Raw genomic sequence first — 56,416 nt, forward strand, 5'->3', positions numbered from 1 at the left:
CCGATGCAGTGAGCACTGGTGGCGCAGGCAGACGCGATGGAGTAGTTCAGGCCCTTGATCTTGAACGGGGTGGCCAAACAGGCGGAGACGGTGCTGCTCATGGTCCGCGTGACGCGGTATGGGCCAACGCGCTTGACGCCTTTTTCGCGAAGGATGTCCAGCGCTTCCATCTGGTTAAGTGTCGACGCGCCGCCGCTGCCGGCAATCAGGCCTGTGCGCGGGTTGGACACCTGGTCTTCGGACAGCCCGGAGTCGACGATAGCGTCCTTCATGGCCAGGTAAGCGTAAGCCGCTGCATGGCCGACGAAGCGATAGATCTTGCGATCGATTAGCTCTTCGAGGTTGAGGTCAATGGAGCCGGAAACCTGGCTACGCAGACCCATTTCGGCATATTCCGGATTGAAACGGATGCCAGGGCGGCTTGCACGCAGATTAGCGGAAACGGTGTCTTTGTCATTGCCCAAGCAGGAAACAATGCCCAGACCAGTGATAACGACGCGGCGCATGCGGATACCCTTAGAAATTTTCAGTGGAAGTGAACAGGCCGACCCGAAGGCCTTCGGCACTGTAGATTTCGCGACCATCAACGCTCACGGTGCCGTCGGCAATTGCCAGGACCAGTTTGCCTTTCATGGTGCGTTTGATATGGATGTTGTAGGTGATTTTTTTTGCGGTCGGAAGAACCTGACCGTAAAACTTCACTTCGCCCGACCCCAAAGCTCGGCCGCGGCCAGGATTACCCTGCCAACCGAGATAGAAGCCGACGAGTTGCCACATGGCATCAAGGCCCAGGCAGCCTGGCATCACCGGGTCACCTTCGAAGTGACAGGCGAAGAACCACAGGTCCGGATTGATATCCAGCTCGGCGACCAATTCACCTTTACCGTACTTGCCACCCTCTGCGCTGATATGGGTAATGCGATCTACCATCAGCATGTTCGGGGCGGGCAGTTGCGCGTTACCTGGGCCGAACAGCTCACCGCGACTGCAGCGCAGCAGGTCTTCCCGGGTATAGGCGTTTTGTTGGGTCATGCGAGCTCCTCAATAATCCTGTGCGGCAGGGTAAGGCAAATTTTCCTGTCCGGCTGACGCGCCAGGTCTCTGCCGTCAGCCTACTCATAGACTATTGCGTTGTAGTGAAAGTCACAGCACAAGGGAAATGAAAGTACACTTGTGCACTGGAATTATTATCCAAGCAGCGTTTGCGAGCTGATCTGGTCACTAAGACTGCCGTAATTTAGCATTTATCGCCAGTCGCAGATGCTTGAAAGGGCAGCCAACGCTGAAGAACTTGCTGTAAATCAGTACGTTTGAAGGGTTTTGCGAGGTAATCGCTCATTCCCGCCTGTAAGCAGGCCTCCCGATCACCGTGCAATGCGTTGGCGGTCAGGGCGATGATGGGCACCTGAATGCAGTTTGTCAGTTGACGAATCTGCCGCGTCGCTTCGTAGCCGTCGATCACTGGCAGGCGACAATCCATGAGTATCGCCGCAAAATTTCCAGTCTGAGCCACGCTCACAGCCTGCGCCCCATCGCTGACCACGCTGACCTGGAAGCCCAGACTGCGCAGCATCGCCTCGACCACTGTCTGATTGACCGGGTTGTCCTCAACCAGCAGCACATGCTGATTTTTGCCGTTGCTGTTACCCGCGAGGAAGGTCGGTACCTGTTCAGGGGCTTTTTTCCTGTGCAGCGCCAGCGGAATCTCAAGGGTGAAGATTGATCCCATGCTTTCTTCGCTCCGTGCCCGCAGCGTTCCGCCCATCCGCTCGGCCAGGCTTCTGGCGATAGGCAAACCTAGCCCAGTACCGCCATACCGCCGGGAGATCGAGCTGTCCGCCTGTTCAAAGGCATTGAACATCAGTTCCAGGCGCTCGGCGGAGATGCCGATGCCGCTGTCGCATACCGTGCAGGTGAACCAGACCGACTCCTGATCCAGAGGCTGCCACCGGGTCTCGATCTGTACGCTACCCAGGTCAGTGAATTTCAATGCGTTGCCGATCAGATTGACCAGAATTTGCCGAATACGGGTCGGATCACCTTCGACCTCCAGGGTCTCCAGTCCCGGAGGGATATTCAGCTCCAGCGAGATGCCGCGTTGCTGGGCGTTATGGTGGAAAGCCTGGGCCGAGGTGCTGATTAGTTCAGCCAGATTGAACGGTATATGCTCCAGCGCCAGCGCTTCGCGCTCAATACGCGAGAAGTCGAGGATGTCGTTGATCACCCGCAGTAAATGCTCGGTTGATTCAGTCGCCAACGCAGCGTATTCAGTCTGCTCATCGGTCATTTGGGTGGTTTCCATCAACTGCAGCATCCCCAGTACACCGTTCATGGGCGTGCGCAGTTCGTGACTCATCATGGCCAAAAAGTTGGATTTGGCGCTGTTGGCGCGTTCGGCTTCTTCCCGGGTCTGAATCAGTTGGTCAATGGTCTGTTGCTGTTCGCGGCTGGCGCGTTCAAGTCCGTAGGCTAGGTTATTGATGTGTCGCGCCAAGTCACCCAGTTCGCTGTCGTCGGTCACCGGTAATGGCCTGTTGTAGTCACCTTGCTGGATTGCCTTGACCGCTTCACCCATGTCGCTGATCGGTTGCGACAGGCTCAGCGCCAGGCGACGGGCGAGGATATAGGTAAAAAGCAGAGTAAACAGTGCCAGAATCCCGGCCTTGAGCAGGATTTCTTGTTGGCGCTGACTGAATGCATCGTTGGACATGCCGACGATCACCCGGCCCAGGTAATCCTCATTCGACGAGCTGGCCGAGGGTGGCGGGGCTTGCAGGACGTCATTCCCCAACGGGAGGCTCTGTAACCGGATAGGTGCCTGGAAGATCTCCACTTGAGTGGGTCGTGTGCCGTTTTCCTTCGGTTGCTCGACGTACATCAGCACGTGGTTGGCGTTGTCCTGCACTTCCAGAAAGCGCACGTGGGGCGTGGCCAGTGTAGCGCGCATCAGGCCTTCGAGAACGTCATCGTTGCCCACGATCACGCCATATTCCGACGCTGGAGCCAGCTGGTTGGCGATCAATTGACCGGTATGAGTCAATTCTTGACGCAAGTCCTGAATCCGCACGAAGGTGAAGAAGCTGATCAGCAGTAAGGTCAGTAGCAGCGCCGGTCCCAGACTGATGATTTGGGTGCGGGTGTTGATGCCCCAGTTCAGGCGGAAAGTCATCGGACGCTTTCTCCTGCCGCCCGCGGTGGATCGCTCCCCGGCAGGCACGTGAGCTGCGCACACAGTTTTATGATCCATTGGTCATAAACGCTGCTTATCCTTGACTGACAGGTCATCGCGAAACGCCATCAAAAGGGGGAGTCGGGCATGGTAACCGACGCTGCGGTAATTTCCATTGAACTTGTAGGGTGTTGATCGGCCTGAATTGAATCTCTTCAAGGCTGGTCGCGCAGGCTCTGCCCCGTATAATGCTGCCATCGCCAGATGTGATGGCTCTAAATGGATTGGTTATGACTCAACAGCAACCTATTGCGGTTCTTGGAGGCGGCAGCTTCGGTACTGCTGTGGCGAATCTGCTGGCAGAGAACGGTTATCCGGTCAGGCAGTGGATGCGCGACCCGGCTCAGGCCGAGGCGATCCGTGTCAACCGCGAGAACCCACGGTACCTCAAAGGCATCAAGGTTCACCCTGCGGTTGAGCCGGTCACGGACTTGTTGACCACACTGAACGGCAGCGAGTTGATTTTCGTCGCCTTGCCCTCCAGCGCCTTGCGTTCGGTGCTGGCGCCTCATGCTGACCTTTTGACCGGCAAGATGTTGGTGAGCCTGACCAAAGGCATTGAGGCGCACACCTTCAAGCTGATGAGCGAAATCCTCGAAGAAATCGCCCCGAATGCGCGCATCGGTGTGTTGTCCGGACCCAATCTGGCCCGAGAAATCGCCGAGCACGCGTTGACCGCCACGGTGGTGGCCAGTGCAGATGAAGACCTCTGCCAGCAGGTGCAGGCCGCGCTGCACGGTCGGACGTTTCGCGTGTATGCCAGCGCCGATCGGTTTGGTGTCGAGCTGGGCGGCGCGCTGAAGAATGTGTACGCAATTATCGCGGGCATGGCGGTTGCGTTGGGCATGGGCGAAAACACCAAGAGCATGCTGATCACCCGTGCCTTGGCGGAGATGACCCGGTTTGCCGTGAGTCAGGGCGCTAACCCGATGACGTTTCTCGGCTTGGCCGGGGTCGGCGATTTGATCGTGACCTGCTCATCGCCCAAGAGCCGTAACTATCAGGTGGGTTTCGCCCTTGGTCAGGGTTTGAGTCTTGAAGAGGCCGTCACCCGTTTGGGCGAAGTGGCGGAAGGGGTGAATACCCTGAAGGTGCTCAAGGCCAAATCGGATGAGTTGCAGGTGTATATGCCACTGGTCGCGGGCTTGCATGCGATTCTTTTCGAAGGCCGTACGCTCAATCAAGTCATCGAAGTGTTGATGCGTGCGGAGCCGAAAACCGATGTCGACTTTATTTCCACCAGTGGTTTTTAACCGCGCCACCCTTTAACTGAAGCCCTTAGAAATAGGTGAAGGTCTTGAACGAATCGAAACTCGAACAGAATGAGTCGGTCCTGCTGCGCATCCTGTGGATGCTGCTGTTCGTATTGATCTGGCAATTGGCACAAGTCGTGCTCGGCTGCGTGGTGTTGGTGCAGGTGGGCTACCGCCTGATCTACGGCGCTCCGAGTGGCAGCTTGATGAACTTTGGCGACAGCGTGAGTCAGTACCTGGCGCAGATCGGCCGTTTCGGCGCGTTCCACAGCGACCAGAAACCCTGGCCTTTCGCCGATTGGCCTGCGCCGCGAGCGCCCGAAGGCGAGGCGCCGCATTGCGTTGCCCCTGCGCCGCATCCCGTCCGAGACGAGGAACCTAAACTGTGAAATTGTGGATTTTGCGCCACGGCGAAGCTCACTCCCATGCGCGCAGCGATGCCGAGCGCGAACTGACCGCTCACGGTCGCGAAGACGTGCTAAAAAGTGCAGCGCACCTGCTGGGCAAGCCGCTGAACCGGATCATCGCCAGCCCCTATGTGCGTGCACAGCAGACGGCTGAACTGGTCCATCAAGTCCTCGGGTTCAACGAGCCGATCGTGACCGTTCCCTGGTTGACTCCGGACAGCGACCCGCAAAAGGTTCTGAGCGAACTGGATCTGTATTCGACGGACGATGTGCTCCTGGTCGGCCATCAACCGCTGGTGGGAGCGCTGGTGGGATTGCTTGTCGACGGTCATTACCGGGAGGCCCAACCCATGAGCACCGCCAGCCTGGCTGAGCTCGAAGGGGATTTTCCGCTGGCGGGTCTGATGGAACTGTGCAGCATTCGGCATCCTTGATCCGGCCGCACAGACACCGATTGTTTGACCGAGCTGATCTCGGCACTCGACCGCACTGCACTTGATTTTGAAATTACTACCAAGCAAGTGCTTGGTCAGCTACGCTTCCCGGAAATAAAAAACCAGGAGCAAGTCGCATGTCTGGCGCTATTCGTTTGCCTCTCGACGTATTCTACGAACGCGAAGCCCGTCATCCGAACAAACGCTATATGGTCCAGCCATTGGCAGGCGGCCACGTGCAGACGTTGAGCTGGTCTGATGTCGGAGATCAGGCCCGGCGCGCGGCACACTGGCTGCGCCGACGTGAATTGCCCCAAGGCAGCCATATTGCGATCATTTCCAAGAACTGCGCCCACTGGATCATTGCCGACCTGGCGATCTGGATGGCTGGCCATGTATCGGTGCCGTTGTATCCCAATCTGACATCTGAATCCGTTGCTCAAGTGCTGGAGCATTCCGAAGCGGCACTGGTGTTTGTCGGCAAGCTCGATGATTGGGCGAGCATGGCTGGCGGCGTCAGGCCCGGCTTGCATACTGTTGCCTTGCCTATTTGCCCGACGGCCGACTTCGACTTCAACTGGTCCGAGCTGCAGGCCTGTGCGCCGATTCAGGACAACCCGTCGCCCTCGTCAGAGCAATTGGCGACCATCATCTACACGTCCGGCACCACCGGGCTGCCCAAGGGCGTAATGCATACCTTCGGTGGTTTGGCGTTCGCCGCCAGCCACGGGGTCGGCCTATTCCAGTTAGGGGAGCAGGATCGGCTGCTGTCCTACTTGCCGTTATGCCACGTGGCAGAGCGGATGTTCGTCGAGATGGCGTCAATCTATACGGGGCAAACGGTGTTTTTCGCTGAGAGTCTGGACACCTTTCTGGTCGATCTCAAGCGCGCCCGGCCCACTGCAATGTTCGGTGTGCCCCGTATCTGGACCAAGTTCCAGATGGGGGTCTACGACAAGATGTCCGCCGCTCGCCTCGACGCGCTCCTGCGCTTGCCGATCATCGGCAAAATCGTGGGCCGCAGAGTGCTGGCCGGGTTGGGGCTGGATGCGCTGCGCATCGCATTGTCCGGCGCCGCACCTATCCCCGAGGCGTTGATGAACTGGTACTGGCGCTTGGGCCTGGAGGTGCTGGAGGTCTACGGCATGACTGAAAATTGCGGTTATTCGCACATCAGCCTGCCGGGTAAGCAGAAAATTGGCTGGATCGGCCAGCCCTGTCCTCAAGTCGAGGTCCGGATTGATCCGAGCGGCGAAGTACAGGTGCGCAGCGGAGCGACCATGCAGGGTTATTTCAAGGAACCGTTCAAGACTGCCGAAACCATCACCGAGGATGGTTTTTTGCGCACGGGGGACAAAGGCGAGCAGGACGCCGACGGTTATTTACGCCTGACAGGCCGCCTGAAAGAGATTTTCAAAACCAGTAAAGGCAAGTACGTCGCGCCGGCACCCATCGAAAACCGTCTGGCCGTGCACACTCGCATCGAACAAGTGTGTGTGGTCGGCGACGGTTTGAGTGCGCCGCTGGTGTTGTGCGTGTTATCCGCAACAGGTCTGCAAGATGCAGCCAGCGGCGCCCGTAGCGCATTGCATGAGAGTCTGGAAGTGCTGCTTGAAGAGGTCAATGCTGCTCTCGACAAACATGAGCGCTTGCGCAGGCTGATCGTCGTGAAAGATAGTTGGGCGGTCGAGAATGGCTTTCTTACGCCGACCTTGAAAATAAAACGTGCGGTCATCGAGTCGACCTATGGCGCCCGCTTCCAGGAATGGAGCGATCGGTCCGAGGTTGTGCTGTGGCAAGAGTGACCCATTTATGTCTGGCGTTCGTCATGCGAGCGCCACTTAAAAGGATTGAACATGAGCGTATGGCTTAAAACTCCCGATATAGACCAACTCAACGCGCTGCAGAAAAATACCATTGGTGAAGTGCTGGACATTCGTTTCGAGGCATTCGACGAGAGCTCTCTGACCGCGAGCATGGTCATCGACCACCGTACTCATCAACCCTACGGCCTGTTACACGGCGGGGCGTCGGTGGTACTGGCTGAAACCGTGGGCTCCATGGCCAGTTACTTGTGTATTGATCCCGGAAAATTCTTTTGCGTGGGGCTGGAGGTCAACGCAAACCACCTGCGTGGTTTGCGCAATGGTCGTGTCACCGCAGTCGCGCGGCCAGTGCATATCGGCCGCACCACTCACGTCTGGGACATCCGTCTGACCAGCGATGAAGGCAAGGTCAGCTGTGTTTCCCGTCTGACCATGGCTGTTGTGCCAGTAGGTGAGCAGCCGCCAGCGCGCTGATAGCAAGCGGATCATCATTCTGGCTCAAGTGTCACCCTTCCTGGCAGTTACAGTCATTGCTGTGTCGGCGATGGATGCGCACAATCGCCGTTGGCTTTTGTTTTTGGACGTATTGGCATGTCGCAACAGGTGTTTTTCGCTCACGCCAACGGATTTCCGTCGGCTACGTATGGCAAATTGTTCGACGCACTGGCGCCGGATTACGCCGTCGCACATCTGGAGCAGCACGCTCACGATCCACGCTTCCCGGTGAATGACAACTGGCTGAATCTGGTCGACGAGCTGATTCATCACCTGCGCCAGCAACCTGAACCTGTGTGGGGTGTAGGACACTCGTTGGGAGGTGTGCTGCACTTTCACGCAGCGTTGCGCTGTCCTGAGCTGTATCGCGGGGTGGTGATGCTCGATTCTCCGGTGCTGACGTGGGTTGATCAGTGGATGATTCGCGCCGCCAAACGCTTTGGTTTCATTGATCGTATCACCCCGGCCGGTCGCACTCTTGGACGCCGGGAGGCTTTCGCTGATCTGAACGCTGCCCGCACGTATTTCGCCGGCAAGACCTTGTTTCGCGGTTTCGATCCTGAATGTTTAGAGGCCTACCTGCAGCATGGTTTGCAACAGGACGGCGATCAGTTGCGCCTGCGTTTCGATCCAGCGACTGAAATCAGCATTTACCGCAGCGTGCCTCACACGAGTCCCGGTCGGGCGCAGCAGTTGAAAGTGCCACTGGCGGTGGTGCGGGGGCTACGCAGTCGGGTGGTCATGCGTCACCACGCCCAGTCGGTGAAACGTATGCCGCAAGGCGAGTACCTGTCCATGCCCGGTGGACATATGTTCCCGCTCGAGCGTCCACAAGACACTGCCGCTCTGCTCAAGACCTTGTTCGCTCGCTGGGATGCGCGTTGCGCCGAGCAGGCATGCGCATGAGCATGCCCGTCGAAGAAGTCCGCCTGAGCCTGCCGCATATTGAATTGGCCGCGCACCTGTTCGGGCCTGAAGACGGTCAGCCGGTGATCGCTTTGCATGGTTGGCTGGACAACGCCAACAGCTTTGCCCGCCTGGCACCGCAGCTCAAAGGCTTGCGTATCGTGGCCCTGGATCTGGCCGGGCATGGTCACTCCGATCATCGTCCGGTGGGTTCCGGTTATACCCTGTGGGACTATGTGCATGACGTGCTGCATGTCGCCGAGCAACTGGGCTGGAAGCGCTTTTCCCTGCTTGGGCATTCATTGGGTGCGATTATTTCGGTGGTGTTGGCGGGTGCGCTGCCTGAGCGTGTGACCCGTCTGGCACTGATCGATGGCGTTATCCCACCAACCGGCGAAGCCAGTAATGCGGCCGAGCGGTTGGGCATGGCCCTGCAAGCACAACTGAACCTGTCGAATAAGCGCAAACCTGTCTATAGCGATCTGGAACGAGCCGTCGAGGCGCGGATGAAAGGGCTGGTTGCCGTCAGCCGTGAAGCGGCAGAACTGCTGGCTCAACGAGGGTTGATGCCAGTGCCGGGAGGGTACACCTGGCGCAGTGATAGCCGGCTGACGCTGGCCTCTCCTATGTGTTTGACTCGTGAGCAGGCGATGGCGTTTGTCAAACGTGTCAGTTGCCCAACCCATCTGGTGGTGGCTGGGCAGGGCATGTTGGCCCAGCACAGCGAACTGCTGTCACAGCTGACTTTCGAGACCACGACCTTGCCTGGCGGCCATCATTTGCATTTGAATGACGAGGAGGGCGCGCGCGCTGTTGCAGACTGTTTCAATCGCTTTTATGCCGTTCCTTGACTTGCAGCAGGCAACTGCCGAGGCTGGGCGGATTGAAATGGGAGATAACGTTGATGGACCTATCTATCGCTGGCACATGCAAGACGATTAACACCGCCCCAACTTTGGCGATCCGATGAGAACACGTATGCGCTTATCCCGTGTTCTTGGCGTTTCGATCTGCGGCTCGCTGCTTAGCGCGATAGCCTGCGCCGCCGACGTGCCTGGCAGCCACGATCTGGAGGGGGTGCCGCGTTTGGCAGATGCTGAAATCGTCGACTATCGGCCCGTCACGGAGCTGGAACGAATCTACCCGTTGGGTTCGATCCGCAAGATCAGCGGCCAGTTACGCTTCGACGGCCAGATCGGCGCGCGGGGCAATGTCACCTCGGTGACCTACCAACTGCCTGCTGAACACACCTCTGACGAAGCCTTCACAGCCGCCCGTGAAGCCCTGCAGAAGCAGGGCGCCGAGTTGTTGTTCTGGTGCCAGGCCCGTGATTGTGGTGAAAGCAGCCTATGGGCCAATGAAGTGTTTGGTAACTCAAAATTGTATGGCGCCGATGAGCAGCAGGCTTATTTACTGTTGCGTCTGGCTGCGCCGAAAAACGATACGTTGGTGGCCTTGTACAGCATCACTCGCGGCAACCGTCGAGCTTACCTGCATGTAGAGCAGTTTAGCGCAGCAGCACCTTTGGGCGACGTGTTGCCAACCTCGGCAACCCTGTTACGTCAACTCAAGAGTACCGGTGTGCTGAGTCTTCCCAAGCTTACCGGTGAGCCGCAGGATGTTTGGGCGACCCTGCTCTCGCGTGGGCTCAACCTGGATGGCAACCTGCGCGTCACCGTGTCCGGGGCAGATGCCGAGGCCTGGCGTCAGGCATTGATTGCCAAGGGCGTACGTGCCGCGCGGATTGAGGCTGGCAGCGGCGATAAGCCGGGGCTGTTCGTCGAACTTATTCGCTAGAATCACGCGCTCACCGGCCGAGTACTGGCGCTGCAGGTGTTCGCCGTTATGCTCTCATCATTCGTTTTTTCGAGATAACCCTCATGCCCAATAATGATCGCCTGTTGGTGCAGCTCCTGCTCCTGGCGCTGTTCGGTGCCAGTCTCTGGGTGATGGCGCCATTCTGGTCGGCGCTGTTCTGGGGTGCGGTGCTGGCCTTCGCCAGTTGGCCGTTGATGCGCCTGGTAACGCGCTGGCTCAATGGTCGTGAAGCGTTGGCGGCGGGGCTGCTGACCTTGATCTGGATGCTGTTGGTGGCATTGCCATTGGTGTGGCTAGGGTTCAACCTGGCGGACCACATCCGTGACGTGACGCTCTTCATCAAGGACGTGCAGGTCGACGGCCTGCCTGCGCCGCCGGCATGGCTGTCAGGCGTACCGCTCGTGGGCGAGCGGCTGGTGAGGTTCTGGAACACGATCGATGAGCAGGGCGCTGCGGCGATGGCCGCGATCAAGCCCTACCTGGGTCAAGTCGGCAACTGGCTGCTGGCTCGTAGCGCGCAGATAGGTGGCGGGATTCTCGACCTGACCTTGAGTCTGGTGTTCGTGTTCTTCTTCTATCGCGATGGTCCGAGACTGGCGGCATTCGTCTTGAGCCTGCTTGAACGCTTGATCGGCGAGCGTGCCAGTTACTATCTGGACCTGGTGGCGGGTACCGTGCAACGGGTGGTCAATGGCGTGATCGGCACCGCAGCGGCGCAGGCGGTTTTGGCGCTAATCGGCTTTCTGATAGCCGGCATTCCGGGTGCGCTGGTATTAAGCGTTGTCACGTTTCTGCTCAGTCTGGTGCCCATGGGCCCGCCGTTGGTATGGATTCCCGCCACTGCCTGGCTGGCCTGGAAGGGCGAATACGGCATGGCGATTTTTCTCGGCATCTGGGGCACGTTCATCATCAGTGGTGTTGATAACGTACTCAAACCCTACCTGATCAGTCGGGGTGGCAACCTGCCGTTGGTGATCGTTCTGCTTGGGGTGTTTGGCGGTCTGCTGGCATTTGGTTTCATCGGCCTGTTCATCGGCCCGACTTTGCTAGCGGTAGCGTACAGCCTGTTGATCGACTGGACTGCCTCGAAAGACAAAAGGCCTGATACGCCAAGTACCCCATAACCCGTGTTGCACAAGTCGTAACCAAACCCGCCGCGAAACACAGCCTTCGCGACGGGTTTGGTTATCAGGCTGCGACGTTCAGGTGTTTGCCAATGGGCTTGCTGCCGTCTGTTTCATAACGCTGGCTCAGCGCAGCGACCATCTTGCTCAACGCTTCGGCAGCGGCCGTTTTGGCGTTGGCGCTTTGCCCTGTGGTGTCAGTGCCCAGCGCAGAGGACAGTTCGTTGAGGCTGACACTGCCACTGCTGTCGGTATCGAGGTTACTGAACAGCGTGCTGGCATCAGACGTACTGGTACTGGCGGAAGAACCCGTTGTGCTGTTTGTGCTGCTATTGGTGCTGGCGGTGTCCAGCGCGCTGGTCAGTTCATCCTTACTGATACTGCCATCACCGTTAGTGTCCAGTTTGGCCAGCAATTCCTCCTGAAACTTCTTGCTGCTCGCGCTGGCCGTTGTGCTCGAGCTTGAGCTTGTATAGCTCGAATAACTGTTACTGACGCCACTGATCATCGGCTTGACTCCACAGGTTGTTTGGGCTGGTGGCAGTGCACCGGCTTATGAAGCCTCGGGGCGTCAAGTGTCAGGGGTATGTGGGCTTGGTGTCGAGGCTGACACGCACAGTCGCAGCGTCGGATTTTACAGGCGAGGCAGGTCAAGGACGACGGTCAGGCCGCCTCCCGGAGTTTCTTCCAGGTGCAGGTCGCCGCCCATGCGCCGGGCGGCTTCTCGGGCAATGGTCATGCCCATACCGATGCCGCCGGAGTTACGATTACGTGAGCCTTCGACGCGATAGAACGGTTCGAATACCGCCTCACGCAGGACTGCAGCGATCCCGGGCCCTTGATCGCTGATCCGCAGTTGCACCCGTTGTGGGTGATCCTGAATGTCGACATGCGCGTGCCCCGCATAGCGCAGGGCATTATCGATCAGGTTACCCAGGCATGAACGCAACGCCATTGGCTGCGCCATGAACGGTTTGCACTGACCGCTGCTGTGCACGTCATCGCCCTGATCCTGGGCGTTTTCGGTCAGGGATTCGACCAGTGCCTGCACATCGAAAAGCTGCAACGCCTCGCTATTACGCTGTTCGTGCAAGTAGGTCAGGGTGGCATCGAGCATGCCGATCATGTCGTCCAGGTCCTGGCTCATTTGCCCATGCAGCTTCGGTTCGTCGATCTGTTCGAGGCGCAGTTTCAGGCGCGACAGTGGCGTGCGCAGGTCATGAGACATGGCAGCGAGCATACGTCCGCGTTGCTGGACCTGTTCGCGGATGCGCTGCTGCATCAAGTTGAACGTCTGCGCCGCCTGACGCGCCTCACGTGGGCCGCTGACTTCCAACGGTTGGCTGTCGAGGTTCTCGCTCAAGCGCTCGGCCGCCTCACTCATGCGCTGGATCGGTCGGCTGAGGGCTTTTGCTCCGTACCAGGCGGCGGCGACCAAGGTGATTAATTGAAATATCAGCGGCACGACGGGGCCCCCGAACAAGGGCGGCCTTCCTGGTGGGCGCTGCATGGGGGGGTGTGAAGCGTCGAAGCCGGGAGGCGGCTGACCGAATGCGTCCGGCATAAGGGGAGGCGGCGGGGGTGGTCCGTAATGCATGAACCACATGAATGCCAGCACATGCGCCAACAGGATCGCGACCAACGCCCCGCCGAATAGACGGGCGAACAGTGTGTCGGCCGAGCGGATCAACCGATGTCCCTGGCGTCGAACAGATAACCTTCGCCGCGTACAGTTTTGATCAGTTGCGGTGCTCTCGGGTCATCTCCGAGCTTCTGTCGCAGGCGCGATACCAGTAAATCGATGCTGCGGTCGAAGGCTTCTATGGTCCGGCCGCGTGCTGCATCCAGCAATTGCTCACGATTGAGCACGCGCCGTGGGCGTTCAAGAAACACGCGCAGCAGGCGGAACTCGGCGTTGGACAGTGGCACCACCAAGCCATCGGGCGCGGTCAATTGGCGCATTACGCTGTTCAGGCGCCAGGCGTCGAAACGGATGGTGTTGCGCGGCTCGCTTCGGTCGTCGCGCACCCGGCGCAACACAGTCTGGATGCGTGCCACCAGCTCGCGGGGTTCGAAAGGCTTGGCCATGTAGTCGTCGGCACCCAGTTCCAGACCAATGATGCGGTCGGTGGGCTCGCAACGGGCGGTCAGCATCAAAATAGGAATGTCCGATGTACCGCGTAGCCAGCGGCACAGCGATAGGCCGTCTTCACCGGGCAGCATCAGATCCAGTACAACCACGTCGAAGGTCTCTTCGCCGAGCGCCTGGCGCATGGCGCTGCCATCGGTCACGCCGCGGCAGTGGATGTTGAAACGGGCCAGGTAATCGCAAAGAAGTTCGCGTATGGGCACATCGTCGTCAACGATCAGGGCGCGGGTATTCCAGCGGCGTTCATCGGTCGGAGCGTTGTCGATACTGATAGGGCTGACTGCTTGCATGGTACGACTGTCGCCTGAGGTGGCTGCCATCACTGGCCGCGATTGAAGAACAACGCTGCCCGCCATGCTACTTCGCTGGCGCGCGGGGCGGAAGGCTGTTGTGTCCGAGTGTCCGGCGGTTGTCTGGAATGTATCGGGTTGGATACAAAGCCTGACTGTTGTAGCGGTGATGGCATCTTCGCTAAGGATATCCCCCCGGTCCTCCTGAGGCCCCCCCTGTAAATCCCATTGTTTACGCTTTCTTTATGCCCATCCGGGTTCGTCGATCTCGTTCCTTTACACCCTCCCTGCGGACAATGGCTGACACGCGGCAGTTGCCGTACGACGGAGAATTTCCATGAGCGTTCTGGACGGGGTGTCACTGCTGTTGGCGGCAGGGCTGTTCATTTACTTACTGGTGGCGCTGTTACGCGCTAACCGGAATTAGGAGCAGCCATGCACAGTTATGACTATCTACTGATCCTGGCTTTTTTTGCGCTGGTGCTGCTGCCGGCGCCATGGCTAGGACGTTATTACTACCGGGTCATGGAAGGGGAACGAACTTTCTTGACCCCGGTATTGGGTCCGGTCGAGCGCGTCTGTTATCGCCTGTCCGGGGTTGATCCGCAGACCGAACAGAGTTGGAAAAACTACGCCTTGGCCTTGCTCGCCTTCAACCTGGCGGGTTTCGTCCTGTTGTTCGCGATTCTGCTGTTCCAGGGCGCTCTGCCGCTCAACCCGCAGCAACTACCGGGAATGGAGTGGTCGCTGGCGTTCAACACAGCAATGAGTTTTGTCACCAACACCAACTGGCAGAACTACAGCGGTGAAGCCTCGCTCAGCTACTTGAGTCAGATGGCTGGCCTGACTGTGCAGAACTTCGTCAGTGCCGCCACCGGCATCGCGGTGCTGATTGCATTTTGCCGTGGCATCAGCCGTCGTTCGACGCAAAATCTGGGTAACTTCTGGGCCGATATGACCCGCGCCACCCTCTACGGGCTGCTGCCGTTGTGTCTGGTGCTGGCCTTGTTTCTGGTCTGGCAGGGCGTTCCGCAAACCTTCGCTCATTACGTGGACGCGGTGACCCTGCAAGGCGCCAATCAGAGCATCCCGTTGGGGCCGGCGGCCAGCCAGATCGCGATCAAGCAACTGGGCACCAACGGTGGTGGTTTCTTCGGGGTCAACTCGGCGCATCCGTTCGAGAACCCGACAGCCTGGAGCAACCTGTTCGAGCTGGTATCAATCATTCTGATTCCGGTGGCGCTGGTGTTCACCTTCGGTAACTACGTCAAAGACATGCGTCAAAGCAAGGCCATCATGGCGTGCATGCTGACCCTGTTTCTGGTCGGTGGCGCGACGGCGATGTGGGCCGAGTATCAACCGAACCCGACCCTGAATATCGCGTCGGTCGAGCAAACCGCACCGATGGAAGGCAAGGAAAGCCGTTTCGGTACCACCGGCAGCGTGCTCTGGACCGCGACCACCACCGCTGCGTCCAATGGTTCGGTCAACGCGATGCACGATAGCCTCAACCCGCTGACCGGCATGGTGGCGCTGGTCAACATGATGGTCGGCGAAGTGATCTTCGGCGGGGTTGGCGCGGGTCTCTACGGCATGCTCCTCAATGTATTGATCGCGGTATTCCTTGCCGGTCTGATGATCGGACGCACCCCTGAGTACCTGGGCAAAAAGCTACAAGCCAGGGAAGTTCAGCTACTGGTCGCGACCTTGCTGGTGATGCCCGTTGGTGTGCTGGTATTCGGCGCTTTGGCCGCGAGCTTGCCGGGACCGATGGCGGCGGTCAGTAATCCGGGTCCACATGGTTTCAGTCAGTTGTTGTATGCCTACACCTCAGCCACCGCCAACAACGGTTCGGCGTTCGCCGGGTACAGCGCGAACACCTTGTTCCATAACTTGATGCTCAGCCTGTCGATGTTCCTCGGTCGCTTTGGTTACATTCTGCCGGTGCTGGCGCTGGCTGGCAGCCTGGCGGCGAAAAAGACCGCACCCTTGGGCCTGAATAGCTTCCCGACCCATGGCACGTTATTCGTCACCCTGTTGACGATGACCATTTTGTTGATTGGTGGCTTGAACTTCTTGCCGACATTGGCGCTGGGGCCGATTGCCGAACACCTGAGCATGGGCTTCTGAGGAACAGATCATGAATATGCCAACGCAAGTAACCAAAATCGCTGAAAAACAACCCGTGGCTGAACACACAGCGCATGCCAGCAAAAGTGTCACGCTATCGGCGTTATGGCGCCCGGCACTGGTGCAAGCGTTCGTCAAGCTTGATCCACGCCAGTTGCAGCGTGCGCCCGTCATGCTGGTGGTCGAACTGACTGCCATCTTGACGACCTTTCTGTGCCTGGTGCCTGATCCTCAGGTGCCGACCTCGGTAGCGGTGCAAATCGCTATCTGGTTGTGGTTCACCGTACTGTTCGCCAACTTTGCGGAAGCGCTGGCCGAAGGTCGTGGCAAGGCCCGCGCCGATAGCCTTAAGGCCGGTAGCGAAGGCCTCAAGGCACGGCTCAAGGATGATGGCGGAACCTTCCGCATGGTCGAAGCCAGCCGCCTGCGTAAAGGCGATGTGGTCCGCGTCGAAGTGGGCGAGATGATCCCCGGTGACGGGGAGGTCATCGAAGGTATAGCCGCCGTCAACGAGGCAGCGATTACGGGCGAATCCGCACCGGTGATTCGCGAGTCGGGCGGCGATCGTTCAGCGGTCACCGGCAATACCCGGCTGGTGTCCGACTGGTTGTTGGTGCGTATCACCGCCAACCCAGGCGAGTCCACTCTGGATCGAATGATTGCGCTGGTGGAAGGTGCCAAACGGCAGAAAACCCCCAACGAAATTGCGCTGGATATTCTGCTGATCGGCTTGACCCTGATCTTCTTGCTGGTGGTGGTGACGTTGCAGCCATTCGCCCACTTCGCAGGCGGTAGTTTACCGCTGGTGTTTTTGGTGGCGCTGCTGGTGACCTTGATTCCGACCACCATCGGTGGCTTGTTGTCGGCCATTGGTATTGCCGGGATGGACCGTCTGGTCAGGCTCAATGTCATCGCCAAATCCGGTCGTGCAGTGGAAGCCGCCGGTGACGTGCACGTGTTGCTGCTGGACAAGACCGGCACCATCACTTTCGGCAACCGCCGCTGCACCGCGATACACCCCGCGCCGGGTGTCAGCGCCAAGGAGCTGGGTGAGGGCGCGTTGTTGGCCTCGCTGGCGGATGATACGGCTGAAGGCAAGTCGATTGTCGAATACCTGCGTGAGCTGCACCCGATGGTCGAACCCAATGTCGCGACGCTGACACCGGTAGCGTTCAGCGCTGAAACCCGCTTGTCCGGGGTCGACTATCAAGGCCGGGTTTATCGTAAAGGCGCGGTGGATTCTCTGTTGGCGTTCATTGATGTCAAACGCACGGACCTGATGCCAGCGCTGGTCCGGGAAGTCGAAAAGATCGCCAAAACCGGGGGCACGCCGCTCCTGGTGTGCGTGGACGGCAAGTTGCTGGGCGTGATCCACCTCAAGGACGTTGTCAAACCAGGCATCCGTGAGCGGTTCGCCGAATTGCGCAAGCTGGGGATTCGCACGGTCATGGTGACAGGCGACAACCCATTGACCGCAGCCGCGATTGCCGCTGAAGCCGGGGTCGATGACGTTCTGGCCGAAGCGACCCCAGAGAAAAAGCTGGAGCGCATTCGTCTGGAGCAGAACGACGGTCGTTTGGTCGCAATGTGTGGCGACGGTGCCAACGATGCCCCTGCCTTGGCACAGGCTGACGTTGGCATGGCGATGAACGATGGCACTCAGGCGGCGCGTGAGGCGGCGAACATGGTCGACCTCGACAGCGACCCGACCAAACTGCTGGATGTGGTGCAGATCGGCAAGGAATTGCTGGTGACACGCGGCGCCTTGACCACCTTCTCTATTGCCAACGACGTGGCCAAGTACTTCGCGATCCTGCCTGCGTTGTTCGCTTCGATCTACCCGCAGTTGGGGGTGCTCAATGTCATGCACCTGGCCAGTCCGCAGAGCGCCATTCTCTCGGCCATTGTATTCAACGCGTTGATCATCGTGGTGCTGATCCCGCTGGCGCTACGTGGCGTGCGTGTGCAGGCAGCCAGTGCGGCTCATCTGTTGCGCCGCAACTTGTTGATCTATGGCCTGGGCGGGATTGTTGTGCCGTTCGTGGGGATCAAGCTGATCGACATGTTGCTCACCGGGTTGCATCTGGTTTAAGCGAGTTACCTTCGCCGTGCTCGACAGGGGGCGGCGTTCACACTGATTGAGGATTCGATGATGTCGACTGTATTGCGTCCGGCCCTGAGCCTGATCGTTTTAATGACCTTGATCACCGGCGTGGCGTACCCGCTGGTGGTCACCGGAATTGCCCAAGTGGCGTTCCCTGTTCAAGCCAATGGCAGCCTGTTACGCGACACCCATGGTACCGTGCGTGGTTCTGAACTGATCTCGCAGAATTTTACCGGTGATGGCTGGTTCCACTCACGTCCCTCTGCCGGGGCCTTTGCCACGGTATCGAGCAGTGCCAGCAACCTGTCGCCGAGCAACCCGGCGCTCGCCGCGCGGGTCGCGGCGGACGTCGCCAATGAGGTGGTTCCCGGGCAAGGCGCGGTACCTTTGGCCCTGCTGACGACCTCGGGCAGCGGCCTGGACCCACACTTGCCGCCCGAAGCCGTGGCCTATCAGGTAGCGCGCGTTGCCGCTGCGCGTAATCTGTCGACGACAACGGTGCAACGACTGGTGAATGAAAACACCTATCGGCCACTGATTGGCCCACCCGTGGTAAACGTGTTGACCTTGAATCAAACCTTGAATGAGTTACCTTCTGCGCAATTGTGATGCGAGAGCAACTATGAGCAACGCTGGTCGAGCCGATGCACTATTAGCCGATCTGCCCCGAGAAGGTCGCGGGCGGCTCAAGGTATTTCTCGGCGCCGCGCCGGGGGTGGGCAAAACTTACGCCATGCTCCAGGCGGCCCATGCGCAGTTGCACCAGGGCGTGCAGGTCGTGGCGGGCGTGGTGGAAACCCATGGCCGGGCCGAAACCGAAGCGTTGCTCAGCGGTTTGCCACAACAACCAATGGTGCGCTCGGAATACCGTGGCGTCACACTGGAAGAAATGGACCTGGATGGCCTGCTCAAGGCCGCACCGACACTGGTGCTGGTCGACGAACTGGCCCATAGCAATGCACCCGGCAGCCGCCACACCAAGCGTTGGCAAGACATTCAGGAATTGCTCGCGGCGGGGATCAATGTCTACACCACCGTTAACGTCCAGCATCTGGAAAGCCTCAATGATCAGGTGCGCGGTATCACCGGGGTGCAGGTCCGCGAAACCTTGCCCGACTGGGTGTTGCAGGAAGCCTATGAGCTGGTGCTGATCGACCTGCCTCCGCGTGAGCTGCTGGAGCGGTTGCGTGACGGCAAGGTTTATGTGCCGGAGCAGGCCAGGGCAGCCATTGATGCGTATTTCACCCAGACCAACCTGACGGCGTTGCGCGAGTTGGCGATGCAGACCGCAGCGGCTCAGGTCGATGATGATCTAGCCTTGGGTTACCGTCAGTTGGGTCAGGCCGCGCCCGCAGTACGCGGTCGATTGCTGGTGGGTATCGACGGTGATGCCCAGGCCGAGCGTCTGGTGCGACATGCCAGTCGGGTGGCGCAACGTCGGCATCTGCCCTGGAGTCTGGTGCATGTCGATAACGGCAAGGTCATCAATGAACAGGCCCGGATGCGCCTGCAAAACGCCCAACAGCTTGCAGAGCGCCTTGGCGGCGAAGTGGTGTTGCTGCGCGCGGGTGAAGTGGCAAAAACCCTGATCCAACATGCAGCCGAGCGGCGCGCAAGCCTGGTGCTGGTGGGTCAATCGCGTCTATGTTTGCGCAGACGGCTGTTTGGCGGTGGTCTGGCGGCACGCTTGCTGCGCGATGCCCATGGCCTTGAAATCAATGTGCTCGACAGTGAAGCTCAGCCAGATCAGCCGCGCTCGCATTCGACCCGCGCAGTCGTCTGGTTCGATTATGGTCTGGCATTGATTGCCACGGTTCTGGCCACTGCCTTGGCTTGGGGAGTGGCAAGTGTGCTGGCGCTGCCGAACATCTCCCTGGTATTCCTCGCGGCGGTGTTGTTGGTGGCGGTGCGTAGCAGTCTCGGTCCGGCGCTGGCCTGTGCGGCGCTGTCGTTTCTGGCCTACGACTTCCTCTTCATCCCTCCTATATTCTCGTTCAGCATCCAGCGTGAAGAAGATGTGCTGACGCTGTTGTTTTTTCTGTTGATGGCAGCCTTGACCGGCAACCTGGCTGCTCGGCAGCGTCGGCAGTTGGAGGCCTTGCGCGACACTCAGGAGGAAACCAGCGAATTGCTCGACTTGTCGCGCAAACTCACGGCCGCCACTGATCGTCAGGCGGTATTGAGTGCTGCCGAGCAACATCTGAATGGCTGGAAAGAGCTACAGGTGTGCCTGCTCAATCGAGACGGGCATAACGGCTGGAAGGTCGAAGTCGGCAGCCCCTTACAGCTTTCTGAAACCGAACGTGCTGCAGCGGACTGGGCGTGGCAACACGATCAGCCCGCGGGGTTGGGTACGGGCACTTTACCGCTGGGTCGTTGGTGGTGGTGGCCGCTGTCGATGGAAGAGGGGCCCTTGGCATTGCTCGGTGTTTGCCCGCGTGAGGGGCAACCATTTACCGACCAGCGTCGGCGCCTGCTGACCGCGCTCAGCCAACCACTGGCGCAGGCGCTGGCTCGGGCGCAACTGGCTGAAGAGCTGGAGGCCGCACGTCTGCACGGTGAAACCGAACAGCTGCGCAGTGCTTTGCTGGCCTCGGTGTCCCACGACCTGCGCACCCCCTTGACCGCCATGCGCGGCGGTATCGACAGTTTGCTGGCATTGGGCGAGGCGATTCCCCTGGAAGACCGCCGCGAGTTGCTTGAAGGCACCCGCGACGAGGCCGAGCGTCTGGATCGTTATATCCAGAACTTGCTGGACATGACGCGCCTGGGCCATGGCGCGTTGAAGCTGGCGCGGGACTGGGTGTCTCCCGGCGACATCGTCGGCAGCGCCCTCAATCGCTTGCGCACGGTGCTGGCGCCCTTGCAGGTCAGCACTCACGTGCCGGCGGATTTGCCGCTGCTTTTCGTGCACGCCGCGCTGATCGAGCAGGCGCTGGTCAACGTGCTGGAAAACGCCGCACGTTTTTCGCCGTCGCAGGGGCGTTTGCGGGTGGAGGCTGGCGCCAGTGACAACGAATTATTTTTCTCCGTGAGCGACGAAGGACCGGGGATTCCCGAAGCCGAACGGGTGAAGATTTTCGACATGTTCTACACCGCAGCGCGGGGTGACCGGGGCGGGCAGGGTACAGGTCTGGGCTTGGCGATCTGCCAAGGTATGGTGGGTGCCCATGGCGGAAGGATTACCGTCGCGGATGGCATCGACGGGCGAGGTACCTGTATCACCTTGCACCTACCCCTGCAGACTCAGCCTGAAGCAGAAATGGAGCACACGCGGTGATGGCGTCTTGGGTTACGCTTGTTGTTTATTGTGAAACGGCAAGGCAACCATGAGCCAGACCTCGACCATCCTGGTGATTGATGATGAGCCGCAGATCCGCAAGTTTCTGCGCATCAGCCTGGCCTCGCAAGGCTACAAAGTGCTTGAAGCCAGTACCGGTACCGAAGGCTTGAGCCAGGCTGCATTGAACAAGCCGGACCTGCTGGTGCTTGACCTCGGTCTGCCGGACATGGACGGCCAGGACGTGCTGCGGGCGTTTCGTGAATGGTCGACAGTGCCGGTACTGGTGCTGTCGGTACGCGCCAGTGAGGGACAGAAAGTCCAGGCGCTGGACAACGGCGCCAACGATTACGTGACTAAACCGTTCGGTATTCAAGAGTTTCTGGCGCGGGTCCGTGCGTTATTGCGTCAGGCGCCCAGCGGTGAGGCACAGGAAGCAGCGCTGATATTCGGGCCACTGACAGTGGATCTGGCCTATCGGCGGGTGTTGCTCGACGGTGTTGAAGTGGGGCTGACACGCAAGGAATACGCGGTGCTGGCGCAACTGGCCCGGTATCCAGGGCGAGTCATCACCCAGCAGCAGTTACTCAAGGATATCTGGGGTCCAACCCATACCGAAGACAGTCACTACCTGCGCATTGTCGTCGGCCATCTGCGCCAGAAACTGGTCGACGACCCGACCGATCCGCGCTTCATCGTGACTGAAGCCGGGGTGGGGTATCGGTTGCGGGAGCGTTAAATCTGCGGTGTCTGCAAGGACGCTTTCGCCAACACGGTCCATTTGATTCAACGATTGCGTTCTTGCTCATACCGATCCAGGGTGTCCCGAGCGATCTCGCGCCCTAACGCGATCAACTCCGGTGCTTTGTAGAACTCGAAGAACCGACACACGCGTTTGGGGACGTTGATCAGGATATCGGGCGGGTAACCGGCGATCTTGTACTGGGCCAGTGAGGTTTGCATGACCTCGAAACTCTGGTTGATCAGATCCAGCAAAGAAGCAGGGCCAACGTTGTCGATGATGAATGAGCCACTGGCGGACTTCGGTGCCGGTCCAGCAGCGGGCTCGGCCTCCGGGGCTGCGGCGGGTTGCTGAGCTTGAGGGTCGGCGGCTTCCAGCCAGGGGTTTGGAAGCGTCGCAGAACTGGATTTGAGGCTGTCCTGTTCGAGTCGCAATACATCAAGGTCCGTCGCCGGTTCGAGCTTGCGCCGGAACGGCAGGTGCGACCCCAACGAGTTGATCAGGTTGTCGAAGCGCTTCTTTACTGCCGGTGCCCGTTCGATCACGGGTAGCTGATAGTGCTTCTGGTTGGTCGAGTTGAGGTTGACCGCAACGATCAGGTCGCAGTGGCTCGAGACCACGGGCACGATGGGCAGCGGATTGAGCAGGCCGCCGTCGACCAGCATCCGATTGCCCTGCATGACTGGTGTGAACAGGCTAGGAATCGCTGCGGAAGCACGCATGGCCTGGTGCAGGCAGCCTTCCTGAAACCAGATTTCCTGCTGATTGGTCAGGTCGGTGGCGACGGCGGTATAAGGAATTCGCAGGTCTTCGATATTGATTTCACCAACGATGTCACGAATCTGGCCGAACACTTTTTCCCCGCGAATCGCCCCCAGGCGGAAGCTGACATCCACCAGGCGCAGTACGTCGAGGTAATCCAGGCTTTCGATCCATTCACGGTATTCCTTGAGTTTGCCGGCGGCGTAGATACCGCCGACCACCGCACCCATGGAGCAACCCGCTATGCAGGCGATGTCGTAACCGCGCCGTTCCAGCTCTTCAATCACCCCGATGTGCGCATAACCGCGTGCGCCACCAGACCCAAGCACCAGTGCTATTCGTTTGTTCATGTGTTTTTTCCTGCTAGCGGTAAGTCCACCATACGCCCGAAGCGATCAGTCTGGAACTGGGTTACCCTTGTCAGCGCTTGGCCTGCGGCACTTTTTACTGTCTGCACCGTCAAAGCCCGCACAATCGATTTTAATTTTTGAGGTAACACCGATGAAAGCCTGGATTTGCATACCATTGATTGCTTTGGTTCTCGCAGGTTGTGCCGGTAATAAAACCGCGTATCGCGACAGCTGCGCGACCCAGATCGACGCCGCCTGGCACGAGCTGGACTTGGCCAAGGCTGAAGGCTTTGCCGGTACCGTCAGCTACTCCAAGGCGCTTTCGCTGTTGACCGGGGCTAAAACTCAGCAGCAATTTGAAGCGTTCGAAGGCTGTGCCACTAAGGCCGAGAAAGCCCGTTTCTACATTCGTGAGTCTCGCGCCGGTCGCTAAACGACCTGCTAACCTGTCTACCAAAGCCATCGAGCGCTATCCGCACTCGGTGGCTTTTGTGTTTAGGGTCTGGTTAAACAGGCTGGGCTGACCGTAAAGTGGCCACACATCTGGCATTGATTGCAGCGTTACCGCCACGACAGTCGTCTGGAGAAGCTTTTCGATGGTCAGAAAACTCGATGCGTGCCTCAACGCCGTGAATGAAGTGGTGTTGGGCAAGGAAGCTCAGGTGCGTTTGGCCCTGACCTGTCTGTTGGGCGGTGGGCATTTGCTCATTGAGGATTTGCCGGGCATGGGCAAGACCACCCTTAGCCAAACCCTGGCCAAGGTTCTGGGGCTGAGCTTCCAGCGGATTCAGTTCACGTCCGACCTGTTGCCCGGTGACATCCTTGGAACGTCGGTCTTTGATCGGGAAACAGGGCAGTTTACCTTCCATCCAGGGCCGATTTTCGCCGAACTGGTGTTGGCAGATGAAATCAATCGGGCCACGCCCAAAAGCCAGAGTGCATTGCTCGAAGCCATGGAGGAGGGGCAGGTGACTATCGAGGGTGCGACGCGGCCGCTGCCCGACCCGTTTATCGTCATTGCCACCCAAAATCCTTTCAGCCAAGGGGGCACTTTCGCCTTGCCTGAGTCGCAACTGGATCGTTTTCTCATGCGTCTGTCTTTGGGGTATCCGGCCAAGGCCGCGGAGAAAGCCTTGTTGCAGGGCGAGCCCCGGCGTGATCTGTTGCCGCGCCTGCAAGCAATTCTCAACCATACTGAGTTGGCGGCCTTGCAAGCCGAAGCCCGGCAAGTGCGCGCCAGTGACGCGCTGGTCGACTATGTGCTGCGTCTGGTAGACGCCACCCGCAGCCAGCCACAGTTCGCTTGGGGCCTGTCGCCCCGGGCGAGTCTGGCGATTCTGGCGGCTGCGCGGGCCTGGGCCTTGTTGACAGGTCGTGACTATGTGATCCCTGAAGATGTTCAGGCGGTGCTGTCTTCAGTGATCAGTCACCGTTTACGCGAACGTTCCGACCCCACCGGGCATGGCGGCGGGGCGTTGGTTCAATGGTTATTGCGCGAGGTGCCGGTGCTTTGATCGAACAGCTCAAACCGTTTTGGCAGCGCTGGCTGGTGCGGCGGATTCCCCCAGCCTCGCGTATTGAACTGAACCACCGCCGAATCTTCATCATGCCCACCCGCGCCGGAGCGATTTTTGCGCTGGTGCTGATCCTGATGCTGTTGGTCGCGATCAACTACCAAAACAGCCTGGCCTACGGTTTGACCTTCCTCCTGCTGTCGGTGGCGGTGCTGGCCATTCTGCACACGTATCGTAACCTCAGCGGCCTGGTCCTCAGTTCAGGTGCCGCCCGCTCAGTGTTTGTTGGCGAGCCTCTCCTGCTGCGACTGCGCCTGGAAAGTGTCGGCCCCCCGCATCAGTCGATTGCCGTGGGTTGGGATGTCAGTCAGTTGCAGGCATTCGATGTACCTGGCGCCGGGCGGGTCGATGTTGAGGTCGGCCTGCCTGCCGTCGCGCGCGGTTGGCTGCGCGCGCCCCGGCTGCGGGTGGAAAGCGGCTTCCCGTTGGGCATTTTTTGCGCCTGGAGCTGGCTGGATCTGCAACAGTCGGTATTGATCTATCCACGGCCCTTGCCCGGCGCCATGCCGTTGCTGGTAGGAGCGCAACCCCATGCCGACGATCTGGGCCAGATAACGCAAGGCCCCGGCGTCGATGATTATCAAGGCTTGAAAACGTATCAACCGGGCGATTCACGGCGGCGCCTGCACTGGAAAGCCTATTCCCGAGGACAAGGCCTGCTGATCAAGGATTTTACTGACGTCAGCGGTCATGACTTGTGTCTGGACTTCATGGCCTTGGGCGGCGATATCGAAGAGCGCTTGTCGCGCCTTTGCTATTGGGTGCTGGAGTTATCCCAGCGCCGTCAACCTTTTGCATTGCGCCTGCCCGGCTTCCTGCTTGCGCCAGGCAGTGGCGATGAGCACCGCGAGGCCTGTCTGCAAGCATTGGCTTTATTTGGTAGCCGTCCATGAGCCGGAACCTGCCGATTCCGCGCTCCAGCCTGATCTGGCTGTTGGTGGCGCAGGCATTGGTAATGGTTCCGTATTTTCCGCACCTGCCGATCTGGATGATTGGTTTGTGGGCTGGTTGCAGCCTTTGGCGGGTGCAGATCTTGCGCATGCGTGCCGAGTACCCAGGCACGCTGGTTAAATGCACGCTGTTGCTGGCGACCGCTGCCGGAGTGTTTTTCTCACGAGGCAGCCTGATCGGCCTGGATGCGGGTGCTGCGTTGCTGATGGCGGCCTTCATTCTAAAACTGCTCGAAATGCGCACTCGTCGCGATGCGCTGGTCCTGATTTTTCTTGGATTTTTTTGCGTGGTGGTGGGCTATCTGTTCGAGGACAGCCTGCTCTGGGCCGTCTTCACATTGCTCACGGTCAGCACGCTACTGGCGGCACTGATTGGTCTGCAACAGGCCGAGTTGGCGAGTAAACCGGTCCGCACCCTGAAACTGGCGCTTAAGCTGTTGCTACAGGCCGTGCCGTTGATGGTGTTGCTGTTCCTGTTCTTCCCCCGCCTGGAACCGCTGTGGTCACTGCCGCAGCCCAGCAACAAAGGCATCACAGGCCTGTCCGACAGCATGGCGCCGGGTGATATCGCACAGCTGAGCAGGTCGGCGGCGTTGGTGTTTCGTGCCAGCTTCGAGGGGCCGATACCGGCGCATAATCAGCTGTACTGGCGCGGCCTGAGTCTGGAGCAGTTCGATGGTCGACGCTGGTCGCAGTCAGGAAGGGCGATGGTCAGTCAGGCGCCAGATTGGCAAAAGCGGGGGGACGAGATCACTTACAGCATCGTCATGGAGCCCAGCGGGCGCCCCTGGTTACTGGCGTTGGACATTGGCGAAACCCGCCTGGCGGACGTACGCCAGATGAACGATTTTCGCTTGCAGCGCCGGCACCCCATTGAGCAGACCTTGCTGTATGGCGTCAGCTCCTGGCCTAACGCGGTTCGCGAAACACAGCTGAGCGAAGGCGCCCGACGCCAAAATCTGCAACTGCCGCCTCGCGGCAATCCGCAGGCCCGGCAATGGGCTGCAGATTTGAGCCGCCGTCATCCGCATGCCGACACGTTGGTCGACGCGATGATGGCGCATTTCAGCGATGAGCCCTATCACTACACCCTGAAGCCGCCGGTGCTGGGTGCCGACAGCATCGATGACTTTCTCTTCAGCAGCCGCAGTGGTTTCTGCGGCCATTACGCGGGTGCAATGACCTTTGTCCTGCGCGCGGCAGGGATTCCGGCACGGGTAGTGGCCGGTTATCAAGGCGGTGAACTTAATCCGGACGGCCAATACCTGAGCGTGCGCCAGTTCGATGCCCACGCCTGGGTTGAATACTGGCAACCGGGAATAGGTTGGCGTAGCGTGGACCCCACTGCCGCCGTCGCCCCGCAACGGATCGAGCAGGGGCTGGAGCAGGCCTTGGCAGCGGATGAGCCGTTTCTCGAAAATTCGCCTTTTTCAACCCTACGTTACCGAAACTTGCCATGGCTCAATTCGCTGCGATTAAGTTGGGATAGTCTCAACTATGGCTGGCAGCGTTGGGTCCTGGGTTATCAGGGTCAGCAGCAAGTACTGGTGCTCAGTCGCTGGTTTTCAGGCTTCGACGGTGCGGCGTTTTTCGGCGGTGTTGCAGCGATCATAGGGCTACTGGCCTTGTGGTTGTTCAAACCCTGGCAGCGCGAAAGCGACCCGCAACTCCGATTGTTCAAGGCATTTGAGCGATTATTGGCGCGACACGGTGTGCATCGTCGGCAAGCAGAGGGTGCACATGATTTTTCCCGGAGGGCGGCCCTGCAGCTTCCGGCGCAAGCTGCGGCTATCCTGGCCTTCGTCATCGAATTCGAAGCCCAGCGTTATGCTGGCAAGACGCCGTCGTTGACACCATTGCGGCGACAATTGAAGCAATTGCGGCGAAGTCTGCCGTGGCGATTTTCAACAATAAAAGTCGAAGAGGAGCAATAGCATGTCTGAACGGGTGGATCGTCTTGTCGCTCAGGTGTTGGCCCTTGAGGTAAAACTCATGGCCTGTCATGCGCGGTTGACCGCCGAGACGGACAGTGAGGCGCTGCATGACCTGCGTATCACCGTACGGCGCTTACGCAGTCTGCTGCGACCATTGCGTGACCTGCCCGGCGTCGAGCAGCTTGAAGCTGCGGCCAAAGAGGTGGGGCAGCTGACCACGCCGCTGCGTGACAAGGAGGTGCTGGCTGCCTGGCTGCATCAACAGGGCATGATTCAGGCGGCGAAACAGCGTAGCGATTCATTGAGCGAAGCCTATGCCGCCGTCGCAACCTCTCCGGCACTGGCTCGACTGTTTAGCGTGCTGGAAGCATTCCCGCGTTTTGTTCGCGCGTCACAGCATCAGAAGTTATTGCGTGGCTTGCACACGCTTATCGAAAAGCGACTGAACAAGCAATGGAAGACGCTCAAGGCTGCGATGAATGATCCTGAACATGATCGCCATCGTCTGCGCCTGCTGATCAAGCGCGTACGCTACGGCGCCGAGGCATACCCGGACTTCAGCCATTCCAGCAAAAAAATCCAGGCCAGCCTGAAGGCTGCGCAAGGTGAATTGGGCACTTGGCACGACCATCTGCAATGGCTGACACGGGCCGAGCAAGAACACGATCTGGCACCGTGTGTGGTGGGGTGGCATTTGGGGATCGTGCGCGCCGAACGCAAAGCCGATGCGGCGCTGGAGCGTTTGGGTAAGGTATGTTTTGGTCGTTAGGTCGAATTCAGGCCGCAGTTTGGCGTAAATGTACCCTGCGCATTGGCACCGCGCTGGTTAAGATCCATGCAGCGTTTTTCTTCCGTTTACAGGCATGAGGTCTGCATGAGTTTTTCTGGCTTGGTTGACGCCGTACGTGATAATCCCTTGTCCGTGGTCATTCCCTCTGAATGGTCGCAAGGTCGCGCCTGTTTTGGCGGGTTGATGGCCGCGTTGCAGTTTGAGGCAATGCGCGCAAAGGTCCCGGCGGATCGGCCGATTCGCTCGTTGGCGATTACATTTGTCGGTCCTGCCGAGCCGGGTGTGCCAATCAGCTTCGACGTGGAAGTGTTGCGTGAAGGCAAGGCGGTCAGCCAAGTGCTGGGGCGTGCCTCTCAAAATGGTCAGGTCATGACCCTGGTTCAAGGCAGCTTCGGCGCGCCCCGTGAATCGACGATTGCAGTCCAGTCTTTGCCCGCACCCACCCTGAAACCGATGGAAGACTGTCAGGAGTTGCCCTTTATTAAGGGGGTAACGCCTGAGTACCTGCGCTTCATGGTCATGCGCTGGGGCCTGGGTGGTTTGCCTTTCAGCAATACACCGTCGATGGAAATCGGCGGGTATGTGCGTATGCGCGGTGAGGTCAAAGAGGAGCGCCTGACTGAAGCGCATCTATTGGCGTTGGTCGACACATGGCCGCCTGCGTTACTGCCGCATTTAAGCAAGCCTGCGCCCGGAAGCTCACTGACCTGGACCATCGAGTTCGTCCAGCCGCTGCCAGTGGTTAGCACGCTGGAGTGGTGTGTGTACCGGGCAGTGATCGAGCATGCCCGCGATGGCTACGGGCATACCGCTTCTGCATTGTGGTCGCCTCAGGGTGAGTTGATCGCGATCAGCCGGCAGACGGTCACTGTGTTTGGCTAGGTTTGTTTTAACCGCTGACATCAATGACGGTGGCGATGACGTTCTTTCCAGGCTCGCCACCAGCCGCCGCTGAGTACGAAGCGTGGAAAAGTCACGAACTGCTCGACTAGCAAACGCTGGAGCGCATCGTTGCGATCAGTGAACGGCTCTGGCGATTGCGCTTCAAGTGAATGGCCGTGGCGCTGAAAACCCAGCGCCGCGATCAGACCGATCACTCCGATGGCAATCGATGAGAAGCTTAGGCCGAGCAGCCCGTCAACGATCAGTAGCGCCGCAACAATGAACAGCGGCACGGCGATCAAATGCAACGCCAGATTGGTCGGGTGCCGATGGTTATCGGCATAACCGCGCCATTGCCACGTGCGGAGATTGGGAAGTCGCTTGCCCATGCTGCAGTCCTCTTCGAAACACTGTTCAGATGGTCGAAGAATAGGCTGCGCCCCGGTTGTCAGCGAATCAAACCTGACTATGAGGCTCATAGCGTGGGCGTGGGCTCTAAAGCTTGAGCTGGCCGATGGCGCGGTTCAGCTCGCCTGCCAGGGTGGCCAACTCGCCGCTAGTTGTGGCTGAGTCGACGGTCTGTTGCACGGTTTGTTCGGTCACATCGCGAATGCTTACCACCGCCCGGTTCATTTCTTCTGCCACTTGGCTTTGCTGCTGGGCTGCCACGGCGATCTGGGTATTGCTTTCGCGCATTTGTGCAACCGCGCCGGTGATAGCTTCTAGCGCTTCCCCGGCTTCCTTCGCCTGTTGCACGCAGTCATCAGCCTTGAACGAGCTTTCTTGCATAAAGTCCACCGCGTCACGGGTGCCAGCCTGTAAGGCGGAGACCATGCTGGTGATTTCATCCGTCGAGGTCTGCACCCGTTTGGCGAGGTTACGGACTTCGTCGGCGACTACCGCAAATCCACGGCCCATCTCGCCGGCACGCGCGGCTTCGATGGCTGCGTTGAGGGCCAGCAGGTTGGTTTGTTCGGCGATGCTGTGGATGACGTTAACCACACCGTTGATTTTCTGACTGTCCTGAGCCAGTTGCTGGATCATCTCTGCGGTCTGCTGCACCCCGTTGGAGAGCCCGGCGATTGACAGCTGTACACGATTGACCACTTCTCTACCGCTGCCAGCCAGTGTATCGGCGGCCTGCGACTGGTCCCGGGTAGCATTGGCGTGTTGAGAGATATGAAACACTGTGGCGGTCATTTCGTTGATCGCTGTTGCAACCTGGTCAGTCTCGCTCTGCTGACCGAGCATGCCGTGGCGTACCTCGCTCATGCCTGCCGCCAGACGTCCCGCACCTATGTCAAGCCGTGCCGCAGTCTGGGCAACGGTATTGACCACGCGTTGGTAGCCGGCTTGCATGGCATTGAATGCCTTGGCCATCTGGCCCACTTCATCTTCGCCGATCAGGGGCACGCGAGCAGACAGATCGCCGCTTTTTTCTACGTGCAGCATCACGTCCTTGAGGGTGTTGAGGTGGCTGAGCAGAAAGCGGATCAGCAACTGCGAGGCACCCAGCATGGCCAGTGTCAGGATGAACACAGCGATGGCGTACTGGGCGAAGCGATCTGCCAGCACTTGCATCAGGCTCGGTGCGAAGGCCAGCACCGCGAGCTTCTGACCATCGGGTCGCGTGACCACCTGAGCACCGATCAGTGGATCGTCGCCTATCAGCGGCTGATGGCTTAACTCGACCCAGCCGTTGGCATTGCTCAACTCAGGCAATGGTTGTCCTTTCACGCTGGGGGCTTGACCCTGGGTATAGACCAGCAGATTGGCGCCGGTGGGCAGTGCTTGAGTGCCAGGCCAGGCACTGAGCAGGTGAGCCTGGGCCTGGGCTGAACCTTGCGCATCATCCACCCGGGCTTGTTGCTCAAGCTGCAAGGCGTACTGCACCAACATCAGCGTGGTGATAAAAGCGACCGCGTTCACGGCCCAGAACTTGTACTTCAAAGAAATGTTGCTAAGCCAGGCGCCCATGAGAGGTCTTCTTTTTGATTCGCGGAAATGAATGTAGGCAAGGTGCCAGCATTGTGCCGCCAATCTTTAGACGATCATTTGATATGGGTCAAGCAAATACTAGGGCTTAGTAGGCCCGGGGCTATCGGTCAGCTTCGACGCTGTCCGGTTCTATCCATGTAGGCAAGGCAAAAAAGGTGCGGGCGCACGCGGTGGTATGGGCGGAAAGGTCTTCCAGGCTTTCGCCCCGATGCAACGCAACTTCACGCAGTACTTCAGGCAAGTAGGCGGGTTCGTTGCGTCCACTTTTCGGTTTGGGTCGCAGGCTGCGCGGGAGCAGGTAAGGGGCATCGCTTTCCAGCATCAACCGGCCACGGGGGATTTCCCGGACCAATGGGTGCAGATGAGTGCCGCGTCGTTCATCGCAAATCCAGCCGGTGATGCCTATGTGCAGGTCCAGGTCCAAATAGCTGAACAGTGCACGTTGCTCACCCGTGAAGCAGTGCACCACGGCAGCAGGCAGGCGGTCGCGATAATCGCGGAGGATCTCCAGCAGGCGCTGGTTGGCATCGCGTTCATGCAGGAATACCGGCAATTGCAGTTCTACGGCCAGGGCCAGATGTTCTTCGAGGACTTTTTCCTGCTGTGGACGCGGCGAGAAATCGCGGTTGAAATCCAGCCCGCATTCGCCGACGGCCCGTACTCGATCTTCTTTGAGCAACTCACGCAACTGGCGCTCGGTATCGGAGGTCCAATCGCTGGCTGCATGGGGATGAATCCCCGCCGTGGAGAACAACCGTTGCGCCGTTTCGTCCAATTGTTGACAGAGCTCAAGGGCCTGTTCGCTGCTCTCGACACTGGTCCCGGTCAACACCAGTTGGCATACGCCGGATTGGTAGGCGCGATCGAGTACGGCCTGCTGTTTATTGGCAAAGCTTGAGTTAGTCAGATTGACGCCGATGTCGATGAGTTGCATGGTACTACCTCAGGCCTAAGGCTGATGAGAATATCAGAGCTTTGCCGATATAAAAAAATCCAGTTAATACAGCTGGTTATAAAAAAATATTGAAGTGTTTTCACCACTGCGGTTCGCCGTCACTCCGCAGATATCACAGGCTTTGGACTTTTTGCGGCTTCTTTTTTGGCACGCATTCCCCTGGAGAACGGATGACGCGACCCTCATTGTTGATCGTGCTTTGTTTGTTGGCGTTGCTGCCATTTCCTGCGGCTGCGCGACTTGCCGGGCCGCCTGTGGTGGTGCACAAAAGCCAGGTACGCGATCTGGCGGCTATTCGTAGCAGTAAAGTGCTGCGGGTGCTGGTCAATCAGAGTCGTAACAGCTCCGGTGAAGTCCAGGGCGAGGCGATTGGGGGCGAATATCACCGGTTGCACGCCTTCGAGCAATACCTCAATGGCCATTCGCGTGACGGGCAACAACTCACGCTGCAAATCATCCCCAAATCCAAGGATCAATTGCTCGCGGCATTGCAACGCGGTGAAGGCGATCTGGTCGCGCCGGGAGAGCTGCTCAATACCAGCGCTGCACGGAATATCGATGCCAGTGACCCGATTGTCAGTCATGTGCCGCTGATCGTGGTCGGTATCAAAGGTGAGCGCGGTTTCAAGCACGTCGAGCAGTTGTCCGGACACACGCTGACACTGCCCACCGGCAGCGCGGCCGACGAGGCGGTCCACCAGCTCAACCAGAAGTTGGCATTGCGCAAATTGCCGCCGGTCAAGATCGAATGGGTTGATCCCAGCCTCGCCGTTGAAGATGTCCTGGAAATGGTCCAGGCCGGAATCTTTCACCTGACGGTTGTCGAACAGCCGATTGCCGAGCGCTGGGCCAAGGTCCTGCCCAAGCTGCGAGTGGATCGGACGTTGGTCTTGAGCACCCGTGGTGACATGAACTGGTACGTGCGCCGCGACGCATCAATGTTGCGTGCAAGTATTGACCGCTTTCTCAAGACCTACCGTGTTCCGGCGGATCAGGATGCGGCGTTTAAGCGGGCCTACCAACGTCTGTATCAGGTGCACAATCCTTTGGCTCGCGACGACCGTCAGCGGTTGGAAAAACTGCGGCCGATCCTGCAGCGCACGGCAGATGAGCAGGGCATGGATTGGCTGAACCTGGCCGCCCTGGCCTTCAAGGAGTCAGCGCTGGACCCCGCAGTGAAAGGGGGTAGCGGCGCAACGGGGTTGCTGCAAATCACCCCGTCGGCCGCGCAGCGAGTGGGCGTCGACAATATTCAAAGCCTGGACAGTAATGTCCAGGCCGGTGCCAAGTACCTGACCATGATCCGGCGCAAATTTTTTTCCAGCTCCCGCGTCAACGAACGTGAGCGTATGGCGTTCGTCCTGGCGGCTTACAACCTAGGGCCGGAGAGAGTGCAGAGCATGCGTACCGAGGCGCGGCGACGTGGGCTGAATCCGAATCAGTGGTTTTTTCAGGTCGAGCGAGTCGCCCTGGAGCAGGCGGGAGTGGGCGTCGTCAGCTATGTTAACAGCGTCAACAAGTATTACCTGGCGTTCGATCGAGAGCGGGAGGCTTTGGAGGCGCAGCCGCAGAAGGGCGAGACGAGAACGTTTACGTCACATAAATGATCTATATTACCGATGTTTATGCCGCTATTTTTAGGGTTTTAACATTGACTGTTTTGATTATTATAGTGGCCAACACACTTCTCCTACAAAGGAATGAACGCGATGAGCACACTGATTAAAACCGTTTTCGCGACCCGTGCCGGTTACGGCTTGACTGTCCTGCGTATTTTTGTGGGCATCATTTTCATCGGCCACGGTGGACAAAAACTCTTCGGTCTGTTTGGCGGTTATGGCTTGGCGGGTACCGCGCAATACATGGAAAGCATTGGTCTGGCGCCAGGTTATCTGATGGCGATGCTGTCCGGCGGTTCCGAATTTTTCGGTGGTCTGGCGCTGGTCATTGGCCTGCTGGCGCGACCCGCTGCGGCTTTGTTGACGGTGCTGCTCGTGGTCGCGATTTTCTCGGTGCACATCGGTAATGGTTTGTTTATGGCCAACAATGGTTATGAGTTCGCTCTGGCACTGCTAGGAGGGGCGGTCGCCGTGTTGATCGAAGGTGCTGGCAAGTTGTCGGTGGACAAGGCCATCGCTGATTGAGCGATCACCGTGACGAACAAGGCTCGCAATGTGCGAGCCTTGTTTTTTTTGCGACCTATGCCGTCTTGACAGTTCACAGGCAGCTTCTCTAGGATGCTGCTCATGCGCCGATTTAAACAGCTACTTGCGGGGCGCCAGGTGAGGTTGAACCCTTACCGACTGAAGTCTTCACAGGCTTCGAAATACCGCTAAAGCGCTGGTTCGGTGTTGCCTCTCACCGCTGCCCAGCGGGATTTTTGAGGCTGAGATAAAACACGATGAGCTGTCCGCGTCCCCTGATACGACTGTCCCCCTTTACGTCCCCCCTGACTCGCCGCAATCCAAGGATTCTGCTGGGAGGTTCGCATCAGCCGACGCTGCTGCGTTATCTCGAAGGCTGGCCAAAACGCAACGGTAAGCCAGCGGCCTTTCTCATCGAGTTCATCGACCATTGTGAATCCCTGTCGCGCTTTGCCAACGACCGGTTTGACCTTGCGGTGGTCCAGTCGCCGAGTGCCGACGAGGCTGAAGACTTCATTAAACATCTGATCCGTGTTGCCCGGCAGGGGCTGATTACTCGCGGTTGAATGTTAGACGCTGCTGTTTGTCTTTTGACTTGAGGCATTCAAGTGATCAGAAGTATTCGATAGCAACAATGTAACTGATCTGCTCACCGACGGGCGTTTGAACTCGAACTTCTGTATCCAGCGCTTTACCAATCAGGGCGCGAGCCAGCGGTGAGTCGATACTGATCAGGTTTTGCTTCAGGTCCAATTCGTCGGGCCCCACAATTCGGTAACGGGCTTCTATGCCCTCTTCGTCTTCGACAGTGACCCATGCGCCAAAATAGACTTTGTTCTGATCGCTGGGGTGTTCGCTGACCACCTTCAAGCTTTCGAGACGCTTGGTCAAAAAACGTACCCGGCTATCGATCTCGCGCAGCATCTTTTTGCCGTAGGTGTATTCGGCATTTTCTGAACGATCACCTTGAGCCGCTGCTTCACTCACGGACTGCGTGACCTGAGGGCGGCGTACGTGCCAGAGTTCGTGCAGTTCGGCGCGCATCCGCGCTTCACCTTCGGGGGTGATCAGCGCGGTGCCAGCGGAGCGAGGAGGGCGGTAACGGCTCATGGTCTGTCGCCTGGCGATTAGGATGCGCCAAGTTTATCAGCCATCACGCAGCACCGTCAGTGGGCTGACATTCAAGGCTCTGCGGGTGCCGAACACTCCGGCGCCGCCGACCAGTAGGGCGCCGATGATGGGTAATAACAGCAGCCAGACGTGGGGGTGCCATTGAAGGTCGAAAGCATAGCGGTACAGCGCAAAGCTCACCAGTTCGCAACCCAATGCAGCCAGCCCACCGCTGGCTGCGCCTAACAGGCCAAACTCGATGCGTCGCGCCTTGACCAGCAGTGCGCGCTCGGCACCGAGTGCGCGCAGCAGGGCGCCTTGGCGGATGCGTTCGTCGAGGGTTGCTTGCAGGCCGGAGAACAAAACCGCAAGCCCCGCCGCCAGCACGAACAGCAGCACGTACTCCACTGCGATCGTCACCTGAGCGAGAATGCTCCGAAGTTGCTCCAGCAGCGCTTCGACTTGAAGGATGGTCACCGCCGGGAAGGCGCGAGACAGCTCGACGATCTGTTGATCGTTCCCGGGTGCCAGGTAGAAGCTGGTCAGGTACGTGGTCGGCAAATCCTTGAGCGTACCGGGTTGGAAGATCATGAAGAAGTTGGGCTGGAAGTTGTCCCAATTCACTTCGCGCAGACTGGTGACCTCAGCTTCTCGGGTAGCCCCGCCGATGATGAAACTCATGCGGTCACCGAGTTTGAGCTTCAGGCTTGCTGCCAGTTTCGACTCTACAGACACCCCGGGAACTTGCTCGGCGGTGGTCGTTGCGCTGCTGTTCGTATTCGGCCACCAGTTTCCTGCGCTCAGGCGATTGCCCTGCGGCAGTTCGGCGGCCCACGTCAGACTGAGGTCTCGTTCAGTCGCGTTTTCGCCACGCGAGTCCTTGCTCACGATGTTGCGGACGGGCTCGCCATTAATGCTGATCAAACGTCCAGGCACGACGGGATAAAGCGGCGCAGCATGGGTGGAGAGGCTAGCCATCCGTTCGGTGAAGGTGTCTTTGTCAGCCGGGAGGATATTGAGCGCAAAATAATTCGGTGCATCTTTGGGTAGCTGATTCTGCCAGGTGTCGAGCAGTTCTCCGCGCAGCAGGGCGATCAGTCCCATGGACAACAGAATCAGTCCGAATGCCAGCGATTGCCCGGCGGCGGCCAAAGGATGGCGCAGCAGTTGGCCCAGACCCAGTCGCCACGGTAGCGACGCACCTGCCAGCAGACGGCGCAGGCTTTGCAGCGCGAGCAGCAGCAAGCCACCCAAAACGACAGCGGCAATGATCCCTCCGCCAAGCAGGGCAAAGGTCAACACCAGGTCGAGACTCAAGCGCCACATGATCAGGCCGAGCGCTAGCAGCGCGGTACCGTAGACCAGCCACGAACTGGGAGGAATGGGTAGCATGTCGCGGCGCAGTACACGCAGGGGTGGCACGCGACCCAGCGCGGCCAGGGGTGGCAACGCAAAGCCGGCGAGGGCGACGAGGCCGGTACCGATGCCCGCGATGGCCGGTAGCAGGCCTCCGGGCGGGACGGCGGCAGGCAGCAAATCGTGCAGCAGGGCGAACAGACCCAATTGTGCGAGCCAGCCCAGCAGCGCGCCGGTGACGCTGGCCAGCAGCCCAAGCATTGCGAGTTGCAGGCTGAATAAAATCAGTGCTTCTCTGCGTGACAGACCCAGGCAGCGCAGCAAGGCGCTGGCATCGAAGCGTCGTGTTGCAAAACGGGCGGCCGACAGGGCCACAGCCACACCGGACAGCAAGACTGCTACCAGGCTGGCCATGTTCAGGTAACGCTCGGCCTTGCCCAGCGCACCACCAATCTGCCGATTGCCGTCGCGAGCGTCCTGTATGCGTTGATTAGCGGCCAATCCCGGGGTGATTGCCTGACGGTAGGTTTCCAGAGACTCATGGTTGCCGCGCCAGAGCTCACGATAGCTGACCCGGCTGCCGGGCTGGACGACGCCTGTCGCGGCAAGGTCCGTCAGATTGATCATCACTCTGGGCGTCAGGCTGTAGAAGTTGCCGGCGCGGTCGGGTTCGTAGGTCAGTACCCGACTCAGTCGAAGGGTTTTCGAGCCGACGTCGATACTGTCGCCAACCTTTAGATTCAGTGCCGCAAACAATCGTGATTCGGCCCAGGCTTCACCCGGATTCGGTCGGCCACCGGATGCCTCTGCTTGATAGGGCGCCTCGGCGCTCTTTAGCTCGCCGCGCAAGGGGTAAGCAGTGTCCACCGCTTTGACGCTCGCGAGTTGAATGCCGCTGTCAGTAGCAATCACGCTGGAGAATTCGACCACCTGTGCGTGGTCCAGCTTTAACTGCTTGCCTGCTTCGATCTGCGTTGGTTGGGCGGGGCTGGTGCCTTCGAGAATCAGGTCCGCGCCGAGAAACTCGGTGGCGCGCAGCAGCATCGCCCCATTGAGGCGAGCGCCGAAGTAGCCGATGGCGGTGCTTGCTGCCACGGCAACCAGCAAGGCAAAAAACAACACCCGCAACTCTCCGGCGCGTGCGTCGCGCAGGAGTTGGCGAGTCGCAAGGCTCAGCAGACGAAGAAGCGGCAAGCGTGCCATCAAGGCTCCAGAGGGGTGACCAATCGGCCACCTTCAAGACGGATCATGCGCTGGCAGCGATGCGCCAGACGTTCGTCATGGGTGACTAGCACGAGTGTCGTGTGACGTTCTCTGTTCAGCTCGAACAGCAAATCGCTGATCCGTTCACCGGTGTTGCTGTCGAGGTTACCTGTTGGTTCATCGGCAAACAGCACGTCGGGATTGGCGGCAAAGGCCCGGGCAATGGCCACCCGTTGTTGCTCGCCACCGGAAAGCTGGCGTGGCGAATGCGTCAGGCGTTGGCCCAGCCCCACGCGTTCGAGCAAAATCCGGGCGCGCTCGCGGGCGTCCTTGCGGCCTTCGAGCTCCATGGGCAGCATGACGTTTTCCAGTGCATTGAGACTGTCGAGCAGTTGAAATGACTGGAAGACGAATCCGACATGCTCCGCACGGATACGCGCACGCTGATCTTCATCGAGATCGCTGAGGTTGCGTCCGGCCAGTGTGACTGCTCCGGCGCTGGGTAAGTCGAGTCCCGCCAGCAGGCCGAGGAGGGTGGATTTGCCCGATCCAGAGGCGCCGACGATGGCCAGACTGTCTCCTTTGTTCAGTTCCAGGGAGAGTTCGTGCAGGATAGTCAGGTCACCTTCGGTGCTGGGGACCACTTTGCTAAGGTTCCGAGCACTGAGAATACTTTCGCTCATGGAGAATCCGATGCGTGCGTGGTTTTTAAGTGCTGGCCTGGTTTTGCTGTTGCTGTCTCAAGGAGCTGCGGCGGGCACAGTGCTGATCGTTGGCGATAGTATCAGCGCTGCTTTCGGCCTGGATACCCGGCTGGGCTGGGTATCATTGCTGGAGCAGCGCCTGCAGAAGGAGGGTTTCACCGATAAGGTGGTCAATGCCTCGGTCAGTGGCGACACCAGTGCTGGAGGCCAGGCGCGGCTGCCAGCGCTGCTTGCAGAGCATAGACCGCAGTTGGTAATCCTGGAGTTGGGCGGTAATGACGGGCTGCGCGGACAGCAACCTGCGCAATTGCAACAAAATCTTGCGTCGATGATTCAGCAGTCGCAGAAGGCAGGGGCCAAGGTGCTGCTTTTGGGGATGCGTATTCCGCCCAATTATGGCGCCCGCTATACCCAGGCTTTCGAGGCGGTTTACAGCAATCTGGCAGAGCAGGAAAAAGTCCCGTTGGTGCCGTTTTTCCTTGAGGGTGTGGGCGGTATTCCCGAGTTGATGCAGGCCGATGGTCTACACCCGGCCGCCGCGGCACAGGGCAAGTTGCTGGAAAACGTCTGGCCGACGCTAAAACCGCTGCTTTGACGCTTTTCTAGCGGCGAACTTTGGGCTAAGGTGGCGCCCCGATTTGGAGCCCCCGATGCCGCGTCCCGCCTGGTCTTTATTTGCCTATCAATTGATCGAGCCTGATGAGCAACTCGACTTGTTCGCGTGCCAGGAAGTGCGGGTGCATCTGGTCGCGCGCCAGCTTGAGTTGGGTGGCTCGATCGACCGCACATTGTGTGGCACGTTGTTGCCAGCACAGCCTCGCTGGTCGGGTGTCAATTCGGCGAAGCTTCGTGATGAGCGTCTGTGTTCGCTGTGTCGGGCGATTCTCGAGGCGCAAAAGCGGGGTACGCGCCCTATTTGGCCAGAGCTTCGATTCAGTCAGTAAATCGTTAGCTGCCTCCCGATTTTATGGTCGGCGGTGTACAATTCCTTCACTTTACTTCCCGTCGCTTATCCCAAGGATTTTCCGGATGTTGTCGCGCATTCCTGCCGTCGCTCGCTGTCTGTCACTTGCTGCGCTCTGTGCGGCGGGCCCCGTCACTGCATTAGAGTTCCCTCTGCCCCCTCCGGGCGAAGATATTGTCGGTCAGGTTCAGACCGTAACCGCAAAATATGAAGATACCTTCGCCGACTTGGGGACCCGCTACGATTTGGGTTATCTGGAGATGATCGCAGCTAACCCTGGTGTCGATCCGTGGTTGCCGGGGGCGGGTACCCAAGTGGTATTACCAACGCGTTTCGTATTGCCGCCTGGTCCGCGTGAAGGCATCGTGATCAATCTGGCTGAGTACCGTCTTTACTATTACCCCAAAGGCTTGAACGTGGTTCACACCTATCCGTTGGGGATTGGTCGTGAAGGGTGGGGTTCACCTCTCGCGTTGACCAAAGTGACAGCAAAGACACCGAATCCGACCTGGACGCCGCCTGCTTCGATCAAGGCCGAGCATGCGGCTGACAATGATCCGCTGCCTAGCGTCGTACCGGCCGGTCCCGACAATCCGTTGGGGCCGTTCAAATTCAGTCTCGGTTTGCCGGGTTACCTGATCCACGGTTCGAACAAGAAATTCGGCATTGGCATGCGTACCAGTCACGGCTGCTTCCGCATGTACAACAACAACGTGCTGGAGATGGCAGGTATGGTGCCGGTCGGTACGCCAGTGCGGATATTGAACGAACCCTACAAATTCGGCATCAGTGGCGGCAAGGTCTATCTGGAAGCGCATACGCCGTTGGACGACAAGGGCAATCCATCGGTCGTCGACAAGCACACTGCAGTGATCAATGCCTTGCTAAAGCGTGAGGATCTGGCCAACAACCTGCGCATGAACTGGGACGTGGTGCGGGATGTGGTGGCTGCAGAGGATGGCATGCCGGTTGAGATCGCAGTGCCGAGCGGGTCGGTGGTGTCGAGCGAGCCGCTCAATATTCAGTAATCGCCTGCAAGCGAACCCGTCTGCCTTGCCTTGAATTCCAAGGCTGGGTAGGCGGGTTTTTTATTGTCTGGGGTAAAACGAAGGCAATAAAAAAGCCGATCCAGAACTGGATCGGCTTCTCAATAATCCCGAAAGATTATTACTTACGGCTTGCTTTATCCAACATACGCAGAGCGCGTTCGTTGGCTTCGTCAGCAGTTTGCTGAGCTTTTTGAGCAGCAGCCAGAGCTTCATCAGCCTTGCGATAGGCTTCATCAGCGCGTGCTTGGGAGCGAGCAGCTGCGTCTTCGGTAGCAGTCAGACGAGCTTCGGTTTCTTTGGAGACGCTGCTGCAACCAGTAGCCAGAATTGCGGCCAGAGCCAAAGCAGAGAATTTCAGAGCGTTGTTCATCGTGTTCACCTTCCAGGACTTTCTAATGAATAGTCATCTCTCGAAAGTGAGAAAATGACCGCGATACATACTACCCATTGTTTGTAGTAAGTAAACTGAGGAAGCGCAAGAAGCGGGCAAATTTCTTGTGTTTTAAACTGTTCCGAACAACTTCTCGGGGGTTTTGTATAAAAAATATCCAATCGCCGGCATCAACTTGGCGGCGCTCGCACTAAATCGGGCAGGGCTCAAGGACGCCCTTGACCGGGTAACGAAGAGAATAGACGATTCGCGGGCTAGTATATGGCACCTCCCCATCGGGCACATGTTCCGTGTTTGTCGTGAGTTTGCTTTTTTGCGCGGGTACAGGGGGGACTTTCTCATCGGAGATTCGTCTCAGTCGGCAGCCCACGGCAATGTTCACGTCAACGGTCAGAGCGACCGTCGGATTTTTCAGCGCCTCCTGTGCAACAGCTTGAGCAAATACCGAAATGACGCCTACTATTTGCAGGTGCTCGTGTGTAGGAGAATGGCAAAGCTGTTCTCGATGTCCAAAACAGGCACAGGGGTGGCGTAGAGGTTCCTTCGCCGGAAAAACATCGGTAAGGTAGGGGTCTAATTTCAAGACCCGCGAGGAGCAGTGATGAGCGAGGCGTTGTCCATCCACCATGACCATGTTGGCCATCAGTTCGAGACCAATGTGGACGGCCATCGTGCCTATCTGACTTATATGGACCTAGGCAAGCAGACCCTGGATATCTATCGGACGTTTGTGCCCAATGCCCTGCGAGGCAGAGGTATCGCTGCTGCATTGACCGAACAGGCGCTCGCGTACGCCGATAGCATGGGCTACACGGTGATTCCGTCTTGCTCTTATGTTGAGCGGTACATGGAGCGTCACCAGCGACATGCGGTAAAAATCTGATCAGGATGCCGCCACGATAATGAAAAACGCCGAGCATTTGCTCGGCGTTTTTGTCTCTGCAGTAATCAGTTGCGTTGGCGCTTGGGCAGCACATTCTTGAGTTTTGCGTGCATGCTGCGCAGGGTTTTCTCAGTGTTTTCCCAGTCGATGCAGGCATCGGTAACGGACACGCCGTATTGCAGCTCTTCAAGGTTTTTAGGGATCGACTGGCTGCCCCAGTTCAAGTTACTTTCAACCATCAGGCCAATGATTGACTGGTTGCCTTCGAGGATTTGGTTAGCAACGTTTTCCATCACCAGCGGTTGCAGGGCCGGGTCCTTGTTGGAGTTGGCGTGGCTGCAGTCGACCATGATGTTAGGGCGAATACCGGCCTTTTTCAGCGCCTGCTCGCATACGGCGACACTGACCGAATCGTAGTTAGGCTTGCCATTGCCGCCGCGCAATACCACATGACCGTAGGCGTTGCCTTTGGTGGTGACAATAGATACCCCGCCTTCCTGGTTGATGCCCAGGAAACGATGGGGGCTGGAGACCGACTGCAAGGCGTTGATGGCAACGGTCAGACCGCCGTCAGTGCCATTCTTGAAGCCAACGGCTGAAGACAGGCCAGAAGCCATCTCGCGGTGTGTTTGTGATTCAGTGGTGCGCGCGCCGATGGCCGACCAACTGATCAAGTCCTGCAAGTACTGTGGTGAGATCGGGTCAAGAGCTTCAGTGGCTGCTGGCAGGCCCATTTCAGCCAGATCAAGCAGCAGCTTGCGGCCAATGTGCAGGCCGTCCTGAATCTTGAACGAGTCATCCATATACGGGTCATTGATCAGGCCTTTCCAGCCCACGGTTGTGCGCGGTTTCTCGAAGTACACGCGCATCACCAGGTACATGCTGTCCGACACTTCAGCGGCAAGGGCCTTGAGGCGATTGGCGTATTCGTGAGCAGCTTTGATGTCATGGATCGAGCACGGCCCGATCACTATGAACAGGCGGTGATCCTTGCCATCGAGGATATTGCGTATCACTTCGCGGCCCTTGGTCACCGTGCGCAGAGCAGCTTCTGTGAGCGGGAGCTCGCGCTTGAGCTGATCCGGCGTGATCAGGGTTTCATTGGAAGCAACGTTGAGGTCGTCAATCGGTAAATCAGCCATCGTGTTACTCGTCAGGTCACGGGTGCTGGCCGCCAACGATCCCCGTGCGGCGGAGCCCAGCACGATTGAGCACAGCGGGGACCGGAACCTTAGCGCGTTATCCGGCTGTTCGACAATGGGCAAACGCGGCTTTAATCCCGGCGGCATGGCCTGATCGCTATCTTTGACGGACAGATGGGGTGTCTATAAAGGCCAGGCCGTACACGATTTAAAGAGGAATTTACAAGCAGGCCCGTCGAGACGGATAGTGTACGGCCATCTTCAGGAAGTCTTTTGTGAATGAATTGGAACTGACCGACTTCGATGTGGATCAGCGTTTGCTGACGTTGCCGGGCACCTCGCTGGTCATTTTTACCAGCATCGGATGTGCCAGCTGTCGTTGGGCCAGGCAAGTGTTGCCTAGCCTCGATCTGCCTGTCGAGCGTGTGTGCTGGATTGACGCTGCTGAAAATGGGGGCGTGGTTCAGCGTTATCAGGTGTTCCATCTGCCAGCGTTGTTTGTGGTGCGTGACGGTGAATTCTATGGGGCCTTGCATGCTCGGCTGACGTTGTCCGAGCTCAGCGCTGGCTTGAATCGGGTGTTGAGTGTTGATGCTGAAGAGTTGCCATGACGGGGAGTTGCGAGGGTGAGTAAAGCAAAACGGGTACGGATCGGAATTATAGGCACCGGTGCAATTGGCGGTTTTTACGGTTTGATGCTGGCACGTGCCGGCTTTGATGTGCATTTTCTGTTGCGCAGCGAGTTTGCCTCAGTTGCACACAATGGCCTGCATCTGGACAGTGCCGTTCATGGCGCTCTGACCTTGAATCCGGTGCAGGCTTATTCCTCGGCTGCGGATATGCCGCCTTGCGATTGGTTGCTGGTCGGTACTAAAACCACCAGTAATGCGGACCTTGCACCGATCATCACCCAGGCTGCAGCGCCTGGCGCTAAAGTGCTGTTGCTGCAAAATGGTCTGGGCGTCGAGGACGATCTGCAGCCATTGTTGCCAGCGTCGCTGCACCTGTTGGGTGGTTTGTGCTTTGTCTGTGTCCACCGAACTGCGCCGGGGGTTATCACGCATCAGGCGTTGGGTGCGGTAAATCTCGGGTACCACAGCGGTCCGGCAACTGACGCGGTGTCTCGGTTGAGCATCACCGAGGAGGGGGCTGAGCTGTTTCGCAAGGCCGGGCTGGAATCCCAGGCGACGCCCAGCTTGTCTCAGGCGCGCTGGCAGAAATTGGTGTGGAATGTTCCGTATAACGGTCTGTCCGTGCTGCTGAGGGCGAGCACCACACCATTAATGGGCGACGCGAATAGCCGCGAGTTGATTCAGGCAGTCATGAGCGAAGTGGTGCAGGGGGCTCGGGCATGTGGGCACGCCTTGCCCGAGGGGTACGCTGAACATCTGTTTGCCGTGACAGAAAAAATGCCGGATTACAGGCCGAGCATGTACCTTGATTTTCTGGAAAAACGACCCTTGGAGTTGGATGCTATCTATGCCAAGCCATTGGCGGCAGCGCTGAAATCCGGGCATGACATGCCGAAAATTCGCGCGTTGTACCAAGCATTGGCCTTCATCGATACGCGTAACGGCTGATACAGCCAGGCAGGGTGATATATGGCTACGGGTCTAGGTAAAAAATTGGTCCTGGCGATTTCTTCGCGAGCTTTGTTCGATCTGCGCGAAAGCCATGCGGTGTACGAGGCTGATGGCGTGGCGGCGTATCGCCAATACCAGATCGAGCATGAGGAAGAGATCCTTGAGCAGGGCGATGCGTACCTGTTGGTGGAGAAACTCCTTAGCCTCAATGCCAGGCTTGAGGCGTCGCGGGTCGAAGTCATCCTGGTTTCGCGCAACAGCGCCGACACGGGGCTGCGGGTATTCAATTCGATTCAGCATTATGGCCTGGACATCACGCGTGCTGCCTTCGTCGGCGGACGCAGCCCTTATCCGTATCTGGCGGCGTTTGGCTGTCATTTGTTTCTCTCGACCCACGCCGAGGATGTACGCAGCGCGCTGGATGCCGGCTTTGCCGCGGCGACGATTCTGTCGGGCGGTGCACGCCGTGCAGCCAGCGCCGAATTGCGTATCGCGTTTGATGGCGACGCGGTGCTGTTTTCCGATGAGTCCGAGCGGGTCTATCAATCCGACGGGCTGGAGGCGTTTCAGGCCAGTGAGCGTGAGTCAGCGCGCGAGCCGTTACGTGGGGGGCCGTTCAAGCCCTTTCTTGCCGCGCTGAACCTGTTGCAGCGCGAGTTTCCCGAGGACGCTTGCCCAATCCGTACCGCACTGGTTACCGCGCGCTCTGCGCCCGCGCATGAGCGGGTGATTCGCACATTGCGAGAATGGAATATTCGTCTGGACGAGTCATTGTTTCTGGGTGGTCTGGAGAAATCGGCGTTTCTTGAAGCCTTCGCCGCCGATGTGTTTTTTGACGATCAGCCTGGGCATTGTGAAAAGGCGCGTGATGTCGTCGCAACGGGGCATGTGCCGCATGGCATCAGCAATGAAGTAAAGCCTTGAGCCTTTGTTTTCTCGTGAGATAGCGGCCGCCGCAGTCGTCAAGGCGCTGCTAAGCTGAGTCAATCTCCGCCACTATTGGCAATCGAGGAGGTCGTATGATTCGTTCAATGCTGTATGCCACTGACCTCGGTCTTTATGCGCCTTATGTCCTGCAACATGCCTTGGCGCTGGCGCGAACCTTCAATGCCGAGCTGAATGTGATTCATGCGGTTGAGCCGATAGGGTTGTTCGCCGAGTCTGTTTTGCAGAGCTATCTTGATGAGGATACGTTGAAAGAGTTGCACAACCAGGGCTTGAACACCGTCATGGAAACGATTGAACAGCGCGTTCTGAATGGCTTTCGAGATGAGTTAGGCGAAAGTCATCAGGATCTCGCGTTGATTCGCACGGTGCGGGTGATGCAGGGGGATCCTTCCAGTGTGATCCTCGAGCAAGCGCAAAAGCTGGCCGTCGATTTGTTGATCGTCGGCAGTCACAGCCATGGCACAGAAGGCGATACGCCGCTGGGCCGTACCGTCGCCAGGGTTCTGCAATTGTCGGAGGTTCCGGTCTACATGGTACCCATGCATCGAGGGCGCGAATAAGTCTATGTGTCGCTGAAATTGAGCGTGCCATTGCTCTGTAAAAGTGATAAAAAGTTCTAGATTTATCAGTCTAACCATTAATATAGTTATATACCGTCGCTGATGACCGTGGCGTCTACTGCTTTGAGGGATACATATGAAGCTTCAACAATTGCGCTACATCTGGGAAGTGGCGCACCACGACCTCAACGTTTCCGCTACGGCTCAGAGCCTGTATACCTCGCAGCCAGGGATCAGCAAGCAGATCCGCTTGCTTGAAGACGAGCTGGGCGTCGAAGTGTTTGCCCGTAGCGGCAAACACCTGACCCGGGTCACGCCGGCCGGTGAAAGAATCATTACTACCGCTGGCGAGATCCTGCGCAAAGTCGAGAGCATCAAGCAGATCGCCCAGGAGTTTTCCAACGAGAAGAAAGGCACGTTGTCGATTGCTACCACCCACACCCAGGCGCGTTATGCTCTGCCGCCAGTGATCAGCAGCTTCATCAAACAATACCCGGACGTCGCGCTGCACATGCATCAGGGCTCGCCGATGCAGATCGCCGAAATGGCGGCGGATGGTACTGTGGACTTCGCTATCGCGACTGAAGCGCTGGAGTTGTTCGGTGATCTGGTGATGATGCCGTGCTACCGCTGGAACCGTTGCGTCGTTGTGCCGCAAGGTCATCCGCTGACCAAGGTGCCAAAACTGACGTTGGAAGTACTGGCCGAATACCCCATCGTGACCTATGTCTTTGGTTTTACTGGCCGGTCAAAGCTGGACGAAGCGTTCAGCCACCGTGGCCTGACCCCGAAAGTGGTGTTTACTGCCGCCGATGCGGACGTGATAAAAACCTACGTCCGTCTGGGCCTGGGTGTCGGTATCGTGGCAAAAATGGCAGTAGACGCCAAGCTCGACAGCGATCTGGTGGTGCTTGATGCCAGCGAGCTGTTCGAAGCGAGCATCACCAAGATCGGTTTCCGTCGCGGTACCTTCCTGCGCGGTTTCATGTGCGACTTCATCGAGAAGTTCGCACCGCATCTGACCCGCGAAGTGATGGCCAAAGCCATCCAGTGTCACAACAAGCAAGAGCTCGAAGAATTGTTCGAGGGTGTCGAGTTGCCAGTTCACTGATTGCGATCAAGACGGTGTGCCTGGCACACCGCATCAAACCCTTCGCGAATAAATTGGCGAAGGCGGCGCAAGTCTTACACCTTGGCGATCAGATTTCCTGAGTGCAGTCCGCACTCTTTCTGCGTAGATTCTTCCCACCACCAACGGCCTTCGCGTTCGTGCTGGTTCGGCAGCACAGGACGCGTGCAAGGCTCGCAGCCGATGCTGATGAAGCCACGCTCATGCAAGGTGTTGTAAGGCAACTCCAGCATGCGGATATAACCCCAGATCTCTTCGCTGGTCATCTGCGCCAACGGGTTGAATTTGTACAGCGTGCGCTCAGGGGTGGAAAAGGCGTTGTCTATTTCCAGGGCGGCAACTTCGCTGCGGGTGCTAGGGCTCTGATCCCTGCGTTGACCGGTAGCCCAGGCTTTGACCTCTGCCAGTTTACGGCGCAACGGCTGGATTTTGCGGATACCGCAGCATTCGCCATGGCCATCCTTGTAGAAACTGAACAGTCCCTTTTCTTTGACGAAAGGTTCGAGCACGCGCTGATCCGGCGAAATCAGCTCGATATCAATTTTGTAATGCTCACGCGTCTGTTCGATGAACCGATAGGTTTCCGGGTGCAGACGACCGGTGTCGAGGCTGAACACTTTAACGTTTTTGTTCAGCTTCCAGGCCATGTCTACCAGCACTACATCTTCGGCACCGCTGAATGAGATCCATAACTCATCGCCGAAATGCTCGAAGGCCAGCTTCAGAATGTCCTGTGCAGATTTGTTTGCGTAAGTCGCTGCAAGTTCGGCGACGTTGAAGGGTTGGCTCATCAGGCGGCTTCCTAACAGGTATGGCGCTTCGCGCTCGTAATAGGTGTGATAGTAACAAAATCTTTTGGGTAATTGCCGGTTGGCGTCGGTGCTGCACTGCTGGAAATAATTGATCAGACGACCTAAAGTGCCGCTTCTTTTTTGAAGTCCCCTCTAGGAGTGTTCTGTGGAAATTGCCTGTCTCGACCTGGAAGGCGTGCTGGTCCCGGAGATCTGGATCGCCTTTGCTGAAAAAACCGGTATCGAATCGCTGAGGGCGACCACCCGGGATATTCCCGATTACGACGTACTGATGAAGCAGCGTCTGCGGATTCTCGATGAGCACGGCTTGAAGCTTTCCGATATTCAGGAGGTGATCGCGACCCTCAGCCCACTGGACGGCGCCATCGAATTCGTCAACTGGCTGCGCGAGCGTTTCCAGGTGGTGATTCTGTCGGACACCTTCTACGAGTTTTCACAGCCACTGATGCGGCAGCTGGGCTTCCCGACCTTGCTCTGCCATCGTCTGATCACCGACGAGACGGACCGTGTCGCCACCTATCAGCTGCGTCAGAAAGACCCGAAGCGTCAGTCGGTTTTGGCTTTCAAGAGTTTGTACTATCGCGTCATTGCAGCCGGTGATTCGTACAACGACACCACCATGCTCGGTGAAGCTGACGCGGGTATCCTCTTCCATGCGCCGGAAAACGTGATCCGCGAATTCCCGCAGTTTCCAGCGGTACACACCTTCGAGGACCTGAAGAAGGAATTCCTCAAGGCGTCGAGCCGTGAATTGAGTCTGTAAGGTTGAACCCGCAGCGCGTTGGCCGCAAAGGCCAGCGCGCTACGCTTAAAGAGCCTGCAACGTATCGAGCAGCACCCGCACCTTGGTGATTGACTCTTGGTATTCGGCTTCACACTCCGAGTCGGCGACAATGCCGCCACCGCCCCAGCATGAAACCCGTCCATCCTTGATCAGCAGGCTGCGAATGGCGATGGAGCTGTCCATCTCGCCGCGCACATCCAGATATATCAATGAGCCGCAGTACAGCGCCCGACGCGAGGGTTCCAGCTCGTCGATAATCTGCATCGCTCGAATTTTCGGCGCGCCAGTGATCGAGCCTCCGGGAAAGCTGCCGGCGATCAGGTCCAGCGAATCCTTATCCGCAGCCAGTTCCCCCGTCACGCTGCTCACCAGGTGATGCACGTTCGGGTAACTTTCCAGGCTGAACAGTTCCGGGACTGTCACCGAGCCAGTCTTGCAGCTACGGCCCAGATCATTTCGCAGCAAATCGACGATCATCAGGTTTTCTGCGCGGTCCTTGGGGCTGCTCAGTAACTCGGCGGCATAGGCGGCATCTTGCGTCGTGTCCTTGCTGCGAGGGCGGGTGCCTTTGATCGGGCGTGTTTCCACTTGGCGGTTACTGACCCGCACAAAACGCTCCGGGGACAGGCTCAGCACGGTGTTGTTATCAGGCAAGGTCATGTAGCCGGAAAAGGGCGTCGGGCACGCCCTGCGCAAGGCGCAGTAAGCCGCCCAAGGGTCACCTTGGCAATCGGCCTGGAAGCGCTGGGAAAAATTGACTTGATAACAGTCGCCGGACTGGATGTAGGCCTGAATGCGCATAAACGCGCGGCGGTAATCACGTTCAGTCAGGTCGGCTTTGAAGGCGCCGATCAGTTTGAAGGTCGCCGAATCGGCGGCAGACGCTTGTGAAAACAGCGTGAGCAGGCGCTGCCGTTCGCTGTCGGGTAATGCGGGATGGAATACCAATTGACTGGTGCCTTGCTGGTGATCACTGATCATCGCCCAGGCATAAACACCGAAGCGCGCATCAGGCAGTTGCAGATCATCGATGGCGTGGGCGGGCAGAGGCTCCAGACGCCGACCAAAATCGTAACTAAGGTAGCCGATCAGTCCTCCTGCAAATGGCAGCGGGTATTCTTCAGGCAGTTGCGCGGTGCCTAGTTGATCAAGACTCTGGCGCAGGCGTTGGAGGAAGTCGCTGCCGGTTTCGTCATGTTGGACCCATAACTGTTCAGTCGGCCAGGCGCTTAGTAGATCGAATCGCCCGCGTTCAGCGCTGGGTCTGCCGCTATCGAGCAGCACGGCCCCCGGTGCATGGCGAACCCTCGAGAAATACTCGGCGGGGTTGGGATGGTAGGGCAGAGGGTGTACAGAGCAGGTCGGCATTCGAAACAAATCAGTGTCGGCGTGAGGGCGAGGATTGTAATCCTCAGAGGGTTCGACTCCTAGCGGGAAGTCAGGAAACCACGGGGACATGCCCAAACAGCTCTTGCACGAAACGCACCCTCTCTTCCGGGGTTTCCTGCTCGCCGTTAAGTGCCAACTGTTCAAGGCGAGCCTCGACGGCATGAGCCCGATGGGTCAAGCCGCAGTCATTGGCGATCTGGATATTCAGGCCGGGGCGGGCATTGAGTTCAAGAATCAGCGGGCCTTTCTCCTGGTCCAGGACCATGTCGACGCCGATGTAGCCCAGCCCGCACAGCTCATAACAGCCAGCGGCGAGTGTCATGAAGCCGTCCCAGTTCGGCAATTGCACGCCGTCCACAGCGTTGGTGGTGTCCGGGTGTTTACTGATGATGGTGTTCAGCCAGGTGCCGCGTAAGGTCAGGCCAGTGGCGAGGTCGACCCCGACGCCGATAGCGCCCTGGTGCAGGTTGGCCTTGCCGCTGGATTGACGTGTTGGCAAGCGCAGCATGGCCATGATCGGGTAGCCCATCAGCACGATGACGCGGATGTCGGGCACGCCTTCATAGCTGATGCTCTTGAAGATCTGGTCCGGCGTGACCCGGTATTCGATCAGCGCACGATCACGGTGCCCGCCCAGTGAATACAGACCGGTAAGGATGCTGGAGACTTGATGTTCGATTTCTTCGTGGCTGATGATTCTGCCCGAGACCGTGCGAAACCGGTCTTCGAAGCGGTCAGCGATCACCAGAATTCCGTCGCCACCCGCACCTTGCGCCGGCTTGATCACGAAGTCGTTGCGCCCGCCGATGATCTCGTCGAGCTTTTCGATTTCTTTTTCAGTGGAAATGACCCCGTACATCTCCGGCACATGGATACCGGCCAGGATCGCACGCTCTTTGGTGATGATTTTGTCATCGACGATCGGGTACAGGCTGCGCTTGTTGTACTTGAGTACGTAATCTGCGTTGCGCCGGTTGATACCCATGATGCCCTTGGCTTCCAGGGCCTTCCAGGTCTTCCAGAAGCCGATCATTTTGGCTCGTCCTTGAGGAACGCCTTGAAGCGCATCAGTTCGGTCAGGCGGTAGCCGCGATAACGTCCCATCGCCAGCATGAAGCCCACGAGAATCAGCAACACGGCGGGGAAGGTAAAGACGAAGTAAGTCAGTTCCGGCACGCTCATGATGAGGTGTGCCAGAGACGCTGCGAACAGGGTGCCAATGGCGACTTTCATCGCATGACCGCTGCCACGCTCTTCCCAGGTGATCGACAGCCGCTCGATGGTCATGGTCAGAATCACCATCGGGAACAGCGCCACTGACAAGCCACGTTCAAGGCCAAGCTTGTGGCTGAACAGGCTGATGGCCGCAATCAGTACCACGACGAAGGTCAGCACCACCGACAATCGCGGCAGCATTTGCAGCTTCAAATGCTCAAGATAGGAGCGTAATGACAGGCCGAGCGCGGTGATGATCGTGAACAGCACGATACCAAAGCCCAGCTGTGTCTCTCGGAACGCCAGGGCGATCAGCACCGGGGTAAAGGTGCCGAGGGTCTCCAGGCCAATCAGGTTACGCAGGATCAGGATCACCAGCACGCCAATCGGGATCATCACCATGATCATGAACGTCTGCTGGGTTTGTAGCGGCAGCCCGTAGAGCGAGTACCCAAGGAAGTGGTCGTCGGTGTTTGCGTCGGTCAGCTTGGCCAGGCGGATCGCGTTCATTTCACTGTTGTTGAGGGTGAAGTTCACCGTGGCTTTTTTTCCGCCTTCGACACTCACCAGGTTCTCATCGCCGATCCACCACGTCAGCCGATCTGTCGGCAGGCCTTGTTCGCCGTTGTCCGGGTTGAAGTACAACCAGTCTTTGCCGTTGAAACTGCGCAGCCACAACTCGGGGGTCTGAGGTTGATCGGTCGTCAGGCGTATGGTGTGCAGTTTTTCGACCGGTACGTGGGCAATGGACAGCAATAACTCAATGATTCTTGCCTTGTTCGAGGTCGACGTGTCACCCGCCAACAGCAGCTTTACGTTGTCGTCGCTGAGGTTGTTGACCCGCTTGATGGCTTCGGTAACAAAGGTTTCGATGTCCGCCGAGTGCTGGCGGATAGGTTCGAGCAGGGCTTCGGCGGCAATTTTTTCCGCGCCTTCAATGGCGATGCTGTCACGGAAAACCGAGCCTTTGATCTTGGGTTTATCGCCGCTGTAGCGTTTGGTCAGTACCAGGCGGTAGTAAAGTGTCTGGTTGCCGGTGGCGCGTCGGGCCGACCAGGTGACTTTGCGGTTGCCGTCGACGCGGTTGACGCTTACACCGTAATTGTTGGAGATGAAACTCTCGTTGAGGCTGACGTAGTCGTGGCTCAGGGGCGGTACGAACATCTGGATCTTGACTGGGTCTTTGGTGTTGGCGACGAACTCGACTTTGGCGTCGATGTTCCACAAGTCGTCCGTTTCATCCTCGGTCACTGGAATGCCGAGAACGAAAATCTGATACGCCGTGATCGCTATCCCCAGTGTCACCAGGACAGCAATCAGGATTTTCAGATGGAGGGTAATCGAGCGCATGGGTATTACTCTGCGGTATGAGCGTCGGTGGCACAGGCAGGCTTGCCCGCTGCGTATTTAAGACTCGGATCGACCAGCGCATCAAAGCGTTTGAGTGCTTCGGAACCTATCAAAAGCGGGTATTGGAATGCACTTCGGTCAGTCAAGTTCACTTCGATGCTGCGAATAGCAGTACCCATGCACACATCCAGGCTGATGACCGGGCGCGCGGTGTACTTTTTTTCATCGTCAGGGTCGTAATCGCCGGCGCGGCGCTTGATCTTGCTGACCCGTGCCAATGGTCGCTCGATCGGATGTGCGTGGGCATCGTCGATGGCCAGGTAGAAGCGCACCCAGGTTTCGCCATTGCGTTTGAAGCGCTTGATGTCGCGGGCGCTGAGGGAGGCGGTTTTGGCGCCGGTGTCGAGTTTTGCCGCGACTTGCAGATCGATGTCGGAGAGTGTGGCGTATTCGTTAAGGCCATACACAGTCTTGTCAGCCGCAGCACTTACACCGGGTAAAAGGAATAAACAGAATAATGTGGGGAAGGGCTTGAGTCTCATAAATCCTGGCGCGGTGAAAGGACTATCTTCGGGGCGAGGGCGGTTTTCACATAGCGCGCAAGCTTCCTCGTGCGCCTGACATACAGGTAGACGGGCATTGGTACCGGTTCCAGTCGACAGAGGCGCGCGGCATTCTAGCATGAAGGTTTTGCGCCGTGAGGATAGTAAGCAGCCTTCAAACGCTGTGGGAAACGTCCTTGTTGATGACGCGTCAAAAGCAGCGCTCATCAGGCAATTGTCGACAATGTTGTGTTTTTAATTGACTGATCTACCCTTTATGGCTAGCTTTTATCGGGAAGATGTTGACAGTGTGCTGCGTCTTATAGAAGTCACGAGTCTCATATGAGACGATTTTCAGGCCCTGCCCGAGAGCGTGTTACGACGTATTCAATGGACCATCGCGCAACGCCGTTTTGTACCCGTTGAGCTGCGTTAATCAATCCTCCTATTTATAGAGAGAGTCGAAAACACCATGAGTGCCAACGTTGATCTGAACAATCGTCCGGACTACGACAAGGTCTTGCAAGATATCGCTGACTACGTCCTGAACTTCGAGATCGAGTCCAGGGAAGTGCTGGACACTGCGCGCAACTGCCTGATGGATACCCTGGGCTGTGGCCTTTTGGCACTGCGATTCCCTGAGTGCACCAAGCATCTTGGCCCAATCGTCGAAGGGACTATTGTGCCGTTCGGTGCACGTGTTCCTGGTACCCGTTTCAGTCTTGACCCGGTAAAAGCGGCTTGGGACATTGGTTGCATTGTGCGCTGGCTTGATTACAACGACACATGGCTGGCCGCTGAGTGGGGTCACCCGTCCGATAACCTCGGCGGCATTCTCGCCGTGGCGGACCATCTGTCGCAAAAGCGCGTCGCCAACGGTGATGCTCCGTTGACCGTGCGTGCCGTGCTTGAATCGATGATCATGGCTCATGAAATCCAGGGTGTTATTGCGCTGGAGAACTCGTTCAATCGCGTCGGTCTTGACCACGTATTGTTGGTGAAAGTGGCATCGACGGCTGTCACCGCCAAGCTGATGGGTGCTAACCGCGAACAGCTGCTGGCTGCGCTGTCTCATGCGTTCGTTGATGGTCAGGCGTTGCGTACTTATCGTCATGCGCCGAATGCCGGCTCTCGTAAGTCCTGGGCTGCGGGCGACGCCTCAAGCCGTGGCGTGCGTCTGGCCGATATCGCCATGCGCGGCGAGATGGGTATTCCTGGCGTGCTGAGTGCGCCGCAGTGGGGCTTCTACGACGTATTGTTTAGCCACACCAACAAGGATCTGGCGCTCAAGCCAGAGGGCAAGCGTGAGTTCGCCCTCTCTCAGGCATACGGCACATATGTGATGGAGAATGTGCTGTTCAAAATAAGCTTTCCTGCTGAATTCCACGCGCAAACTGCGTGTGAAGCCGCTGTAACCCTGCATCCGCAGGTCAGGGATCGCCTGCACGAGATCGAGAAAATCGTCATCACGACCCACGAGTCGGCTATTCGGATCATTTCCAAGCAAGGTAAACTGGCCAACGCGGCAGATCGCGATCACTGCATTCAATACATGACGGCGGTGCCGCTGGCGTTTGGTAACCTGGTTGCCGAGCAGTACGAAGACGACTTCCACGCCGCTCATCCGATCATTGACGAGCTGCGCGAGAAGATGGTGATTGTGGAAGACGCGCGCTATACCCGTGAATACCTGGAGGCCGACAAGCGCTCCATCGCCAATGCGATTCAAGTGTTCTTCACGGATGGTTCCAGCACCGAACAGGTTGTGGTCGAGTACCCGATTGGTCACCGTCGTCGTCGCGTCGAAGGTATTCCGTTGCTCGAAGACAAGTTCAAGGCCAACCTGGCAACCAGATTCACCGCCCAGCGCACCAGCGAAATCTTCGCCCTGTGCAAGAATCAGGCGAAGCTGGAAGCTACGCCGGTCAACCGTTTTGTTGATTTGTTCGTGATTTGAAATGACGGCTGAAATCTGAAACTGTAGGGGCTGACTTGTCTGCGATAAGGGCCGAAGGTCCTTCGTGCGGTGGTTAATCCAGCCATTTGCGAGCGCTTCGGTCGGACGCGACCCGGACCGATTCGCAGACAAGGCAGCTCCTACAGGGTTCACGCATTACTTGAACCGTCGCTCGACGCCTTTTTCTACGAGGATTTTTGCTGAAATCTCTTCAACCGAAAAGTGCGTGGAGTTGATGTGCGGAATGTTTTCACGGCGGAGGAGGCTTTCTACTTCGCGGACTTCGAACTCGCACTGGGCATAGCTGGAGTAGCGGCTATTGGGTTTGCGTTCGTTGCGAATCGCCGTCAATCGATCCGGATCAATGGTCAGGCCGAACAGTTTGTTTCGATGCTGCTTGAGCGCAGCCGGTAATTGCAAATGCTCCATGTCGTCTTCGGTCAACGGGTAGTTGGCCGCACGAATGCCGAATTGCATGGCCATGTATAGACAAGTTGGCGTTTTGCCACAGCGCGAGACGCCCACCAGGATAAGGTCGGCTTTGTCGTAGTAGTGCGTACGGGCGCCGTCGTCATTGTCGAGCGCGAAGTTAACCGCCTCGATCCGCTCCATGTAGTTGGAGTTGTGCCCGATAGAGTGGGATTTACCGACTGAATACGAGGAGTGTGAACTAAGCTCCAGCTCCAGCGGGGCGAGAAAGGTTGAGAAGATATCGATCATGAAGCCGTTTGAGGTCGCCAGGATTTCGCGAATTTCCTGGTTGACGATGGTGTCGAAAATGATCGGTCGTAGTTCATCCTTATCGGCGGCGCTGTTGAT

At 58.1% G+C, this 56,416-nt stretch carries 56 protein-coding genes (2 of these 56 only partly in view); 35 read left to right on the top strand and 21 right to left on the bottom strand.

Annotated elements, in window-relative coordinates:
• From fabB to QN399_RS17575, 3 genes are all read right to left on the bottom strand, one after another.
• Positions 1-506, bottom strand: the 5' end (the start) of a protein-coding gene (gene fabB / locus QN399_RS17565) for a beta-ketoacyl-ACP synthase I (RefSeq protein WP_322179529.1). Its footprint begins 715 nt before the window's first position; the window shows 506 of its 1,221 coding nt (coding positions 1-506); the start codon lies at positions 504-506; its stop codon lies off the left edge, out of view.
• Between the two features lie 10 nt (positions 507-516).
• Positions 517-1,032: a 3-hydroxyacyl-[acyl-carrier-protein] dehydratase FabA gene (fabA, locus tag QN399_RS17570; protein ID WP_219060823.1), complete on the bottom strand. Its 516-nt coding sequence runs from the start codon at positions 1,030-1,032 to the stop codon at positions 517-519.
• Positions 1,033-1,237: 205 nt separating this feature from the next.
• A complete protein-coding gene (locus QN399_RS17575; protein ID WP_330201320.1) occupies positions 1,238-3,169 on the bottom strand; it encodes a response regulator in 1,932 nt (643 codons plus the stop codon).
• 290 nt (positions 3,170-3,459) lie between these two features.
• Here QN399_RS17575 and QN399_RS17580 point away from each other — a divergent pair, with 290 nt between their 5' ends.
• The 9 genes from QN399_RS17580 to QN399_RS17620 all read left to right on the top strand — a co-directional run bounded on the left by QN399_RS17580 (position 3,460) and on the right by QN399_RS17620 (position 11,492).
• Complete coding sequence (locus QN399_RS17580) at positions 3,460-4,482, top strand: NAD(P)H-dependent glycerol-3-phosphate dehydrogenase (RefSeq protein WP_219060825.1); 1,023 nt, start codon at positions 3,460-3,462, stop codon at positions 4,480-4,482.
• A gap of 44 nt (positions 4,483-4,526) precedes the next feature.
• Positions 4,527-4,871: a DUF4389 domain-containing protein gene (locus QN399_RS17585; RefSeq protein WP_322179527.1), complete on the top strand. Its 345-nt coding sequence runs from the start codon at positions 4,527-4,529 to the stop codon at positions 4,869-4,871.
• Complete coding sequence (gene sixA / locus QN399_RS17590) at positions 4,868-5,323, top strand: phosphohistidine phosphatase SixA (protein WP_322179526.1); 456 nt, start codon at positions 4,868-4,870, stop codon at positions 5,321-5,323. Before QN399_RS17585 ends, sixA begins: the two co-directional genes overlap by 4 nt.
• 137 nt (positions 5,324-5,460) lie before the next feature.
• Positions 5,461-7,128 (top strand): AMP-binding protein, encoded by a 1,668-nt coding sequence (locus QN399_RS17595; protein ID WP_330201321.1) that lies wholly within the window; start codon positions 5,461-5,463, stop codon positions 7,126-7,128.
• Between the two features lie 51 nt (positions 7,129-7,179).
• Positions 7,180-7,623, top strand: a complete 444-nt coding sequence (locus tag QN399_RS17600) for a hotdog fold thioesterase (protein WP_322215884.1) — start codon at positions 7,180-7,182, stop codon at positions 7,621-7,623.
• Positions 7,624-7,740: 117 nt separating this feature from the next.
• Positions 7,741-8,550: an alpha/beta hydrolase gene (locus QN399_RS17605; RefSeq protein ID WP_322179523.1), complete on the top strand. Its 810-nt coding sequence runs from the start codon at positions 7,741-7,743 to the stop codon at positions 8,548-8,550.
• On the top strand, positions 8,547-9,401 hold the full coding sequence (locus QN399_RS17610; protein WP_330201322.1) for an alpha/beta hydrolase: 855 nt from the start codon (positions 8,547-8,549) through the stop codon (positions 9,399-9,401). Before QN399_RS17605 ends, QN399_RS17610 begins: the two co-directional genes overlap by 4 nt.
• A gap of 127 nt (positions 9,402-9,528) precedes the next feature.
• A complete protein-coding gene (locus QN399_RS17615) occupies positions 9,529-10,347 on the top strand; it encodes a DUF4892 domain-containing protein (protein ID WP_322179521.1) in 819 nt (272 codons plus the stop codon).
• An 83-nt stretch (positions 10,348-10,430) separates the two neighbouring features.
• Complete coding sequence (locus tag QN399_RS17620; RefSeq protein ID WP_322179520.1) at positions 10,431-11,492, top strand: AI-2E family transporter; 1,062 nt, start codon at positions 10,431-10,433, stop codon at positions 11,490-11,492.
• Positions 11,493-11,556: 64 nt separating this feature from the next.
• Here the strand turns inward: QN399_RS17620 and QN399_RS17625 are convergent, their stop codons facing one another.
• The 3 genes from QN399_RS17625 to QN399_RS17635 all read right to left on the bottom strand — a co-directional run bounded on the left by QN399_RS17625 (position 11,557) and on the right by QN399_RS17635 (position 13,931).
• Positions 11,557-12,000: an EF-hand domain-containing protein gene (locus QN399_RS17625; RefSeq protein WP_322215895.1), complete on the bottom strand. Its 444-nt coding sequence runs from the start codon at positions 11,998-12,000 to the stop codon at positions 11,557-11,559.
• Positions 12,001-12,126: 126 nt separating this feature from the next.
• Positions 12,127-13,182: a HAMP domain-containing sensor histidine kinase gene (locus QN399_RS17630; RefSeq protein WP_330201323.1), complete on the bottom strand. Its 1,056-nt coding sequence runs from the start codon at positions 13,180-13,182 to the stop codon at positions 12,127-12,129.
• Complete coding sequence (locus QN399_RS17635; protein WP_322217746.1) at positions 13,179-13,931, bottom strand: response regulator; 753 nt, start codon at positions 13,929-13,931, stop codon at positions 13,179-13,181. The genes QN399_RS17630 and QN399_RS17635 overlap by 4 nt, the downstream gene beginning before the upstream one ends.
• Before the next feature lie 337 nt (positions 13,932-14,268).
• On the opposite strand from QN399_RS17635, the gene kdpF reads away from it, so the two are divergent.
• The 6 genes from kdpF to QN399_RS17665 are packed head-to-tail and all read left to right on the top strand — an operon-like array spanning position 14,269 to position 22,184.
• The gene (kdpF, locus tag QN399_RS17640; protein ID WP_322179516.1) at positions 14,269-14,358 is read left to right on the top strand and encodes a K(+)-transporting ATPase subunit F; all 90 of its coding nucleotides are present in this window, start codon (positions 14,269-14,271) and stop codon (positions 14,356-14,358) included.
• A gap of 8 nt (positions 14,359-14,366) precedes the next feature.
• Entirely contained in the window at positions 14,367-16,061 is a 1,695-nt protein-coding gene (gene kdpA / locus QN399_RS17645) for a potassium-transporting ATPase subunit KdpA (protein WP_322179515.1), read from the top strand.
• 10 nt (positions 16,062-16,071) lie between these two features.
• Positions 16,072-18,153 (top strand): potassium-transporting ATPase subunit KdpB, encoded by a 2,082-nt coding sequence (gene kdpB / locus QN399_RS17650; protein ID WP_322179514.1) that lies wholly within the window; start codon positions 16,072-16,074, stop codon positions 18,151-18,153.
• Positions 18,154-18,213: 60 nt separating this feature from the next.
• Positions 18,214-18,774 (top strand): potassium-transporting ATPase subunit KdpC, encoded by a 561-nt coding sequence (kdpC, locus tag QN399_RS17655; protein WP_322179513.1) that lies wholly within the window; start codon positions 18,214-18,216, stop codon positions 18,772-18,774.
• Positions 18,775-18,787: 13 nt separating this feature from the next.
• Entirely contained in the window at positions 18,788-21,445 is a 2,658-nt protein-coding gene (locus QN399_RS17660; protein ID WP_330201324.1) for a sensor histidine kinase KdpD, read from the top strand.
• A 49-nt stretch (positions 21,446-21,494) separates the two neighbouring features.
• Complete coding sequence (locus QN399_RS17665; RefSeq protein ID WP_322179511.1) at positions 21,495-22,184, top strand: response regulator; 690 nt, start codon at positions 21,495-21,497, stop codon at positions 22,182-22,184.
• A 47-nt stretch (positions 22,185-22,231) separates the two neighbouring features.
• Here QN399_RS17665 and QN399_RS17670 read toward each other — a convergent pair whose 3' ends face one another.
• Positions 22,232-23,299, bottom strand: coding sequence for a patatin-like phospholipase family protein (locus QN399_RS17670; protein ID WP_322179510.1), 1,068 nt, complete (start codon positions 23,297-23,299; stop codon positions 22,232-22,234).
• Between the two features lie 151 nt (positions 23,300-23,450).
• On the opposite strand from QN399_RS17670, the gene QN399_RS17675 reads away from it, so the two are divergent.
• The 6 genes from QN399_RS17675 (at position 23,451) to QN399_RS17700 (ending at position 29,429) form a co-directional block, all read left to right on the top strand.
• Positions 23,451-23,732 (top strand): hypothetical protein, encoded by a 282-nt coding sequence (locus QN399_RS17675; RefSeq protein ID WP_322179509.1) that lies wholly within the window; start codon positions 23,451-23,453, stop codon positions 23,730-23,732.
• A gap of 163 nt (positions 23,733-23,895) precedes the next feature.
• Positions 23,896-24,813 carry an AAA family ATPase gene (locus tag QN399_RS17680; protein WP_322179508.1) on the top strand — a complete coding sequence of 306 codons (918 nt, stop codon included), beginning with the start codon at positions 23,896-23,898 and terminating at the stop codon, positions 24,811-24,813.
• Positions 24,783-25,766 carry a DUF58 domain-containing protein gene (locus tag QN399_RS17685; protein WP_322179507.1) on the top strand — a complete coding sequence of 328 codons (984 nt, stop codon included), beginning with the start codon at positions 24,783-24,785 and terminating at the stop codon, positions 25,764-25,766. Before QN399_RS17680 ends, QN399_RS17685 begins: the two co-directional genes overlap by 31 nt.
• Positions 25,763-27,757, top strand: a complete 1,995-nt coding sequence (locus tag QN399_RS17690) for a DUF3488 and transglutaminase-like domain-containing protein (RefSeq protein WP_330201325.1) — start codon at positions 25,763-25,765, stop codon at positions 27,755-27,757. The genes QN399_RS17685 and QN399_RS17690 overlap by 4 nt, the downstream gene beginning before the upstream one ends.
• A gap of 1 nt (position 27,758) precedes the next feature.
• Positions 27,759-28,526, top strand: a complete 768-nt coding sequence (locus QN399_RS17695; RefSeq protein ID WP_322215908.1) for a CHAD domain-containing protein — start codon at positions 27,759-27,761, stop codon at positions 28,524-28,526.
• Positions 28,527-28,631: 105 nt separating this feature from the next.
• On the top strand, positions 28,632-29,429 hold the full coding sequence (locus tag QN399_RS17700; protein WP_330201326.1) for a thioesterase family protein: 798 nt from the start codon (positions 28,632-28,634) through the stop codon (positions 29,427-29,429).
• A 20-nt stretch (positions 29,430-29,449) separates the two neighbouring features.
• Here QN399_RS17700 and QN399_RS17705 read toward each other — a convergent pair whose 3' ends face one another.
• From QN399_RS17705 to QN399_RS17715, 3 genes are all read right to left on the bottom strand, one after another.
• Positions 29,450-29,818, bottom strand: a complete 369-nt coding sequence (locus tag QN399_RS17705) for an Mpo1-like protein (protein ID WP_322179503.1) — start codon at positions 29,816-29,818, stop codon at positions 29,450-29,452.
• Between the two features lie 106 nt (positions 29,819-29,924).
• The gene (locus QN399_RS17710) at positions 29,925-31,406 is read right to left on the bottom strand and encodes a methyl-accepting chemotaxis protein (RefSeq protein ID WP_330201327.1); all 1,482 of its coding nucleotides are present in this window, start codon (positions 31,404-31,406) and stop codon (positions 29,925-29,927) included.
• A 121-nt stretch (positions 31,407-31,527) separates the two neighbouring features.
• Entirely contained in the window at positions 31,528-32,361 is an 834-nt protein-coding gene (locus tag QN399_RS17715; protein ID WP_322215912.1) for a TatD family hydrolase, read from the bottom strand.
• 191 nt (positions 32,362-32,552) lie between these two features.
• On the opposite strand from QN399_RS17715, the gene QN399_RS17720 reads away from it, so the two are divergent.
• The 3 genes from QN399_RS17720 (at position 32,553) to QN399_RS17730 (ending at position 35,092) form a co-directional block, all read left to right on the top strand.
• Complete coding sequence (locus QN399_RS17720) at positions 32,553-33,989, top strand: transglycosylase SLT domain-containing protein (RefSeq protein WP_322215914.1); 1,437 nt, start codon at positions 32,553-32,555, stop codon at positions 33,987-33,989.
• A 102-nt stretch (positions 33,990-34,091) separates the two neighbouring features.
• The gene (locus tag QN399_RS17725; protein ID WP_322215916.1) at positions 34,092-34,526 is read left to right on the top strand and encodes a DoxX family protein; all 435 of its coding nucleotides are present in this window, start codon (positions 34,092-34,094) and stop codon (positions 34,524-34,526) included.
• Between the two features lie 257 nt (positions 34,527-34,783).
• Complete coding sequence (locus QN399_RS17730; protein ID WP_322179498.1) at positions 34,784-35,092, top strand: class I SAM-dependent methyltransferase; 309 nt, start codon at positions 34,784-34,786, stop codon at positions 35,090-35,092.
• 46 nt (positions 35,093-35,138) lie between these two features.
• Here QN399_RS17730 and greB read toward each other — a convergent pair whose 3' ends face one another.
• From greB to QN399_RS17745, 3 genes are read right to left on the bottom strand one after another with little or no spacing between them, the layout of a single operon-like run.
• Entirely contained in the window at positions 35,139-35,636 is a 498-nt protein-coding gene (greB, locus tag QN399_RS17735; RefSeq protein WP_322215917.1) for a transcription elongation factor GreB, read from the bottom strand.
• 36 nt (positions 35,637-35,672) lie between these two features.
• Positions 35,673-38,195, bottom strand: a complete 2,523-nt coding sequence (locus QN399_RS17740; protein WP_323565936.1) for an ABC transporter permease — start codon at positions 38,193-38,195, stop codon at positions 35,673-35,675.
• A complete protein-coding gene (locus QN399_RS17745) occupies positions 38,195-38,878 on the bottom strand; it encodes an ABC transporter ATP-binding protein (protein ID WP_322179495.1) in 684 nt (227 codons plus the stop codon). Before QN399_RS17745 ends, QN399_RS17740 begins: the two co-directional genes overlap by 1 nt.
• 10 nt (positions 38,879-38,888) lie before the next feature.
• Here QN399_RS17745 and QN399_RS17750 point away from each other — a divergent pair, with 10 nt between their 5' ends.
• From QN399_RS17750 to QN399_RS17760, 3 genes are all read left to right on the top strand, one after another.
• Positions 38,889-39,494 carry an arylesterase gene (locus tag QN399_RS17750; RefSeq protein ID WP_322179494.1) on the top strand — a complete coding sequence of 202 codons (606 nt, stop codon included), beginning with the start codon at positions 38,889-38,891 and terminating at the stop codon, positions 39,492-39,494.
• Between the two features lie 55 nt (positions 39,495-39,549).
• Positions 39,550-39,843 (top strand): hypothetical protein, encoded by a 294-nt coding sequence (locus tag QN399_RS17755; protein ID WP_219060268.1) that lies wholly within the window; start codon positions 39,550-39,552, stop codon positions 39,841-39,843.
• Between the two features lie 85 nt (positions 39,844-39,928).
• On the top strand, positions 39,929-40,891 hold the full coding sequence (locus tag QN399_RS17760) for a L,D-transpeptidase family protein (RefSeq protein WP_330201328.1): 963 nt from the start codon (positions 39,929-39,931) through the stop codon (positions 40,889-40,891).
• 139 nt (positions 40,892-41,030) lie between these two features.
• Here the strand turns inward: QN399_RS17760 and QN399_RS17765 are convergent, their stop codons facing one another.
• Positions 41,031-41,282, bottom strand: a complete 252-nt coding sequence (locus tag QN399_RS17765) for an Lpp/OprI family alanine-zipper lipoprotein (RefSeq protein WP_219060265.1) — start codon at positions 41,280-41,282, stop codon at positions 41,031-41,033.
• A gap of 622 nt (positions 41,283-41,904) precedes the next feature.
• Between QN399_RS17765 and QN399_RS17770 the strand changes: the two genes are divergently transcribed.
• A complete protein-coding gene (locus tag QN399_RS17770) occupies positions 41,905-42,186 on the top strand; it encodes a GNAT family N-acetyltransferase (protein WP_322179492.1) in 282 nt (93 codons plus the stop codon).
• 65 nt (positions 42,187-42,251) lie between these two features.
• Here QN399_RS17770 and QN399_RS17775 read toward each other — a convergent pair whose 3' ends face one another.
• Positions 42,252-43,328 carry a 3-deoxy-7-phosphoheptulonate synthase gene (locus QN399_RS17775; protein ID WP_322182719.1) on the bottom strand — a complete coding sequence of 359 codons (1,077 nt, stop codon included), beginning with the start codon at positions 43,326-43,328 and terminating at the stop codon, positions 42,252-42,254.
• Positions 43,329-43,603: 275 nt separating this feature from the next.
• On the opposite strand from QN399_RS17775, the gene QN399_RS17780 reads away from it, so the two are divergent.
• From QN399_RS17780 to cysB, 5 genes are all read left to right on the top strand, one after another.
• Positions 43,604-43,939 (top strand): thioredoxin family protein, encoded by a 336-nt coding sequence (locus tag QN399_RS17780; protein WP_322179491.1) that lies wholly within the window; start codon positions 43,604-43,606, stop codon positions 43,937-43,939.
• 15 nt (positions 43,940-43,954) lie between these two features.
• Positions 43,955-44,908, top strand: coding sequence for a putative 2-dehydropantoate 2-reductase (locus QN399_RS17785; RefSeq protein WP_330201329.1), 954 nt, complete (start codon positions 43,955-43,957; stop codon positions 44,906-44,908).
• A gap of 21 nt (positions 44,909-44,929) precedes the next feature.
• A complete protein-coding gene (locus QN399_RS17790; protein ID WP_322179489.1) occupies positions 44,930-45,835 on the top strand; it encodes a 5'-nucleotidase in 906 nt (301 codons plus the stop codon).
• Positions 45,836-45,930: 95 nt separating this feature from the next.
• Complete coding sequence (locus tag QN399_RS17795) at positions 45,931-46,419, top strand: universal stress protein (RefSeq protein WP_322179488.1); 489 nt, start codon at positions 45,931-45,933, stop codon at positions 46,417-46,419.
• A 136-nt stretch (positions 46,420-46,555) separates the two neighbouring features.
• Entirely contained in the window at positions 46,556-47,530 is a 975-nt protein-coding gene (gene cysB / locus QN399_RS17800) for an HTH-type transcriptional regulator CysB (RefSeq protein WP_219060251.1), read from the top strand.
• A 74-nt stretch (positions 47,531-47,604) separates the two neighbouring features.
• Here the strand turns inward: cysB and QN399_RS17805 are convergent, their stop codons facing one another.
• Positions 47,605-48,339, bottom strand: a complete 735-nt coding sequence (locus tag QN399_RS17805) for a phosphoadenylyl-sulfate reductase (RefSeq protein ID WP_322179487.1) — start codon at positions 48,337-48,339, stop codon at positions 47,605-47,607.
• 166 nt (positions 48,340-48,505) lie between these two features.
• Here QN399_RS17805 and thrH point away from each other — a divergent pair, with 166 nt between their 5' ends.
• Positions 48,506-49,123, top strand: a complete 618-nt coding sequence (thrH, locus tag QN399_RS17810; protein WP_322179486.1) for a bifunctional phosphoserine phosphatase/homoserine phosphotransferase ThrH — start codon at positions 48,506-48,508, stop codon at positions 49,121-49,123.
• Positions 49,124-49,168: 45 nt separating this feature from the next.
• Here the strand turns inward: thrH and pabB are convergent, their stop codons facing one another.
• The 4 genes from pabB to QN399_RS17830 all read right to left on the bottom strand — a co-directional run bounded on the left by pabB (position 49,169) and on the right by QN399_RS17830 (position 53,640).
• A complete protein-coding gene (pabB, locus tag QN399_RS17815) occupies positions 49,169-50,512 on the bottom strand; it encodes an aminodeoxychorismate synthase component I (protein WP_322182717.1) in 1,344 nt (447 codons plus the stop codon).
• Between the two features lie 70 nt (positions 50,513-50,582).
• Complete coding sequence (locus QN399_RS17820) at positions 50,583-51,563, bottom strand: alpha-L-glutamate ligase-like protein (protein ID WP_330201343.1); 981 nt, start codon at positions 51,561-51,563, stop codon at positions 50,583-50,585.
• Positions 51,563-53,098 (bottom strand): inactive transglutaminase family protein, encoded by a 1,536-nt coding sequence (locus QN399_RS17825; RefSeq protein ID WP_322179485.1) that lies wholly within the window; start codon positions 53,096-53,098, stop codon positions 51,563-51,565. The genes QN399_RS17820 and QN399_RS17825 overlap by 1 nt, the downstream gene beginning before the upstream one ends.
• A 5-nt stretch (positions 53,099-53,103) precedes the next feature.
• On the bottom strand, positions 53,104-53,640 hold the full coding sequence (locus tag QN399_RS17830) for an ATP-dependent zinc protease (RefSeq protein ID WP_322179484.1): 537 nt from the start codon (positions 53,638-53,640) through the stop codon (positions 53,104-53,106).
• A gap of 472 nt (positions 53,641-54,112) precedes the next feature.
• Here QN399_RS17830 and prpD point away from each other — a divergent pair, with 472 nt between their 5' ends.
• Positions 54,113-55,597 carry a 2-methylcitrate dehydratase gene (prpD, locus tag QN399_RS17835; protein WP_330201330.1) on the top strand — a complete coding sequence of 495 codons (1,485 nt, stop codon included), beginning with the start codon at positions 54,113-54,115 and terminating at the stop codon, positions 55,595-55,597.
• A gap of 156 nt (positions 55,598-55,753) precedes the next feature.
• On the opposite strand, the gene QN399_RS17840 is transcribed toward prpD, so the two are convergent.
• Positions 55,754-56,416: the 3' portion of a pyruvate, water dikinase regulatory protein gene (locus tag QN399_RS17840; protein WP_322179482.1), read on the bottom strand. It continues 156 nt past the right edge of the window; the window shows 663 of its 819 coding nt (coding positions 157-819); its start codon lies beyond the right edge, outside the window; the stop codon is at positions 55,754-55,756.

The organism is Pseudomonas sp. 10C3, assembly GCF_036346185.1.
Lineage (GTDB): Bacteria > Pseudomonadota > Gammaproteobacteria > Pseudomonadales > Pseudomonadaceae > Aquipseudomonas.

Bases quoted from the DNA above. Each gene is read 5' to 3' on its own strand.
- fabA (WP_219060823.1), bottom strand. From the start codon at position 1,032: ATGACCCAACAAAACGCCTATACCCGGGAAGACCTGCTGCGCTGCAGT.
- QN399_RS17575 (WP_330201320.1), bottom strand. From the start codon at position 3,169: ATGACTTTCCGCCTGAACTGGGGCATCAACACCCGCACCCAAATCATC.
- QN399_RS17580 (WP_219060825.1), top strand. From the start codon at position 3,460: ATGACTCAACAGCAACCTATTGCGGTTCTTGGAGGCGGCAGCTTCGGT.
- QN399_RS17595 (WP_330201321.1), top strand. From the start codon at position 5,461: ATGTCTGGCGCTATTCGTTTGCCTCTCGACGTATTCTACGAACGCGAA.
- QN399_RS17600 (WP_322215884.1), top strand. From the start codon at position 7,180: ATGAGCGTATGGCTTAAAACTCCCGATATAGACCAACTCAACGCGCTG.
- QN399_RS17605 (WP_322179523.1), top strand. From the start codon at position 7,741: ATGTCGCAACAGGTGTTTTTCGCTCACGCCAACGGATTTCCGTCGGCT.
- QN399_RS17610 (WP_330201322.1), top strand. From the start codon at position 8,547: ATGAGCATGCCCGTCGAAGAAGTCCGCCTGAGCCTGCCGCATATTGAA.
- QN399_RS17615 (WP_322179521.1), top strand. From the start codon at position 9,529: ATGCGCTTATCCCGTGTTCTTGGCGTTTCGATCTGCGGCTCGCTGCTT.
- QN399_RS17620 (WP_322179520.1), top strand. From the start codon at position 10,431: ATGCCCAATAATGATCGCCTGTTGGTGCAGCTCCTGCTCCTGGCGCTG.
- QN399_RS17625 (WP_322215895.1), bottom strand. From the start codon at position 12,000: ATGATCAGTGGCGTCAGTAACAGTTATTCGAGCTATACAAGCTCAAGC.
- QN399_RS17635 (WP_322217746.1), bottom strand. From the start codon at position 13,931: ATGCAAGCAGTCAGCCCTATCAGTATCGACAACGCTCCGACCGATGAA.
- kdpF (WP_322179516.1), top strand. From the start codon at position 14,269: ATGAGCGTTCTGGACGGGGTGTCACTGCTGTTGGCGGCAGGGCTGTTC.
- kdpA (WP_322179515.1), top strand. From the start codon at position 14,367: ATGCACAGTTATGACTATCTACTGATCCTGGCTTTTTTTGCGCTGGTG.
- kdpB (WP_322179514.1), top strand. From the start codon at position 16,072: ATGAATATGCCAACGCAAGTAACCAAAATCGCTGAAAAACAACCCGTG.
- kdpC (WP_322179513.1), top strand. From the start codon at position 18,214: ATGTCGACTGTATTGCGTCCGGCCCTGAGCCTGATCGTTTTAATGACC.
- QN399_RS17660 (WP_330201324.1), top strand. From the start codon at position 18,788: ATGAGCAACGCTGGTCGAGCCGATGCACTATTAGCCGATCTGCCCCGA.
- QN399_RS17665 (WP_322179511.1), top strand. From the start codon at position 21,495: ATGAGCCAGACCTCGACCATCCTGGTGATTGATGATGAGCCGCAGATC.
- QN399_RS17670 (WP_322179510.1), bottom strand. From the start codon at position 23,299: ATGAACAAACGAATAGCACTGGTGCTTGGGTCTGGTGGCGCACGCGGT.
- QN399_RS17675 (WP_322179509.1), top strand. From the start codon at position 23,451: ATGAAAGCCTGGATTTGCATACCATTGATTGCTTTGGTTCTCGCAGGT.
- QN399_RS17680 (WP_322179508.1), top strand. From the start codon at position 23,896: ATGGTCAGAAAACTCGATGCGTGCCTCAACGCCGTGAATGAAGTGGTG.
- QN399_RS17685 (WP_322179507.1), top strand. From the start codon at position 24,783: ATGGTTATTGCGCGAGGTGCCGGTGCTTTGATCGAACAGCTCAAACCG.
- QN399_RS17690 (WP_330201325.1), top strand. From the start codon at position 25,763: ATGAGCCGGAACCTGCCGATTCCGCGCTCCAGCCTGATCTGGCTGTTG.
- QN399_RS17695 (WP_322215908.1), top strand. From the start codon at position 27,759: ATGTCTGAACGGGTGGATCGTCTTGTCGCTCAGGTGTTGGCCCTTGAG.
- QN399_RS17700 (WP_330201326.1), top strand. From the start codon at position 28,632: ATGAGTTTTTCTGGCTTGGTTGACGCCGTACGTGATAATCCCTTGTCC.
- QN399_RS17705 (WP_322179503.1), bottom strand. From the start codon at position 29,818: ATGGGCAAGCGACTTCCCAATCTCCGCACGTGGCAATGGCGCGGTTAT.
- QN399_RS17710 (WP_330201327.1), bottom strand. From the start codon at position 31,406: ATGGGCGCCTGGCTTAGCAACATTTCTTTGAAGTACAAGTTCTGGGCC.
- QN399_RS17715 (WP_322215912.1), bottom strand. From the start codon at position 32,361: ATGCAACTCATCGACATCGGCGTCAATCTGACTAACTCAAGCTTTGCC.
- QN399_RS17720 (WP_322215914.1), top strand. From the start codon at position 32,553: ATGACGCGACCCTCATTGTTGATCGTGCTTTGTTTGTTGGCGTTGCTG.
- QN399_RS17725 (WP_322215916.1), top strand. From the start codon at position 34,092: ATGAGCACACTGATTAAAACCGTTTTCGCGACCCGTGCCGGTTACGGC.
- QN399_RS17730 (WP_322179498.1), top strand. From the start codon at position 34,784: ATGAGCTGTCCGCGTCCCCTGATACGACTGTCCCCCTTTACGTCCCCC.
- greB (WP_322215917.1), bottom strand. From the start codon at position 35,636: ATGAGCCGTTACCGCCCTCCTCGCTCCGCTGGCACCGCGCTGATCACC.
- QN399_RS17740 (WP_323565936.1), bottom strand. From the start codon at position 38,195: ATGGCACGCTTGCCGCTTCTTCGTCTGCTGAGCCTTGCGACTCGCCAA.
- QN399_RS17745 (WP_322179495.1), bottom strand. From the start codon at position 38,878: ATGAGCGAAAGTATTCTCAGTGCTCGGAACCTTAGCAAAGTGGTCCCC.
- QN399_RS17750 (WP_322179494.1), top strand. From the start codon at position 38,889: ATGCGTGCGTGGTTTTTAAGTGCTGGCCTGGTTTTGCTGTTGCTGTCT.
- QN399_RS17755 (WP_219060268.1), top strand. From the start codon at position 39,550: ATGCCGCGTCCCGCCTGGTCTTTATTTGCCTATCAATTGATCGAGCCT.
- QN399_RS17760 (WP_330201328.1), top strand. From the start codon at position 39,929: ATGTTGTCGCGCATTCCTGCCGTCGCTCGCTGTCTGTCACTTGCTGCG.
- QN399_RS17765 (WP_219060265.1), bottom strand. From the start codon at position 41,282: ATGAACAACGCTCTGAAATTCTCTGCTTTGGCTCTGGCCGCAATTCTG.
- QN399_RS17770 (WP_322179492.1), top strand. From the start codon at position 41,905: ATGAGCGAGGCGTTGTCCATCCACCATGACCATGTTGGCCATCAGTTC.
- QN399_RS17775 (WP_322182719.1), bottom strand. From the start codon at position 43,328: ATGGCTGATTTACCGATTGACGACCTCAACGTTGCTTCCAATGAAACC.
- QN399_RS17790 (WP_322179489.1), top strand. From the start codon at position 44,930: ATGGCTACGGGTCTAGGTAAAAAATTGGTCCTGGCGATTTCTTCGCGA.
- QN399_RS17795 (WP_322179488.1), top strand. From the start codon at position 45,931: ATGATTCGTTCAATGCTGTATGCCACTGACCTCGGTCTTTATGCGCCT.
- cysB (WP_219060251.1), top strand. From the start codon at position 46,556: ATGAAGCTTCAACAATTGCGCTACATCTGGGAAGTGGCGCACCACGAC.
- QN399_RS17805 (WP_322179487.1), bottom strand. From the start codon at position 48,339: ATGAGCCAACCCTTCAACGTCGCCGAACTTGCAGCGACTTACGCAAAC.
- pabB (WP_322182717.1), bottom strand. From the start codon at position 50,512: ATGCCGACCTGCTCTGTACACCCTCTGCCCTACCATCCCAACCCCGCC.
- QN399_RS17825 (WP_322179485.1), bottom strand. From the start codon at position 53,098: ATGCGCTCGATTACCCTCCATCTGAAAATCCTGATTGCTGTCCTGGTG.
- QN399_RS17830 (WP_322179484.1), bottom strand. From the start codon at position 53,640: ATGAGACTCAAGCCCTTCCCCACATTATTCTGTTTATTCCTTTTACCC.
- prpD (WP_330201330.1), top strand. From the start codon at position 54,113: ATGAGTGCCAACGTTGATCTGAACAATCGTCCGGACTACGACAAGGTC.